The organism is Mitsuaria sp. CC2, from assembly GCF_048957715.1.
GTDB lineage: Bacteria > Pseudomonadota > Gammaproteobacteria > Burkholderiales > Burkholderiaceae_C > Roseateles.
This window is the reverse complement of record NZ_JARVXN010000037.1, coordinates 1-57,439: the sequence shown is the minus strand read 5'-3', so window position 1 is coordinate 57,439 and position 57,439 is coordinate 1. Positions and strand designations below refer to the sequence as shown.

Below are 57,439 nucleotides of genomic sequence, written 5' to 3'. Positions count from 1 at the left end.
GAGCGAATGCCGAGCATGCGCAGGCGATTGAGCGGAGAGGGGCACCGGCGTCTGCGGCTTCGGGCGTCCGCCCCCGTTTCCTGCTGGTGTTCCTACGCGGCGGCTACGACGCCACCCACTTGCTGATTCCCACGAGCAGCAGTTTCTACTACGAGCAGCGTCCGCGCATTGCGATTGCGAGGCCGTCGCCGACGGACGCGGCTTCGGCGCTTGCGCTGAACGCTGACTGGGGTTTGCATCCTGCCCTGCGCAACAGCGTGTTCCCGCTCGTGCAGGCGGGCCAGGCTCGGTTCCTCCCCTTCGCCGGGACGGAGGATCTCTCGCGCAGCCACTTCGAGACACAGGACAGCATCGAGCTGGGGCAACCGGTCGGTGGGTCCCGCGACTACAACTCCGGTTTCCTGAACCGTCTGGCGGCCGAGCTCGATGCGCAGCAGGCCTTGTCGTTCACGGACCAGTTGCCGATCGCCTTCCGCGGTCCGGTGAGGATCGCCAACGCCGGTCTGCGCGAGGCTGCGCGACCGGCCGTCGACGCGAAGAACCGGGCGTTGATCGCGAGCATGTACCAGGGCCAGAGCCTGGGCGCTTCGGTGGAGGAAGGGCTCGCGCTCCGAGAGGAACTCGCGCGCGACCTGTCCCCTGACCGGATGAAGACGATGACCGACGCCGCCGGCCGCAACGCGATCCCCGCCAAGGGCTTCGAACTGGAGGCGCGTCGCATCGCAACCTTGATGCGCGGCCGCTTCAGCCTGGGTTTCATCGACGTCGGCGGCTGGGACACGCACGTCAACCAGGGCGGCGCGACCGGCCAGCTGGCCAACCGCTTCGAGGAAGTCGGTCGGGGCCTCGCGGCCATCGCCGACGAACTCGGCCCGGACCTCTGGCGGCAGACCACGGTGATGGTCATCAGCGAGTTCGGCCGCACCTTCCGCGAAAACGGCAACCGCGGCACCGACCATGGTCACGGCAGCGTGTACTGGCTGCTGGGCGGCGGACTCGCCGCCGGCGACCCGGTGGCCGGCGACCAGATCGCCCTGACCGCGTCGACGCTGTTCCAGAACCGCGACTACCCGGTGCTCAACGACTACCGCGCCGTGCTGGGCGGCCTGTGGCAGCGTCAGTTCGGCCTGACCAACGAGGCCCTCGCCCGCGTCTTCCCCGGCGTCCGTCCCAAGGACCTTCGGCTGATCTGACGCCTTTTCGCCCAAAGTCCCCAGACCCCGCAAGCGCATACCTCCTCAGGGCTTGCAGATGAGATCAATTCTCATCTAGGATGGTCCACAAACGAGAAGACTCCTGCGGGTTCCGACCCCGCGCGACCAATGCAAATTGCAGAGAGGTTGCGCCGCGATTCGATCGGCATCGTTTCGCGGCTCGACCTCTCTTTTCTTTTTTGCGTGCGAGGTGCCGCATGCCGGGCGCCGGTCTTGCCTGATCTCTTCCCGTTGCCACCACAGCAAGCGTTCCTGCCAGCCCGTGTCCGCCCGTGTTTCCCGGTGTGCTCCGGTTCACGCCTCGATCGTCAGGACTCGCCATGCCCTTGCTGCCGTCCCGCCTGCCCGCTCACCGGGGTCCTTCCGTGCCTTCGTCCGCTCCGGGCCTCCCTCCCCCGGGGGAGATGCGCGCCGGCCCGATGGCGGTCGACGGGGGATGCGCCGCCGCCGATCATCCGGGCGTCGAATGCCTGCGCTGGATGGCGTTGAAGATCACCTGTGGACTCTCCCCCGACGAACCGGCGTTGCTGCGGCAGCATCAACTGGCGCTGGAACAGCTGGTCGACGCCGGCATCCTCGCCCTGATCCCCGCTCACGAACAGGCCCTCCGGCTGCTGTACGGCGCCGCTCACAACACGCTGCTACCCTGGCATTGGCGATGTGCCTGCCTGGATCAGCTCAACCGTCCGCTGGCGGCGCTGCACCGGCTGGCCGACGCCCAGGGCGACGCCGCCCTCGTCGCGCGCCTGCAGCGCTTCCATTGGCGTCTGAGCCGCAGCCCCCTCCAGGAATGACCAGGAAAGAAGCATCCCCATGACCCAGGCTACCAAGGCGACCAAGGCCACCCGCATCGAACGAGACTCCATGGGCGAAGTCGCCGTGCCCGTCGACGCCCTGTATGGTGCGCAGACCCAGCGCGCGGTCGAGAACTTCGCCATCAGCCGCCAACCGATGCCCGAACGCTTCGTGCGCGCGCTGGTGCTGCAGAAGGCGGCGGCCGCGCGCGCCAACATCGCGCTCGAGCAGGTACCGGCCGACATCGGCCACGCCATCGACCGCGCCGCGACGCAACTGCTTCAGGATCCGGCGCTGATGAGCCATTTCCCGGTGGAGATTTTCCAGACCGGCTCGGGCACCAGTTCCAACATGAACGCGAACGAGGTGATCGCCACGGTCGCCACGCGGCTGATCGGCAGCGGCGCGGCCAACCCGGTCACGGTCAACGCCAACGACCACGTCAACGCCGGCCAGAGCAGCAACGACGCCATCCCGACGGTGCTGCACATCAGCGCCGCGCAGGCGCTGCAGGGGGAACTGCTGCCCGCGCTGGACCTGCTGGTGCAGACGCTGCAGGACAAGATCCAGAGCGACGGCCACCACGTGAAGACCGGCCGCACCCATCTGATGGACGCGATGCCGCTGCGACTGGGCCAGGAGCTCGGCGGCTGGTGCGCGCAGATCGAGGCGCGCCGCGCGCAACTGCGCGCGCTGCTCCCCTCGGTGTGCGAGCTTGCGCAGGGCGGCACGGCGGTCGGCACCGGCATCAACGCGCATCCGGACTTCGCGCGGCGTTTCGCCGAGGAACTGTCCGCCCTCACCGGCCTGAGCTTCCGCCCGGCGCCGGACTTCTTCGCCGCGCTGTCGGCGCAGGACACGGCGGTGGCGCTGTCCGGCGCGCTGAAAGGCCTGGCGGTCTCGCTCATGAAGATCGCCAACGACCTGCGCTGGATGAACTCCGGCCCGCTGGCCGGCCTCGCGGAGATCGAGCTGCACGCGCTGCAGCCGGGCTCGTCGATCATGCCGGGCAAGGTGAATCCGGTGATCCCGGAAGCGGTGACCATGGTCTGCGCGCAGGTCATCGGCCACGACACGGCGATCACGATCGCGGGCCAGTCGGGCAACTTCCAGCTCAACGTGATGCTGCCGCTGATCGCGACCAACCTGCTGGACAGCCTGGCGCTGCTCTCCGCGGCCACCAAGGCGCTGGCGGAGCAGGCGATCCGCGACTTCAAGGTCAACCAGGACGGGCTGCAGCACGCGCTGGCGCGAAATCCGATCCTGGTGACCGCGCTGAACCGCGAGATCGGCTACCTGAAGGCCGCCGCGATCGCCAAGCGCGCCTATGCGGAGAAGCGTCCCATCCTCGACGTCGCCGAGGAGATGACCGACTTCGACCGCGCCACCCTCCAGCAGATGCTGGATCCCGCAAAGCTGACCGATGGCGGACTCTGACGCGATCGCCCGCGACGAGCGGACCCTGGCGCGCCGGCATCGGCTGCGCCAGGCCTTCGGCTTCACGATCCTGCTGATCGGCGCCGTGCTGTTGCTGCAGCAGGGCTGGACCTGGATCAGGCCGGCCGGCGGCGTCGGTCACGGCTCGGTGATCGCGATGGCGCTGCAGGCCGGCCTGCTCGCCGCAGCGGCAACGGCGTTCGGCACGTTGCCCGCACTGGGCACGCGCAGCCTGTCCGCGCGCGGGCAGGACGCGCTGATGGGGTTCGGCGCCGGCGTGATGCTGGCGGCCTGCTCGTTCTCGCTGATCATTCCCGGCCTCGACGCGGCGCGCGAGCATGCGACGCCGACCGGCGCCGCGACGCAGGTCGCGCTGGCCGTGCTGGTCGGCGCATGGGCGCTGATGGCGCTGGACCGCTGGCTGCCGCACGAGCACTTCATCAAGGGCCGCGAGGGCATGGACCCGACGCGGCTGAGGCGCACGACGCTGTTCGTGATCGCCGTCACGCTGCACAACCTGCCGGAGGGCCTCGCGATCGGCGTGGCCTTCGCGGCCAACGATCCGGTCGCGGCCGCCAGCCTGAGCCTGGCCATCGCGATCCAGGACCTGCCCGAGGGCTTCGTCATCGCAGTGGCGCTGATGACGGTGGGCTACTCGCGGCGCAAGGCGCTGCTGCTGGGCGCAGCGTCGGGGCTGGTCGAGCCGGTGGGCGCCGTGCTGGGCGCGTGGGTCGTGTCCGCCTGGCCGCTGCTGCTGCCCTGGGGACTGGGCTTCGCGGCGGGCGCGATGCTCTTCGTCATCAGCCACGAGATCATTCCCGAGTCGCACCGCAAGGGCCATGAACGCTGGGCGACGCAGGGACTGATGCTCGGCTTCGCGCTGATGATGGTGCTGGACACGGCGCTGGGCTGAGCGCCCGACCTGCGGCGCCTGACGCACGGCGTCCGCTTTACAACTCGCCGCGATCAAGCGGCAGCCTTTCACGCGCTCCCGGCTCGCGCGCGGGACGTGGCGCTCACAAGCGCCGCGTGCCCGTTCACCATCGGTGTTCTGCCTTCCCCTTGCAGGACTCGAGCCGTGATGAAGAAGTCTTTCGCCGCGCTTGCCGCGCTCGCCGCCGCTCTCTCCGCCCTCTCGACGAGCGCCCTTGCCGCCGGCCTGACACCGCTGGAACAACGCTGGATCGCCGGCATGACGCCGGTGCTGCAGCATGCGAGGACCGCGGGCATGCCGGTCGACATCGTCGTGCAGCCGCAGGAGGCCCCGGAGGCGGCGCCGCTCGCGCTGGGCTTCAAGGACGGCCGCTGCAAGTTCGTGCTCAGCCTGCGCGGCAACCCCGAGGGCGACGCCACCACGCAGCGCCTGCCGGCGGGCCTGGAAGACAGCGCGCTCGAACTGATGGCGGCGCACGAGCTCGGCCATTGCCGCCGGTACCTGGAAGGGGCCTGGTTCAACCTGCCGGCGGGCTTCTCCGCCACGCCGGTGCCTGAGGGCCTCAGCCCGGACCTGCAGCGCGCCTACGTGTCCATGAAGTCCGTCCGTCGCGAAGAAGGCTACGGCGACCTGGTCGCGCTGGGCTGGACGGCGCAGCGTCACCCCGATCAATACGCCGCGCTCCACGCGTGGCTGATGCAGGAACGCAGCCGCGACCTGCTGCCGGGCAGCCACCACGACACCTTGGCGTGGATCAAGCTGGCCCGGGACCCGAAAGCGCTGGGAAGCGCGCCGTCGATGTTCGACGCAGCCCTGCCGGTGTGGCAGTCGGGGCTGAATGTGGACGAGGACTGAGCGCCACGCGCCCGTCGGCGCGAGGGCGTCGTCCCCGGCGCGTTCAACGCAGATTGAACGTCCTCAACGCCGACATCTGCAGCGCCCCGGCCACCGGCGAGACCACCACCAGCACGCCTTCCGGCGTCATGCCGAGCCAGCCACCGACCGGCACCTGCCACGCCGCGGTACGCGTTGCCAGATCGATCGCCACGGTCTGCTTGTCGGTCGACACGAACAGGTGGGTGTCCGTCAGGACCATCTGCCGCTGCCAGAAGCCGTCCGTGCTCGGCATCGGCCAGGTCCACAGCAGTGAGCCGTCGGCCAGGCTGCGCGCCTCGACCGCCTTGGTCGACTGGTTGGAGACGTAGACCACGCCGTTCGCGGTCACCGGGTGGTCCATGAACTGTCCCGTCGCGTCCCAGCGCTGCGCCCCGGTCGTGCGATCCACCACCGTCAGATGGTTCTGCACCGCGCTTCCGCGCATGAGGTCGCGATGACTCAGCAGGATGGCGCTCATCCCGTCGTCCGGTAGCACCGGCGCCTGGTGGACCCAGGCCTGCCCCAGCAGGTCCAGGTCCTCCCGCGTCGGCACGCGGGCCTCCGCCTGGATGCCGCCGTCGCTCAGGCGCAGCATCCGGTACACGCCGCCGGCGTTCACATACGTCACGCCCGTGTCCGCATCGGCGGTTACGCCCCAGGACGCGTAGTTCATGCCGACGATCCGGTCCGTCAGCGTCGTGGTCCACAGCGGCGTCTTGATGTCCGCCACGTCCAGCGCGGACAGATAGTTCACCTCCGGGTCCGTCGGCATCAGCAGGCGCCCGCCTGCGAAGGTCCAGCCCGGGGCGACCGCCGTGTTGCCCTTGGCCGTGTGGTCGCCAAGCACCGTTCCGGCCGTCGTCGACGTCACCATCACCCGTCCGGTCGGCGCCTCCCAGTACAGCCGGTCACCGTGGCCGATCACCTGGAGCGGGTATTCCGGCAGGGCGGCTCTCCACAGCTCCGTACCGTCCTTGAGCGAGATCACCGACGCGTTCCTGCCGGAGGGACCTCCGCCGACATCGAGCTCAGGCAACGCGATCAGGCCCTGCCCCAGATACAGGCTTTCCCCCCATGAATTCGTGGGACTGACGACCCAGCGCGTCCAGCGCGCGTTGAACTTTGCCGGATCCAGCGACACGGGCATGTAACCCGCGCGCGTGCCGCCGCCGCCATAACCCACCCAGCTCTCCCGACCCGGAATCACCGCGGGAAGGGTCGAGAGATTCGCAGTACCGCCGTTGCGGACTTCCAGACGGTAGCGGAATGTCGTCGGCCGCCACTCGGTGAACGGATCCAGGCTGAGCGTGAACAGCTTGATCGTGCCGGTGTAGATGCCCGGCTGGACGCTGGTCCTGAAGCCCACGCTCAGCTGCATGTCGCCGTTGGCCAACGGATCCCGGTACACATGGTCGATGACATGGACCGGACTGGTGGCGTCCGCCTCTTCCACCCAATCCGGACGGAAGGTCTCGCTGAAGTTGTGCCGCTTCGAGGCCAGGATCTTGACGTCCTGGCAAGTCCCCGTCGGCTGGTCGACCTGGCATTCGGCGCTGCTCTTGTTGAGCTGGTACATGTCCCGGGTGTCGGTCAGCAGATCCCGCACGGCCCCGCCGCACCCGGCGAGCATCACCGAGCCCCCCAGCGCCAGCACCGGCGCGAACAGTTTTCCCATGGCGGGCAGGCGCCGCCGCATCGTCGACAACATGAGCTTCTCCCTGATCGATGGCGGCGCCCGATGCCCTCGTGCGGGGTCAGGTCTTGTCGCCAAGCGGCGGAATCTACGTCCCCCGCACCGCACAGGCAACCCAACCGAAGGGGGGTCCGGGAAAACGCCGAGGCCGGGACGCGTCACGCCGCCCCGGTCAGCGCTTCGGCCGATTGAAAAAGGGTTCGCGGGAGGTCGTCGACGGCAACGGTTTCATCACGCGTCGTTCACGGACCGACCGCTAAGCTCGCGCGTCCCTTCCACTGAGCCGATCCTCTTCAGCCTCGTTCGAGCACGTCCATGGCCTTTCACACCCGCCTGCGCCTCATTGCCCTCGCCGCCCTCCTGTCTTCCACCTTGCCCGCGCTCGCGGCTGCGCACTGGGAGTACGCCGGCCACCAGGGCGCCGTCCATTGGGGCGAACTCGATGCGTCCTTTGCCGAGTGCGCCTCGGGCCATCAGCAGAGCCCGATCGACATCGTCGCGACCGAGCGGTCGGCGCTGCCCGCGCTCAATTTCCGCTACGGGAGCGCCGCGCCGACGATCTGGAACAACGGCCACACCGTGCAGGTGAACCTGCCGGCCGGCAACACGCTGGAAGTCGGTGATCAGCGCTACGAGCTGCTGCAGTTCCACTTCCACACGCCCAGCGAGGAACACATCCGCGGCAAGTCGTCTCCGATGGTGGCGCACTTCGTCCACAAGAACGCGGCGGGTGAACTCGGCGTGGTGGCCGTGCTGATCCGCGTGGGGCGTCCAAACGCCGCCCTCGAACCGCTGTTCAGACACCTGCCTCGCGCCGGGGAACGCATCATCGTCGACGACCTGTCACTGGATCTGGCCGGCGTGCTGCCGAAATCCCTCGGCTATTACGACTTCAGCGGCTCGCTGACCACGCCGCCCTGCTCGGAGGGCGTGCACTGGATGGTGCTGAAGGAGCCGGTGACGCTTTCGTCGCGGCAGATCGACGCGTTCCGCCGGCTGGTGGGCGAGAACGCGCGGCCGGTGCAGCCGTTGAACGCCCGCGTGATCCGCGAAAGCGAATGAGCCGGCGCCGGCCGGCTCGGCGGCCCGCTCAGACGAGCGCCCGGCCGATCAGGATCTTCTGCACTTCCGACGTGCCTTCGTAGATCTGCGTCACGCGGACGTCGCGGTAGATCCGCTCGACCGGGAAATCGCTCACGTAGCCGTAGCCGCCGTGGATCTGGATCGCGGCGGAGCAGACACGCTCCGCCATTTCGCTGGCGAAGAGCTTGGCCATCGCCGCCTCCTTCAGGCAGGGCTGGCCGGCGTCTTTCAGCGCGGCGGCGTGCCAGATCAGCTGGCGCGCGGCTTCAATCTGCGTGGCCATGTCGGCGAGCTTGTGCTGCATCGCCTGGTGCTCGAAGATCGGCACGCCGAAGGCGACGCGTTCCTTGCTGTAGCGCAACGCGGCCTCGAAGGCCGCGCGCGCCATGCCGACCGACTGCGACGCGATGCCGATGCGGCCGCCTTCCAGTCCCGACAGCGCGATCTTCAGTCCCTGGCCTTCCTCGCCGATCCGGTTGGCGACGGGCACACGGCAGTGCTCGAACAGGATCTGCGCCGTGTCGCTGGCGTGCTGGCCCATCTTGTCCTCGATGCGCGCCACGACGTAGCCGGGCGTGCGGGTCGGGACGAGGAAGGCGGAGATGCCCTTCTTCCCCGCGGCCTTGTCGGTCACCGCCATCACGATGGCGACGTCGCCGTTCTTGCCGCTGGTGATGAACTGCTTGACCCCATTGAGGACGTAGGCGTCGCCGTCGAGCACCGCCGTGGTCTTCAGTCCGCCGGCCTCGGAACCCACATGCGGCTCGGTCAGGCAGAACGCGCCCAGCATGTCGCCGCGCGCCAGCGGCTTGAGGAAGCGCTGCTTCTGGTCCTCGTCGCCGAAGGCCATCAGGATGCTGCAGACCGGACAGTTGTTGACGCTCACGACCGTGGAGGTCGCGCCGTCGCCGGCGCCGATCTCCTCCAGGATGATCGCCAGCGCCAGGTAGTCCAGGCCCGCGCCGTCGTACTCGGTCGGCACGGCCACGCCATAGCAGCCCAGCGCGGCCAGGCCCTTGAGCTCCTCGGCCGGGAACTGGTGGGACTTGTCCCACGCGGCCGCCTTCGGCGCGATCTGGTCTTGCACGTAGGCGCGGACGGCGTCCTGCACGGCGCGGTGGTCTTCGGAAAGCAGCATGGTCGGCTCTTGGTCAACTCTGGGTCGCAGAGGGATCCGGGTGGGATCCCGTGACGGTGGCGGCGCTCGTGACGCCGGAGGGAACGCGGTAGCGGAGCGTGTCGGGAGCCGGTGTCCAGCCAGGCCGCCGATCGGGTTACCAGGGCAGCGGGCTGCCGTCGTAGTTGAAGAAGCCGCCGTTGTCGGTCGGCTTCAGGCCGTCGAGCACCGCGCGCAGGCTGGACGCGCTGGTGGCGACGTCGATGTCGGCCTCCTGGCCGCCCATGTCGGTCTTGACCCAGCCCGGGTGCAGGCTCACGCAGATCGCGCGGCCGTCGAGCGTCAGCGACAGGTCTTTCATCACCGAGTTCACCGCCGCCTTCGACGCGCGGTAGACCCAGCCCGCCGAGTTCGCCCGCAGCGTCATCGATCCCATCCGCGAGGACAGGATGCCGATGCGGGCGTCCGGCGCCAGCGCGTCCAGCAGTTGCGGCAGCACGCGCATCGGGCCCAACACATTGGTGTGCATCACGGCGTCGAAATCGGCCGCGCTCGGCGGCTGCAGGCCGATCGTCTTCGGGCCGTAGAGACCGGCGACGTACAGGACGCGGTTGAACTGGTAGCCGTCGAGCTGCCAGGCCAGGCCGGCGATGCTGACCACGTCGGACACCTCCAGCTTGATCGCCGTCGCGCCCAGCGCCTTCAGTTTCTCCAGGCTGGCGTCGTCGCGCGCGGTCGCGACGACGATGTCGCCGCGCTCGCGGTGCTGCTTCACCAGCTCCAGGCCGATCCCGCGCGACGCGCCGATGATGAGGACTTGCGCCATGCGCCTTTGCTCCTTCAGGACAAAACGGTCAGCTTAGATCAGATCGGAAAGGAACGGATCGACCGGTCAGATCAACTCGACGCCGACGGCGGTCGCTTCGCCGCCGCCGATGCACAGCGCCGCGACGCCGCGCTTCAGGTTGCGGTGCTTCAGCGCCCCCAGCAGCGTGACGAGGATGCGGGCGCCCGAGGCGCCGATCGGGTGACCCAGCGCCACGGCGCCGCCGTTGACGTTGACGATCTCGTGCGGCAGCTTGAACTCAGCCATCGCCGCCATGGTCACCGCGGCGAAGGCCTCGTTGACTTCCCACAGGTCGACGCTCTTCGCGTCCCACTGGTTCTTGGCCAGCAGCTTCTGGATCGCGCCGACCGGCGCGGTCGTGAACCACTCCGGCGCGTTGGCGTGCACCGCCGTGCCCACGATGCGGGCCACCGGCTTCACGCCCAGCTTGTTCGCGGTGGACTCGCGCATCAGCACCATCGCGGCGGCGCCGTCGGAGATCGACGACGAGGTCGCCGCCGTGATCGAGCCGTCCTTCTTGAACGCCGGCTTCAGCGTCGGGATCTTGTCGAGCTTGGCCTTGAACGGCTGTTCGTCGCGCGAGATCACCGTGTCGCCGCCCCGGCCGGCGATGGTCACCGGCGCGATCTCCCAGCTGAAGCTGCCGTCTTCATTCGCGCGCTTGGCGCGCTCCGTCGACGCGATCGCGAACTGGTCCTGCGCCTCGCGCGTGAACGCGTACTTGTCGACGCACTGCTCGGCGAAGACGCCCATGGCCTTGCCGCGCTCATACGCGTCTTCCAGGCCGTCCAGCGCCATGTGGTCATACATCTGCGCGGCGCCGTACTTCACGCCCTTGCGCGCGAACATCAGGTGCGGCGCGTTGGTCATGGACTCCATGCCGCCGGCGATCAGGATGTCGGCGCTCTCCGCCTTCAGCGTGTCGTGCGCGAACATGGTCGCGCGCATGCCGGCGCCGCACATCTTGGACAGCGTGACCGCGCCCACCGATTGCGGCAGGCCCGCCTTCAGGACGGCCTGGCGCGCCGGCGCCTGGCCCTGGCCGGCCATCAGGCAGTTGCCGAGGAAGGCTTCCTCGATCGCGTCGGTCGGGATGCCGGCGCGCTCGACGGCCGCCTTGATGGCGACGGCGCCCAGCTCCCACGCGGCCAGGCCGGCGAAGTCGCCCAGCAGGCCGCCGATCGGCGTACGCGCGGCGGAAACGATGACGATGGAATCGGACATGGGGGTCTCCTTCTAAGAAATCAGGGTGTTCTTCAATGAATGGGGAGTTCGCGGTCCTGCGACTCCGGCACTTTCAGCGCCGGCGCCACGTCGCGGACGTGGAAGCGCTTGTGCGGGTCGTAGGGGAACACGTCCTCGACGTGCCCCGCCAGGATGCGTTCCTTGTGCGTCTGCCAGAACGCGGGATCGAGCAGGTCGGCGTGGTGCGCCATGAAGACGTCGCGCACGCCCGGATGGCCCAGCAGGAAAGGCCCGAAGGTCTCGGGGAACACATCGTGCTTCTGGACCGAATACCAGACCTCGCCGGACATCTCCTCTTCCTCGTTGCGGGCCTCGGGCACCTTGCGGAAGTTGCAGTCGGTCAGGTACTCGATCTCGTCGTAGTCGTAGAACACGACCTTGCCGTGGCGCGTCACGCCGAAGTTCTTCCACAGCATGTCGCCCGGGAAGATGTTGGCCGCCACCAGGTCCTTGATCGCGTTGCCGTACTCCACCACCGCGTGCGCCAGCTGAGCCGGCGACGCCTCCTGCAGGTAGATGTTGAGCGGCACCATGCGGCGCTCGATGTAGAGGTGCTTGATGACCAGGTCGTCGCCGGTCTCCTCCAGCAGCGAGGGGCAGAAGTGCTTCAGCTCGGCGACCAGCTCGTCCTCGAAGCGGTGCCTCGGGAACGCCACCCGCGTGTACTCCAGCGTGTCGGCCATGCGCCCGACGCGGTCGTGCTGCTTCACCAGCAGGTACTTGGACTGGATCTGCTCGCGCGTCGTGTCCTTCTGCGGCGGGTAGAAGTCCTTGATGACCTTGAACACGAACGGATAGGACGGCAGGTCGAAGACCAGCATCACCATGCCCTTGATGCCGGGCGCGATGCGGAACTTGTCGCTGCTGTGGCGCAGGTGGTTGAGGAAATCCCGGTAGAAGAGGTTCTTGCCCTGCTTCTGCAGCCCCAGGGTGGCGTAGATCTCCGAGCGCGGCTTGCGCGGCATCAGCGAGCGCAGGAACTGCACGTAGGCGCTGGGGACTTCCATGTCGACGAGGAAGTAGGCCCGCGCGAAGCTGAACAGCATCTGCAGTTCGTCCTCGCCGAAGAGCGCGGCGTCGATGTAGAGCTGTCGCTCCGTCTCGCCGTCGGCCGATTCCTTGTGCAGGAGGGGCAGCGCGAACGGCGTCTCGCTGAAGCCGTTGACGATCTTGCCGACGATGTACGCGCCCTTGTTCCGGAAGAACAGCGAGGACAGCACCTGCACCTGGAAATTCGTCCGCCAGCGGAAGGCGCCGAGTTCCTCGCCGACGGCCTTCAACACCAGGTCGATGTCGCGCCCGAGGTCCTCGAACTCCAGCGCCAGCTGGAAGTTCCAGACGATGCGCATGAAGGTGTCGCGCAGCGTGTCCTGCGACGGGTAGTAGCAGCGGTAGGTCGGCTGGGCGGCGGGTTCCTCGTTCTCGATGAACTCGGTGGAGATCGCCGGGCGGACGAAGATGAACTCGTTGTGGAAGTAGCTGTGGTGGAGGATGCGCGTCGTGACCGAGTTGAAGAAGGTCTCGGCGAGCTCCGGACGGAGGTGCTTGGTCAGCAGCCCGATGTAGTGCAGCTTGACCTGCTGCCAGACCTCGCTGGGCAGCGCGCTGGTCTTGAAGCGCTCTTCCAGCTCGAGAACGGCCTCGTCGACGCGCAGGTCGTAGAACTCGATGCGCTCGCGCTGCGCGAACTGCTGGCCGTGCCAGTCAGCCTGCTCGAAACGCTGCTTGGCGGTCGCCGAAGCGGCCCGGAACAGCCGGTAATGCTTGTCGAACCCCTCGAGCATCGCCTGCGCGATCTCGAACGCGCGCGGATCGTTGAGCTCGTGGGGGAACATGGCGTTCAGCGGCCCATGGCCGCCTCGTAGCGGCGGTGCAGCGCGTCGAGCGCGCTGCGGTAGGCGGGGCCGACGTCCTCGGCCTTGCCGACGGTGATGCTCAGGTCCTTCAGCAGGCCGTTGTGCAGACCGTAGACCCAGCCGTGCACGGCGACTTCCTGACCGCGCGCCCAGGCGTCCTGGACCACGGTCGTCTGGCAGGCGTTGCGGGCCTGCTCCAGCACGTTGAGCTCGCACAGCGCGTTGGCGCGCTGATCGGGGACCACCTGGTCCAGCCATTCCTGATGGTGGTTGCGCACGTCCTGGACATGGCGCAGCCAGTTGTCCACCAGCCCGACGCGCAGGTCTTCCAGCGCGGCGCGGACGCCGCCGCAGTTGCTGTGGCCGACGATGATGATGTGCTGGACCTTCAGCTGGTCCACGGCGAACTGCATGACGGACAGGCAGTTCAGGTCCGAATGGACCACGACGTTCGCCACGTTGCGGTGGACGAAGAGCTCGCCCGGCAGCAGGTCCACCAGCTCGTTGGCGGGGACGCGGCTGTCGGCGCAGCCGATCCAGAGGTATTGCGGCGTCTGCTGCTTCAGCAAGCGCGAGAAGAAGCCGGGCGACTGTTCCTCAGTCGCCGTGGCCCAGCGCTTGTTGTTGTCCAGCAGGTCTTGGAGTTCGTTCGTCGTGCTCATGAAGAGATTCTCCCACCCCCTACCGGCTCACGCCGGCCAGCCCCCTCAAGGGGGCGCCCCCGATGGCCTGGCAAAGCCAGCGCCACGGGCGCCGCTTGAAGGAGCGCCACCCTGCGGGGGCGCCGCAGGGCGATCAGTGGCTCACATCGTTTCGGCGAAAAGCTCGCGACCGATGAGCATGCGACGGATCTCGGACGTGCCCGCGCCGATTTCGTAGAGCTTCGCGTCACGCCAGAGGCGGCCCAGCGGGTACTCGTTGATGTAGCCGTTGCCGCCGAAGATCTGGATGCCTTCGCCGGCCATCCAGGTCGCCTTCTCGGCGCACCAGAGGATGACGGACGCGCAATCCTTGCGCACCTGGCGGACGTGGGCGCCGTCGAGGGCGTCCAGGTTCTTGCCCACGGTGTAGCAGAACGCGCGCGCGGCCTGCAGCACGGTGTACATGTCGGCGACCTTGCCCTGGATCAGCTGGAACTCGCCGATCGACTGACCGAACTGCTTGCGGTCGTGGATGTAGGGGACGACGTTGTCCATCACCGCCTGCATGATGCCGATCGGACCGGCGGCCAGCACGGCGCGCTCGTAGTCCAGGCCCGACATCAGCACCTTGGTGCCGCCGCCGACCTGGCCCAGCACGTTCTCCGCCGGCACTTCCACGTCCTGGAACACCAGCTCGCCGGTGTGGCTGCCGCGCATGCCCAGCTTGTCGAGTTTCTGCGCGATCGAGAAGCCCTTCATGCCCTTCTCGATCAGGAACGCGGTCATGCCTCGGGCGCCGAGTTCGGGTTCGGTCTTGGCGTAGACCACCAGCGTGTCCGCGTCGGGACCGTTGGTGATCCACATCTTGTTGCCGTTGAGGACGTAGTAGCCGCCCTTGTCCTCCGCCCGCAGCTTCATCGACACCACGTCGGAGCCGGCGCCGGGTTCGCTCATCGCCAGTGCGCCGACGTGCTCGCCGGAGATCAGCTTGGGCAGGTACTTCTGCTTCTGCGCGTCGTTGCCGTTGCGCTTGATCTGGTTGACGCACAGGTTGGAGTGGGCGCCGTAGCTCAGGCCGACCGACGCGCTGGCGCGGCTGATTTCCTCCATGGCCACCATGTGGGCCAGGTAGCCCATGCCGGCGCCGCCGTATTCCTCGGACACGGTGATGCCCAGGACGCCGACGTCGCCCATCTTGCGCCACAGGTCCATCGGGAACTGGTCGCTGCGATCGATCTCCGCGGCGCGGGGGGCGATCTCGGCCTGGGCGAATTCGCGCACCGCGTCGCGCAGCGCGTCGATGTCCTCGCCGAGATGGAAGTTCAGACCGGGCAGGCTCATGGGTTTGTCTCCTCGACCGTCTCCGCGCACGCCTCTCCGGACGGACGCTGGACGATTTGTCTTACGTTTACGTAAACGTCAATTGTAGGCCACCGCCGACCCGATCCAAGTACCGCAGAAATGCTTAAGCAACGGCCCGGGTGAGGGCCGTGCCAGTCAGAGGAAGCGCTCGAGCAGCTTGCGCGAATGCCGATCCAGCGCGAAGCGGTCCGGCACCAGGAAGTGCAGCCCGTGGGAGCTGGCGATCAGCAGGCGCCCTTCCCCGACGCGTCGGATGTCTTCCTCGCTCTTGAGGATGAACGCCGTCGTGCCGCGGTCGGTCTCGACGGTCCATTGGGACGGCGTCGAGAAGGTCGAGACCTCGAGCAGCTTCAGCACCGTCGGCGTCATCTCGCGATGGGCGAGTTCGTGTTGGAGCAGCTCGCGCTGCGCCTGCGGGAGATCGGCGATCCGCTCGATCCAGGCGATCTCGTGCCCGTCCGTGCCGACCAGCGAGAGGCCCTCCTCCGGCGCGCTCAGCGGATGCGCACGCACGGGCGTGACGTTGTCATGGGTCTGGCCGGCGTCGTCCACCAGCGTGAGCCGGCCGTAGGCGTTGCGCGCCAGGGTCTGGATGTTGTTCATGGAGAAACCTGCTCGCGATCAGGCCTGCGTGGCCGTGTGGACGTTGACGTTGGGCGCGACCACCACCACGTTGTCCTGCTCTTCCGCGTCGACGCGGCGGGCCTGCGCCTCCCACAGGCGCCAGTAGGCGCCCTGCTTGGCGATCAGTTCGTCGTGCGGCCCGACCTCGACGATCTCGCCGCGGTCCATCACCACCAGCCGGTCGGCCTTGCGCAGCGTCGACAGGCGGTGGGCGATCGCGATCGTCGTCCGGCCGCGGATCAGGTTGTCCAGCGCATTCTGGATCTCCTTCTCGGTCTCCGTGTCCACCGCCGAGGTGGCCTCGTCCATGATCAGGATGCGCGGGTCGATCAGCAGCGCCCGGGCGATCGAGATCCGCTGGCGTTCGCCGCCGGACAAGCCCTGACCCCGCTCGCCCACCAGCGAGTCGTACCCCTGCGGCAGCCGCAGGATGAATTCATGCGCGTGCGCGGCGCGGGCCGCGGCGACGATCTCCTCGCGCGTCGCCTCCGGCTTGCCGTAGGCGATGTTCTCCGCGATCGTGCCGAAGAACAGGAAGGGCTCCTGGAGCACCAGGCCGATGTGCCGGCGGAAGTCCGCCAGCCGGAAGCGGCGCAGGTCGACGCCGTCGAGCTTGATCGCGCCTTCGGTCACGTCGTAGAAGCGGCAGATCAGGTTGACCATCGTGCTCTTGCCCGAGCCGCTGTGCCCGACCAGCCCGATCATCTCGCCCGGCTTGATCTCCAGGTTGAGATCGCGGATCACCGTCCGGTTGCCGTAGCGGAATCCGAGGTTCTGCAGCGACAGTCCGCCCTCGATCTTGTCCAGCACCACCGGCTGCGCCGGCTCCGGCACGTTGGAATGGTGGTCGAGGATGTCGAAGATCCGCTTGGCGCCCGAGGCCGCCTTCTGCGTCACCGACACGATCCGGCTCATCGAGTCCAGCCGCGAGTAGAAGCGGCCGATGTAGGCCAGGAAGGCGGTCAGCGTACCCACCGTGATCTGCGAATGCGCGATCAGCCAGATGCCGAAGGCCCAGACGACCAGCAGGCCGATCTCCGTCAGCAGCGAGACGCTGGGCGTGAACAGGCTCCAGGTCTTGTTGAGCCGGTCGTTGACGACCAGGTTGTGCTTGTTGGCGGTGCGGAAGCGTTCGGCCTCGCGGCGCTCCTGCGCGAAGGCCTTCACCACGCGGATGCCGGGAATCGTGTCCGCCAGCACCGAGGTCACCTCGCCCCAGACCCGGTCGATCTTCTCGAAGCCGGTGCGCAGCCGGTCCCGCACCAGATGGATCAGCCAGGCGATGAAGGGCAGCGGCACCAGCGTGGCCAGCGCCAGCCACGGATTCGTGTGGAACAGGATCGCCGTGATCATCGCCAGCATCAGGCAGTCGGTGATGAAGTCCAGCGCGTGCAGCGACAGGAACACGCTGATCCGGTCGGTCTCCGAGCCGATGCGGCTCATCAGGTCGCCGGTCCGCTTCGAGCCGAAGTACTCCAGCGACAGGCCCAGCAGGTGGTCGAAGGTGGCCGTGCGCAGGTCGGCGGCGATGCGCTCCGACACCAGCGCCAGGATGTAGGTCTTGGCCCAGCCCAGGATCCAGGACACGATCGCCGCCCCGAACAGCCCGCCCAGGTACATGAGCACCAGGCCGGTGTCGATCTGCTTGCCCTGCTGGAAGGGGATGAGGACGTCGTCCATCAGGGGCATCGCCAGGTAGGGCGCCACCAGCGTCGCGCCCGTCGCACCCAGCATCAGCAGGAAGCCCAGCAACAGCTGACCCCGGTACGGACCGGCGAAACGCCACAGCCTCAGCAGCACCCAGGTCGACGGCGGCGTGTGCAGCTCGCGGGCGCAGGAGGGGCATTCCTCGCTGTCCTCCGGCAGCACGGCCTGGCAGCTCGGGCAGAGCTCGGGCTCCTCCTCCAGGCGGGCCTCGACCTCGTCGCGGCGGTTGAAGGCATCCTGGAAGCGCTGGGCCTGCAGGTTGGCCTTCATCGTGAAGCGCCACTGGGCCAGCCGGCCGTCGGCGTCCATCAGCTCCAGCGCGCCCAGCCCGGCGTGGTCGGACAGCACCAGGGTCAGGTCGGGCGTCAGCGGCCATTCCCGGAAGACCGGGGCGCCGTCCGGATCCCCGGAGGCCTCCAGCGACAGCAGCCGTTGATCCGTGAGTCGCAGACCGCCCGCCGAGAAGCGCAGGCGCCCGTCCAGGTCAACCTCCAGCGAGGCCCGGACGTTCTCGCCACGCCGCAGGCGTGTTTCGAAAGCCTCGACGGCCGGAACGCCGCCGGCACCGGCCAACGCGACAGGATGTGAATGCTGCATTTTTGATTCTTCTGGCGATCTGCGAAACGTTGAGTTTCTTCGAGACTTTTCTGCCGCCGCCCCCCAACGGGGCAAGACCCGGTCCAGCCGGGTCGTGGCATGTTTCGCACAATTTTCGCTTAAGCGCACAATTGTGCTTCGCATCATTGTCCGGTGGTCCGCCGGGCGACCCTCTTCCACGTTTCCACCCCTCATGAGCCGACACGACGACATCAAGCTCCTGCGCATCAACTACCTGCGCGGCCCCAACATGTGGACCTACCGTCCGGTGCTGGAAACCTGGCTGGACCTGGGTGGCCTGGAAGAACACCCCTCCCACCTGATCCCTGGCTTCACCGACCGCCTGTGCAAGCGCCTGCCGGCGCTGGAAGAGCACCACTGCGGCGTCGGCGAGCGCGGCGGCTTCCTGCAGCGCCTGACCGAGGGCACCTGGATGGGCCATGTGCTGGAGCACATCGTCATCGAGCTGCTCAACCTGGCCGGCATGCCGACCGGGTTCGGCCAGACGCGCTCCACCTCGAAGCACGGCGTCTACCGCATGGTCTTCCGCGCCCGCGACGAGCAGGTCGCCCGCTGCGCGCTCGAACAGGGCCATGCGCTGCTGATGGCCACCATCAACGGCGACGACTTCAACGTCGACGCCGCCGTCGCGGCGATCCGCGACAAGCTCGACGACTGCTACCTCGGCCCGTCGACCGCCGCCATCGTGGCCGCGGCGACCGACCGCCGCATCCCCCACATCCGCCTGAACGACGGCAACCTGGTGCAGCTGGGCTACGGCGCGCGCCAGCGCCGCATCTGGACGGCCGAGACCGACATGACCAGCGCGATCGCCGAGGGCATCGCGCGCGACAAGGACCTGACCAAGGAACTGCTGAAGTCGGTCGGCGTGCCGGTGCCGGCCGGCCAGGCGGTCAAGACCGCCGCCGAGGCCTGGGACGTCGCCCAGGACCTGGGCCTGCCGGTCGTCGTGAAGCCGTCCGACGGCAACCACGGCCGCGGCGTCACGCTGGACCTGCGCCATGAGGCCGACGTCGAGGCCGCCTTCCACGTCGCCGACAAGGAAGGCTCGGAAGTGCTGGTCGAACGCTACATCCCCGGGATGGAGCACCGGCTGCTGGTCGTCGGCGGCCAGGTGGTCGCCGCCGCCCGCGGCGAGGAAGCCTGGGTCACCGGCGACGGCACGCACACCGTCGTCGAGCTGATCGACCTCCAGATCAACACCGACCCGCGCCGCGGCACGACCGAGGACTTCCCGCTCAACCGCATCGACATCACCGACGACCCGGTCGTGCTGCTGGACCTGCAGCGCCAGGGCCTGACCGGCGACGGCGTGCCCGAGACCGGCCAGCGCGTGCTGATCCAGCGCAACGGCAACGTCGCGATCGACTGCACCGCGCAGATCCATCCGGAAGTGGCGCACGCGGTGTCGCTGGCGGTGCGCACCGTCGGCCTGGACATCGCCGGCGTCGACCTGGTCTGCAGCGACATCTCCAGGCCGCTGTCCGAGACCGGCGGCGCCATCGTCGAAGTGAACGCCGGCCCCGGCCTGCTGATGCACCTGAAGCCGGCCGAGGGCATGCCCCAACCGGTGGGCCAGGCCATCATCGACCACCTGTTCGCCGAGGATGAGAGCGGCCGCATCCCCATCGTGGGCGTGGCGGGCTCGCGCGGCACGGCGCAGATCGCGCGCCTGGTCGGCTGGCTGCTGCACCTGAACGGCCGCCACGTCGGCCTGGCCTGCGGCGACGGCCTGTTCCTGGGCACCCGCCGCGTGGAGCGCAAGCCCAGCGCGACCTGGGCCGCCAGCCACCGCCTGCTGATGAACCGCGCGGTCGACGCCATCGTGGTCGAGAACGGCGCCGGCACCATCCTGGGCGACGGCCTGGCCTACGACCGCTGCCAGGTGGGCGTCGTCACCGACCTGGGCCGCGTGGCCGAGCTCGACCACCACGACATCCAGACCGAGGACCAGCTCTTCAAGGTCCTGCGCACGCAGGTGGACGTGGTGCTGTCCGACGGCGTCGCCGTGCTGAACGCCGACGAGGCCCGGGTGGCCGCGATGGCCGAGCTGTCCGACGGCGAAGTGATCCTCTACGCGCTGGACGCCGGCAACGCCGCGCTGACCGAGCACCGCGGCAAGGAAGGCCGCGGGGTGTTCCTGCGCGGCGGCGCCGCGATGCTGGCGCAGGGCACCTCGGAGACCTCCGGCGCCAACGTCGAATCGCTGCAGGCCCGCTTCCGCGCGGTCGGCCAGGAAATCGCGACCGACGCGGTGCTGGCCGCCGTCGCGACCGGCTGGGCCATGGGCATCTCGCCCGAGCTGATCTCGGCCGGCCTGGATACCTTCGTGCCGGACCTGCCGCAGTAAGCCGCCCCGCTTCGCGATTGCCCCTTCAAAGAACAGTCGAACCCGAAAGACGACAGATGGAAGTCTCCCGCACACGCGCCCTCCGCGGCCCCAACATGTGGAGCCGCCACACCGCCATCGAGGCGGTCGTGCACTGCAGCGACATGGAACGCACGATCGCGGACATGGCCGGCTTCGAGGCCCGCCTGCGCGAACGCTTCCCCGGCATCGGTCCGCTGCGGCCGGCCAGCAGCGCCAAGACGCCGATCACGCTGGCCCACGTGCTGGAGCAGGCCGCGCTGGCGCTGCAGGCGCAGGCCGGCTGCCCGGTGACCTACAGCCACACGCACACCACGTCGGAGGACGGCACCTACCAGGTCGTCGTCGAGTACAGCGAGGAAGACGTCGGCCGCGCCGCGTTCGAGAAGGCCGTCGAGCTGATCAACGCCGCGCAGTCGGGCGCCGCCTTCGACGCCGACGCCGCCGTCAAGGCGCTGCGCGAGACGGACGAGGACATCCGCCTCGGCCCCTCGACCGGCTCCATCGTCGACGCCGCCTGCAAGCGCGGCATCCCGTTCCGCCGCCTGACGCAGGGCTCGCTGGTGCAACTGGGCTGGGGCGTCAAGCAGCGCCGCATCTGGGCCGCCGAAGTCGATGCGACCAGCGCCGTCTCCGAATCGATCGCGCAGGACAAGGACCTGTCCAAGCGCCTGCTGCAGTCGGCCGGGGTGCCGGTGCCCATCGGCGCGCCGGTGGAGACCGTCGACCAGGCCTGGGAACTGGCGCTGGAGATCGGCCTGCCGGTCGTGGTCAAGCCGCTGGACGGCAACCAGGGCAAGGGCGTGACGGTCAACGTCGCCTCGCGCGAGCACATGGAGATCGCCTACAAGGCCGCGGACGAGATCGGCACGGTGATGGTCGAGAAGTTCCTGCCCGGCAGCGACTACCGGCTGCTGGTCGTCGGCGACAAGCTGGTGGCCGCGGCCCGCCGCGATCCGCCCAACGTGACCGGCGACGGCGTGCACACGGTGCGCCAGCTGGTCGACAAGGTCAACGAGGACCCGCGCCGCGGCGACGGTCACGCGACCTCGCTGACCAAGATCCGCCTGGACGACATCGCGATCGCGCGCCTGGACCTGCAAGGCCTGACCCCGGAGTCGGTGCCGGACAAGGGCCAGCGCGTGATCCTGCGCAACAACGCCAACCTGTCCACCGGCGGCACCGCCACCGACGTGACCGACGACGTGCATCCGGAAGTCGCCGCGCGCGCGATCGCCGCGGCGACGGTCGTCGGCCTGCACGTCTGCGGCGTCGACGTCGTGGCCGAGAGCGTGCTCAAGCCGCTCGAAGAGCAGAGCGGCGGCATCGTCGAGGTCAATGCCGCGCCGGGACTGCGCATGCACCTGAGCCCCTCCTACGGCAAGGGCCGCGACGTGGGCGAGGCCATCATCTCCAGCATCTACGGCGGCAACCGCGGTGCCGCGAGCGAGGACGGCCGCATCCCCATCGTGGCGGTGACCGGCACCAACGGCAAGACGACGACCTCGCGCCTGGTGGCGCACATGTTCGCGACGCAGGGCCTGCGCGTGGGCATGACCAACACCGACGGTGTCTACGTCGACGGCCGCCAGACCGACAGCGGCGACTGCTCCGGCCCGAAGAGCGCCCGCAACGTGCTGATGCATCCGGACGTGGAAGCGGCGGTCTTCGAGACCGCGCGCGGCGGCGTGCTGCGCGAGGGCCTGGGCTTCGACCGCTGCCAGGTGGCGGTGGTGACCAACCTCGGCGAGGGCGACCACCTCGGCATGAACTTCCTCAACACCGTCGAGGAACTGGCGCTGGTGAAGCGCGTGATCGTGCAGAACGTGGCGGCCAACGGCTACGCGGTGCTGAACGCCGCCGACCCGGTCGTGGCCAAGATGGCCGACGTCTGCCCGGGCCAGGTGATCTTCTTCGCGAGCGACCGCCATCACCCGCTGATGGCGACGCACCGCGCGCAGGGCAAGCGCTGCGTCTATATCGACGGCGACGCGCTGGTCGCGGCGCAGGGCGCGTGGCGCGAATCGATCCCGCTGCGCGACATCCCCTTCACCCGCGGCGGCGCGATCCCGTTCCAGAACGAGAACGCGATGGCCTCGGTGGCGGCAGCCTGGGGCGTGGGCCTGGACTGGGACACGATCCGGCGCGGGCTGGCGAGCTTCATGAGCGATCCGGACAGCGTGCCGGGCCGCTTCAACGTGATGGACTATCGCGGCGCGACGGTGATCGCCGACTACGGCCACAACGGCGACGCGATGCGCGCGCTGGTGCAGGCGGTGCAGGCGCTGCCGGCCAACAGGCGCTCGGTGGTGATCTCCGGCGCCGGCGACCGCCGCGACGAGGACATCCGCATCCAGACGCAGATCCTGGGCGAGGCCTTCGACGAGGCCATCCTGTTCCAGGACGCCTGCCAGCGCGGCCGCGAGGACGGTGAAGTCCTGGCGCTGCTGCAGCAGGGGCTGAAGGGCGCGACGCGGACCAAGCACATCGAGGAGATCCGCGGCGAGTTCGTCGCGATCGACCGTGCGCTGGAGCGTCTGCAGCCGGGCGACCTCTGCCTGGTGCTGGTCGACCAGGTCGAAGAGGCCCTGGCCCATCTGAACCAGCGCGTCCGGGAAGCCTGATGGCGGCCGGTCGCTGGCGTCACTGGCCGGCGCACTGGTGGAACGGCCTCAGCGTCGCCCTCGGGGTCATGCTGGTGCAGGTGATCGTGTCGCATGCGGCCCCGGCCGAGCTGTCGCACGTCGCCTCGCAGCTGGCGATGGCCTGCGCCATCTGCGCCAGCCTGGCCGATCTGCCGGGCAGCGTCCGGCGCAACCGCAACCGCGTGCTCACCGCCGGCGGCATGACGCTGCTGGCCGTGGGGCTGGTGGCGGTCCTGCATCCGTACCACGGCGCGATGGGCGCGCTGGTGGCGGTGCTCGCCTTCGGCAGCGCGATGCTGCTGAGCTGGGGCCCGCGCGCGGGGCCGGTGTCCTTCGCGCCCATCCTGGCGATGGTGTTCGCGCTCGCGTGGCCGCCGCAGCCGTTGATGATCGTGCTGGCGAGCGGCGCGGCGGGCATCGGGCTCTACCTCGTGTGGAGCGTGCTCTCCAGCGCCTTCCTGCAGCGGCGGTTCCATCGGCTCGCGCTGGCGGAGGCGCTGCACGGGCTCGCGCAGCTGATGAGCGCGCGGGCCGAGCTGCTCGGCAGCGGCGGCGCGGCGCATGCGATGCGCGACTGGCTGGGCAACGAGGCGCAGCTGGCGGAACTGCTGCAGACGGCGCGCGATCAGGTATTCCCTCGTGCGAAGACGGATCCGCGGAGCGCGGCGGTGCTGCTGCACGTCGTGGAGCTCCGCGATCTGATGCTGGCGAGCCGGCTGGACCTGGAACTGCTGGGCGAGGATCCCGTCGGCCAGCACATGCGCACGGCGCTGGTCAGCCGACTGCGCGCGCTGGCGGTGCTGCTGGATGAATACCGCGATGCGCTGCTCGACGAGCGCGCTCCGGCGATGAACACGGTGCGTCCGACGCAATGGCCGGATCTGCCGCCGCAGGATCCGCGCACGCGTCTGCAGCTCGTGCTGCAGGATCGGCTGTCCCATCTGGACGGCGAAGTGCTGGCGATGGGCCGTGCGCTCGATGCTTCCCTGCCCTTGCCGCCGCTGGCGCTGGACGCCGGTGAACTGCGGAACTTCGTGACGCCCGTCGGCTGGCCGATCGGTCTGCTGAAGGCGCAGATCAACCTCGACTCGCCGGTGATGCGGCATGCGCTGCGCAGCGCGCTGGCGCTGTCATCGGCCTACTTCATCGCGCTCGCGCTGCCCTGGGCCTCGCACCCGCACTGGCTGGTGCTGTCCGTCGCGGTGGTGCTGCGCGGCAGCCTCGACCAGACGCTGGAGCGCCGCAACATGCGGGTGCTCGGCACGGCGATCGGCTGCGGGCTGATGCTGGCGCTGTCGCTGATCCCCAACCAGACGCTGTGGATCGTGGTGCTGCAGATCGCCGTCGGCATCGCGCACGCGTTCGTCACGCGCCGCTACCTGATCACGGCGATCGCGGCCACGGTGATGGCGCTGCTGCAGTCGCATCTGGCGGATCCGACCCATGGGATCGCCATCTCCGAGCGGCTGGCGGACACGGTGCTGGGCGCGATCCTGGCCTGGGCGTTCAGCTATGTGCTGCCGGCGTGGGAGCGCCGCAACCTGCCGCGCGCGCTCAAGCGGGCGCGCGGCGCGCTGCAGCAGTACGCCATGCAGGCGATGACCGCGGCGATGACGCCGGCCGGTGCGCTCACGCAGCGGATGGCGCGGCGTCAGGCCTACGACGCGCTCGCGGCGCTGTCGGCGGCCCTGACGCGCAGCGCCGCCGAACCGCGCCGCGTGCGTCCGCCGCTGCAGGAGCTGAACATGGTGCTCGACCACGGGTACCGACTGATGGCGCATCTGTCGATGATGCGCCAGAGCCTGATGCGCCGCGCCAAGGACCTCGACGCCGGCTTCCTGGCCGAATTGCCGGAGTCGGCCAAGCGCCTGCAGCGAGCGCTCGCGGGCCAGGAGCCCGTGCCGCACGCAGTGCAGGCATTGCAGGACTGGAGCCTGCTCCCCGACGTCGGGCCACTGGAAGACCTTCGCCCGTGGATGCGGCGCCGCTTGCAAGTGAGCCTGGACGACGCCGCCCGCGCGGGCGAGGCGGCCGATGCGGCTTTCGCCGCGATGTCCGCGCCGCCGGAGCCGGACGTGACGCTGTCGCGTCTCCAGTGATTCCGCCTCTTACTCCCTCTCCCGCCTGCGGGAGAGGGATGGGGTGAGGGCCAGCGGTGGTGGAAGGCCTGAAGCGTTCCCGGTCTTCGATCAGCCCAGCTTGATCTCGATCTTGCGCGGTTGCGCATGCGCGGCCTTGGGGATGCGCACGCGCAGCACGCCATTGCTCAGCTCCGCGCCGATCTGGTCGGCATCCAGTTCCTTGCTCAGCGTGAACGCACGGCGATAGAACTGGCGCGACACCTCGACGTGGCCGGCCTTCAGGCCGTCGGGCAGGTCGAGCTGCATCTCGGCTTCGATGATCAGGCGGTCCTTCTCGACGCGCAGCTGAAGCTGCTCGCGCGGCACGCCGGGCAGGTCGGCGAAGAGGGTCAGCCCTTGCGCGTCCTCGGTCACGTCGACGGCGGGCTGGATCGCGTAGTCATCGCGACGGCGCGCGGTCGGCGCGGCGGTGGAAGCGCTGGTCTTCACTTGCTCGGCCGCATCGGCGGCGGGGGTGTGCACGGCAGTGGTCATGGTGTTCTTTCGAATCGGGTTCGGTTCGTGTCTGGAATCGGCGGACGTCGGAATCCGCGACTCAATGGATGGCGATGCGGCGCGGCTGCGGCGCGGGGCGGCGCTTGACGCTGACGCGCAGCACGCCGTCCTTGTAGGAGGCCGAGACCTGTTCCGGATCGATGTCGTCGGGCAGGGTGACCACGCGGCGGAACTTGCCGGCGAAACGCTCACGCTGATGGACGACGGTCTTGTCGGCCGCCTGGGCGCTGGGGGCGACGGGCTCGCCTTCTGCAGCGGCGGCGGCCGCCGCCGGGGTCGCGGTGGCGCTTTCGGTGCCTGCGGACAGCGAGGACGCACGCTCACCGGACAGGCTCAGCACGCCGCGGTCCAGGTCGACGCCGATGGAGGCGGGATCCAGGCCGGGAGCGAAGGCATAGACCTCCACGGCTTCCGGCGACAGGCCGACGTTCAGGGCCGGGTAGCCGACGCGCGAGGTCGCACGGCCGGCGGTGGATTCGAACAGGCCGCTCATCTCCCGCTGGAAGCGGTCGAGGTCGTTGAACAGCGCACGGGCAAACAGTTGACGGGACATGCGGGGCTCCTTGGCATCCTGCGGGTGGGTCGCGGCGGAACGTCGTCCGCCATGCATCCCAAACTAGGTGCGAGAAGCGGGGCTTCAAGATCTTGAAATCAAGGGTGGCCCGTCCCCATATGGCGCGCCCACCGCGCGAGCCGGCGCACCTTCTGTGTGTTTTCCCGCCCCCCCCGCGCCTGCTCATTTCAAGCGCAGCACTTCCTGCTCCGTCACCGCCGACGCCTGGTTCCCCCAGCTCTGCCGGATCACCGTCGCGACGGCGGCCATCTCGGCTGCCGTGAGCGCCTGCCGCAGCGGCGGCATGCCGTACGGACGCGGGTGACCCGGCGTCGTCGGCGCGTAGCCGCCGTCGGCCAGCATCTGCAACACGTTCTGCGGCGCCTCCAGCGTCACCGTCCGGTTGCCCGCGAGCGGCGGATAGGCCGGTTCGCCAGCGATCTGCCGCCCCTGCCCCTGATCGCCATGGCAGTCGGCGCAGTGCTTGGCGTACACCTGACGGCCGAGTTCCATCTGTCCGGACGAGGCCGGCTTGAACTCGACCGCGGCCGGTCCCTCGCGCGGCAGGCCGCGGAGGTACACGGCCATCGCTTGAGCGTCGTCGTCGGTCAGATGCTGGAGGCTCTCCGCGACGACGTCCGCCATCGGCCCGAGCGCCGCGCCTTTGGGGGACCAGCCGGTGCGCAGCCACGAACGGACCTCTGCCTCCGACCAGTCCTGCACGCCCGCCGCATGCGGATCGGCCAGCGAGGGCGCCACCCATCCCTGTACGCCGACCCAGCCGCCGCGCAGTCCGGCCGCGTCGCGCAACGCGCCGAGCCGGTTGCGCGGCGCGTGGCATTCGGCGCAGTGGCCGACCGCCTGGACGAGGTAGCGGCCCCGCGCCAGGCTGGTCAGGCTGGCCGCGCCCTGCGTCGCGCCGCGATCGACGCCCGGCTCGTCATGCGACGGTGCGTCGCCCGGCGTGAAGTACATCAGCCGCCACACCGCCAGCGCGGACTGCCAGCGGTAGGGCCAGCCGAGCTGATGCGGCGGCGTCGTCCGCGTCACCGCGGGCTGCTGCCGCAGCCACGCGAAGATCGCATCGGCGTCTTCGCGCGTCATCGCCGTGTAGCTCGTGTACGGGAAGGCCGGATAGAGCAGCCGCCCGTCGCGGCTGCGACCGTGGTGCATCGCGCGCCAGAAGTCGTCGGCGCTCCAGCGGCCGAGTCCGGTCCCGGGATCGGGGGTGAGGTTGCTGCTGAACAGCGTTCCGAACGGCGTGCCGAGCGGCAGTCCGCCGGCCAGCGGCGCGCCGCCGCGCGGGCTGTGACAACCGGCGCAGTTGGCGACGCGGGCCAGGTAAGCGCCGCGAGCGATCAATGCGGGGCTGGTGTCCTGCGCTCCGGATGGCGCAGGCCGTCCCGACAGCCAGAGCTCCCGACCCCACGCGCCGGCAAGCAGCAGCCCGCCCATCAGCGGGACCGCGATCGCGAGGCCGATCAGCAGGCGCACGAACGTCCTCATCGGTGCCGCGCTGGACGTCGCGCTGCGGGTGTCGCCGGCGGTTTCCCGAGAGATCGGATCCCCACTCATGGCGCCAGCCCTCCGCATTGCACCGGCAACGGCGTCGCCGACGGCGGCTCCGGATGCGCGCCGGCGGGCTTCGCGGCGAGCCAGTTCGCGACGATCGCGATGTCGTCGGTCGACAGCGCCTTCGCCACATCGGACATGCAGTCCGGCGCATGGGCCCGACGCAAGCCGCCGCGCCACGCGCCGAGCTGTCCGACGAGGTAGTCGCGCGGAAGCCCCAGCAGCCCCGGGACCCCAGGCTCGCGCCCCGCCATCGACGGCCCGTGGCAAGCCGTGCACGCCGGCACCTTGCGCGCCGGATCGCCCTGCAGGATCAGCCGTTCCGCGCGCGCCTGCTGCTCCGCGTTCAGCCCCGACGGTCCCGGCGCCGGATACGGCACGTCGAGCGCGGCGAAGTAGCCGGCGATCTCGCGCAGATAGTCGTCGCTCATGTTGCGCAGCAGACCGGCCATCAGCGCGTGCTGCCGGCGACCGTCGCGGAAGCTCTGCAGCTGGTTGAAGAGGTAGCCCGACGGCTTGCCGGCGAGGCGAGGGAAGTAGCCCTGTGTCGTCGCCCGTCCCTGCGCGCCGTGACACAGCGTGCAGGCCTGGACGCGCTCGCCGATGTCGTTGGTGAGCGGACGCAATGGCCGCGTCGCGGGATCGGCGAGGACGGGATCGATGGCGGAAAGTCCCAGGCCCAGCACAGCGGCGATGAGGACACCCGGGAGGAATCGGGAGTTCTGCATCGGACCATCATCGCCGATCGCCGCCGCACGCGCCGACCGGCGGCCTCGTCCGTTCGGCCACGTCTTTCGGCCACGTCTTTCGGCCACGTCTTTCGGCCAGATTGTTCAGCGTCGACGGTCAACGCCGGCCGTCGGCGCTCTGCGGTCGGGCGTCAGCGTCAACCGTCAGCGCCGCTGGTCCGATCCGGGCCATCGCACGGCGACCCAGCCGTCGCGGCCCTGGTGCTTGGCCTGGTAGAGCGCGCGGTCGGCGAGTTCGATCAGGTCCGTCGCCGGCACCTCGCCGTCGGCGACGCTGGCGATGCCGATGCTCGCGGTGATCGCGACGCCCGCCGGCTGCGCGGCCCGGATCGCATCGACGATCTTGGCCGCGACCTGCTCGGCTTCCTCGGCCCGGTGCAGGCCCTCGAGCACCGCGACGAACTCGTCGCCCGAGATGCGCGCCACGTGGTCGCTGCCCCGCACCGCGCGCCGCAGCACGGTGGCGAAGTCCCGCAGCACCGTGTCGCCGACGCCGTGACCGTGCGTGTCGTTGATGGCCTTGAAGTGGTCGATGTCCAGGAACAGCAGCGCCAGCACCCGCCCCTCCCGCGCCTGACGGCGCTGCCGGGCGAGCGCGCTGACCAGCGCCTGGTCGAACTCGCGCCGGTTCGGCAATCCCGTGAGCGCATCCGAGCTGGCCAGCCGCGCGAGTTGCGCCTCCGCCTGCTTCATCACCGTGATGTCGATGGACAGCGTGAAGATGCCCGCCACGCGCCCGTCCGGACCGGCGTCCGGCACGTAGATCGCGCGCAGGTGCCGCTGCTTGCCGAGCAGGGTCGAGGTGATTTCGAACTCGACGCGCTCGCCGCCCAGCGCCAGCGCGAGCTGCGCGCTGCGCTGGCTGGTGCTCGCGACGCCGAAGACCTCGTCGATGTGCAGGCCCAGGGCCGCCTGCGGATCGAGGCCGAACCAGGTCCGCATCGTCTCGTTGGTGTAGCGCAGCTTGCGGTCCGCGTCGATATAGGTGATGAAGACCGGCAGGTTGTCGGTGATCGCCTTCATCCGGCGCTCGCTGGCGGCGACCGCCGCCTCGGCGCGCTTGCGCTCGGTGATGTCCATCGAGCAGGCGTAGAAGCCCGCGACGCGGCCGCGGGCGAGTTCGGGGACGAAGCTCTGGTGGAAATGGAGGGTCTCGCCGTCGATCACCTGCTCCGCGTCGAAGGCCACCGCCTCGCCGTTCATCACGCGCTCGATGAACGGCCGCAGCTTCTCGACGCCTTCCACGCCGCGCAATTCGTCCAGCGTCTTGCCGAGCAGGCTGGCGGGATCGGCGTGGAGCACGCGGCCGACCGCCGCGTTGGCGAAGCGAAGTCGGCCGTTGCCGTCGAAATGGCTGATCAGCGCCGGCACGTTGTCGGCGATGCCGCGCAGGCGCTTCTGGGCCCGCAGCAGGTCGCGCGAGCGCAGCAGCACCTGCGAGGTCGACATCACGGCGAACAGCGCCAGCATCGCCAGGCCGGCGAGCAGCAGGAACTCGGTCTTGCCGGCCTCGCTGGCCAGCCGCTCGCTGATGGCGGCGCGCTCGGCCCGCAGCGACGACGTGAGTTCGCCCAGCAGGTCGCGCAGCTCGTCCATGTGGTGCAGGCCCTGGTCGCCGAGCACCAGCTCCAGCGCCTCCTCGTGGCGACCGGAATCGTGCAGACGGATCGTCTGGTTCATCTCGGTCATCTTGAGCTGTACCAGCTCGCGGATGCGGGCCAGCTTGGGCAGGTGGGCGGGATCGTCGTCGCGGGCCAGCAGCTCCTCCAGGCGCCGGTCGAGGTTGCGGACGGCGTCGCGATAGGGCTGCAGGTAACCGGCGCGCTGGGTCAGCAGGTAGCCGCGCTGGCCGGTCTCGGCGTTGAGCAGGTCCTCCATCAGCAGCGTCATTGCCGGCACGACGGTGTTGATGCGGTCGGCGCGGCGCAGGTCGTCGAGCGTCGTGCGGGCGCGCCAGGCCAGCAGCGCCACGATCACCGCCATTGCCAGCAGCGTCGCGATCAGCAGGCCCACGCCGCGACCGAGGCTGCTGCGGTGGAGGGGCTCGGCGGAAGGACGCATGCGAGGTGTCGGGCGGGTCGGTCGATTATGGGGAGGGGCGTGCGATTGGCGTCAAGCCGACATCGGTTCCGGTGACCGGCTGGTGCACGCATGCGACAGTCCGGGCATGTCCGCCATTCCCCTCCTGCGCCGTCCCGACCCGCACGGCCACGCGAAAGTCAGCTTCGTCGAGCTGTTCTTCGACCTCGTTTTCGTCTTCGCTGTCACGCAGCTGTCGCACACCCTGATCGGCCACTTCGCGCAGGAGGGCGTCACGCTGCCCGGAGCGCTGCAGACCGGTTTCCTGATGGCGGCGGTCTGGTGGGTGTGGATCTTCACCTCCTGGGTGACCAACTGGCTGGACCCGGAACGCCTGCCGGTGCGCGTCTGCCTCTTCGCGATGATGCTGGCGGGGCTGCTGATGTCGGTCTCGCTGCCGCAGGCTTTCGGGGAGCGGGCGCTGATGTTCGCGCTCTCCTTCACGGCGATCCAGGTCGGGCGGACGCTGTTCTTCCTCTGGGCGGCCCGCGGGGCGGACGAGGTCCTGGTGCGCAACTTCCAACGCATCGGGGCGTGGCTGGCGGTGTCGGCGGTGCTGTGGATCGCCGGGGCGTTGACCCCGTCGCTGCGGGTGCCGCTGTGGGTGGCGGCACTGGCGATCGAGGTCGTCGGTCCCTCGGCCGGTTTCTTCGTGCCGGGCCTGGGGCGCTCGACGACGGCGGACTGGACGATCTCCGGCGGTCACCTGGCCGAGCGCTGCGCGCTCTTCGTGATCATCGCGCTGGGCGAGTCGCTGCTGGTGACGGGCGCGACCTTCGCGGAGGAGCCGCTGACGACGATGAGCCTGCTGGCCTTCCTGGTGTCCTTTGCCGGCAGCATCGCGCTGTGGTGGCTGTACTTCGACACGACCAACGAGTTCGCGACGGGCCGCATCGTCCACAGCGACGACCCGGGACGGCTGGCGCGGCTGGCCTACACCTACATCCACCTGCCGATCGTGGCGGGGATCATCGTCAACGCGGCGGCGGATGAATTCGTCCTGGCGCATCCGGACGGTCACACGGACCTGAAGACGGCGCTGTGCCTGCTGGGCGGCGTGGCGCTCTACGTGATCGGCGTGGGGCTGTTCAAGCGCACGGTGGTCGGGCGCTGGCCGTGGTCGCACGGCGTGGCGGTGCTGGTGCTGGCCGCGGCGGGGCCGTTCGTGCACGACTGGTCGCCGGTCGCGACCAGCGCCTTCGCCTGCGCGGTGCTGGTGGCGCTCGCGGCGTGGGAGCGGCGCTCGCGGGCGATGTGTCTCGTTCCCGACAGCGGGGACGAGGACGACGCGCCTAGCATCGGCGCATGAGCGCGCCCTCCTCCACTGCCGGCTCCGTCGGCGCTTCCGCCTTCGCGGCGGACTTCACCGTCGAGCCGCATCCGGCCGATGCCTTGTTCCCTGCGTCGACACGGCGGCTCTCCGTAGAGACCGAGCCCGGCGTGCGCATCCATGCGCGCGTGTGCGGCGAAGGTCCGCCGCTGCTGCTGATCCACGGCCATCCGCAGACGCTGGTGATCTGGCATCGCGTGCTTCCGGAGTTGGCGGCGCGTTTCACCGTCGTGATGCCGGACCTGCGCGGGTATGGCGATTCGTCGAAGCCGAAGGGCGATCAGGACCACGGCAACTACAGCAAGCGCCGCATGGCGCAGGATCTGATCGCGGTGATGGGGGCGCTCGGGCATGCGCGCTTCCGGGTGCTCGCGCACGATCGCGGGGCGCGCGTCGCGCACCGGATGGCGGCGGATCATCCGACGGCGGTCGAACGCCTCGCGCTGCTGGACATCGCACCGACGCTGGCGATGTACGAGCAGACGACCGAGGCCTTCGCGCGGGCGTACTGGCACTGGTTCTTCCTGATCCAGCCGGAGCCGATGCCGGAACGGCTCATCGAAGCCGATCCGGCGGCGTACGCGCTGGACGTGATGGGCAGGCGACATGCGGGCCTGTCGGCCTTCGATCCGCGCGCGTTCGCCGAGTACCAGCGCGCGCTGGCACTACCTGGCACCGCGCACGGCATGTGCGAGGACTATCGGGCGGCGGCGGGCGTCGACCTCGCGCACGACCGCGCGGACCGCGACGTCGGCGCGAAGCTGGCGATGCCGCTGCGCGTGTACTGGGGCGCGCAGGGCGTGGTGGCGAAGTGCTTCGAGCCGCTGAAGGAATGGCAACGTGTCGCGGCGGACGTCGACGGCGGGCCGCTGCCCTGCGGTCACTACATCCCGGAGGAAGCGCCGGACGAGTTGCTTGCGGCGGTGATGCCGTTCCTCATCGAGGGGCTTTGAGCGAAGCGGCCGCGAGGACCGTTAGGCTGCACCCATTGCAGTGTCCGACGTGGACGGAGTGACGGGATGAACAAGCTGGTGGCGCTCGGGCAGTTTCTGGGCGGAGCGGTCCTGTGGATCGCGGCGGTGGTGGCGGGCTACAACGCGCTCAAGCCGCTGATCGGCGCCGAGGAAGGCGCAGGCGCGCCGGCGGGAGCCGGCGGGGCGTTCGTGATCGTGCTGCTGCTGGCGGGCGTGGGAACGTGGCTCATGCGCGCCGGCTGGCGCCGCTTGCGGGCGCGGGCGGGTGGGCATTGCTGAGCGCGAATCAACGCTCCAGCCCCTCCATCAACTGTCGATGCTGTTCCTCGAACTTCGCAGGTTGCTTCTTGCGAAGCACCGCGAGGTTGTGGCCGCCGTCAACGGCAAGGTACGAACTGGAAGCAACGTGCCCCTGAACACAGCGTTCGCTTCGACTTTCACCCGCGCAGTCCTCCGTGCGGCGACGAGTCGCACCTCCTCGCCATCGAGGCGCGTCGACCATTGCACTTGCAGACCTTGCTTACTCAGCGCTGCGGCCAAGCGGCCCAACTCGCCTGTGATCCCGGTGAGATCGGCCTCGCGGTCTGGCGTTGGATCGACCCAGACCAAGTCGATATCGACGGAGAGTCGGGGCATGTCCTGCACGAACAGATTGATCGCCGTACCCCCTTTCATCGCGAACCGTCCCGAGGCGAACACCATCGAGAGGATGTCCAACAGCAGTCGCATCGTGTCGACATACCGCGCATTGAATGTCATCGAAAGTCCAGTCTCTCCCCAGCTTTGGATACGGCGATCCATGCCGGTATCGCCTTGGGTCGATCGCCCCATAGGCTGAGGACTTCATCGAACGCGATGTCGTGTTCCAGGCCATGCCAAGCAAGCGCTGTTTTTCCGCCCACGTGGAAGCCTGGCACCTGCAGTGCAAGGAAGGCCAGAGCGCCGTCGCGCGACAGGGCGCCATCACGCCTCACCTGGCGATCGTCGGATAGAGATCGTCCATCCACACCACCTCGTCCGCGTAGGACTGGAGGTCGGTCGACAGATTGGCCTGCAAGCCACTGACCCAGACTTCCTTCTTGAGATCCGACTTGACGTACGAGATCGCCTCTTCGAAATCGCCGTCGCCCGCCGACAGGATCAGTCGGTCGTAGACGTTCTGCACCGCGAGCTTGATCAGCAGCGTCGCGATCGCGACGTCCACGCCCTTCTGCACTTCACGGTCGAACTGCACTCCGCAATCCGGGCATTGAAGATGCAGGTTCTTCATCTCGTACAGCTGGACGCGAATCTTCGGACCGCGCGGCGGCGCCGCCTTGAGCCATGTGTGAAACGCGTTCTGCTGGTCCGTTGCCAGGTCGCGCGTGGAGTTCAGGTAGTAGCTCTCGTAGATCGGGCCACCGTTCCTCTGGACGAGTTCGTTCTTGAGCTTGAGGTAATCGAACGGACGGCCGCGACCCACGTTGAACAGGTAGGCGCCGTCGATGATCCAGACCGTTTTCATGCTTCCTTTCGGTTGAGGCGATTCTAGGCAGCGTCGCGCGCCACAGCCCTTCAAGCTTGAGCAAGCCACAGAAGCAAAAAAGGGCGTGCACTCCTGCACGCCCAAAGGGGCACCGGTAAAGGTTCGGTTGCGATGAAGGTGCCGGGTCTTGCCCGGCGCGAGCTTTACGCCGGCGTGTTCTGCCAGCCGCCACCCAGAGCGCGTACCAGTCCGACCGTCGCCTGGTACTGCGCCGCCTGCACCTGCAGCGCTGCGCGGCGGTTGCGCAGCTCGCTGCGGCGCGCGTCGAGCAGGTCGAGCTGGCTGACCAGCCCGTTGCGGTAGCGCGAGTCCGACAGCGCCGTCGCGCGCGTCGACGACTGCACCGCCTGGCCCTGCACTTCCGCCTGCTGCGACAAGGTCTGCAGACCGACCAGCGAGTCCTCGACCTCGCGCAGCGCCTGCAGCAGCTGCTGGCGGTAGCTGGCCATCGCCAGGTCCAGGCCCGCCTTCGCCGACTCCACGCCCGCCTTGCGACGGCCGCCGTCGAAGATCGGCAGCGACAGCAGCGCATCGACCGACCACGCGCGCGCCGACCAGCGGAAGACGTCGCTCAGCTCCGGCGACGCGTAGCCGCCATTGGCCGTCAGCGACAGGCTCGGGAACCACGCGGCCTGCGCCACGCCCACCCGCGACTGCGCCGCGAGCAGGCTGCGCTGCGACGCGGCCACGTCAGGGCGACGCGCCAGCACCGTGCTCGGCAGACCCGACGGAATCGACGGCAGCGGGGCGAGCGCCGTGTCTTCTGCCACCTTGAAGCCCGAAGCCGGCTCGCCCAGCAGCACCGACAGCGCGTTCTCCAGTTCGGCACGACGGCGGTCGAGGCTGATCGCCTCGGCCTCGGTCGCGGCGACTTCGGTCTGCACGCGCGCCAGATCCAGTTCCGCGACGTCGCCCGCTTGATAACGCCGCTGCGTCAGCGACAGCGTCTCGCGGTAGGCCGCGACCGTGTCGCGCACCAGCCGGCGTTCCTGATCGGCGAAACGCAGCGCCAGGTAGGTCTGCGCCACATCCGCCTGCACCATCAGCCGCGTCGACTGCAGCAGCGCTTCACGCGATTGCGCGTCCAGCGAAGCCGCACGCGTCGCTTCCGACAGACGACCGGAGAGATCGACCTCCCAGCTCGCGCCCAGACCGGCGTTGTAGACCGTCGTGGCGGCCGGGCCTTGGCCCGCCACCGTGCCGCGCGAAGCACCGGCGCTCGCGCCGACTTGCGGCAGGCGATCCGCATTCGTGCTGCGCAGCAAGGCGCGCGCTTGCGCCAGTCGCGCCGCTGCACCCTGCAGGTCGTTGTTGTTGACCAGCGAGCGGCGGATCAGGTCGTTCAGCGTCGAATCGCCGAACGCCAGCCACCAGTCGCCGCGCGGCTCGGCATCGGCGGGCGGGGCCACCGCCCAGCGCGCCTCGCCGACCGTCGCGGTCGCCTGCGGCGCCTGAGCCTTGAAGGCCGTCGGCGTCGCCGGCAGGCGCGACTCATCGATCGGCGGCGGTGTCGCGCAACCGGCCAGCACCAGGGCCGCCAGCAGCGTCGTCATCATCAGTTTCGTTTTCATGGCTCGAATCCTTTATTCGTGCTCGTGGCGCGGCGCAGCCGGATGCGGACGGGCGTTGCCGCCCGGGCCGAAGTCGTGGCCCTCGCCCTGCGCGGGCTGCACGAACGCCTCGACGTCATGCGGCACCTCGCCGTGCTGCTTGAGCGGCTTGTTGCCCGTCAGGCGACGCACCACCACGTAGAACACCGGCGTCAGGAACAGGCCGAAGGCCGTCACGCCGATCATCCCGGCGAACACCGCCACGCCCATCGCGTTGCGCATCTCGGCGCCCGCGCCCGTGGCCAGCACCAGCGGCAGCACGCCCATCACGAACGCCATCGACGTCATCAGGATCGGGCGCAGACGCAGCCGGCTCGCTTCGATCGCGGCCTGCAGCGGCGTCCTGCCGGCAAATTCCAGCTCCCGGGCGAACTCCACGATCAGGATCGCGTTCTTCGCCGACAAGCCGACCAGCACGATCAACCCGATCTGCGTGAAGACGTTGTTGTCCCCGTGGCTCAGCCACACGCCGGTCATCGCCGCCAAGAGGCCCATCGGCACGATCAGGATGATCGCCACCGGCAGCGACAGGCTCTCGTACTGCGCGGCCAGCACCAGGAACACCAGCAGGATGGCCAGCGGGAACACCCACACGCCCGAATTGCCGGCCAGGATCTCCTGGTAGGTCAGCTCGGTCCACTCGTAGCTGATGCCCGGGGGCAGCGTCTCCGCGGCGATGCGCGCGACCGCGTCCTGCGCCTGGCCGGTCGAGTAGCCCGGCGCCGCGCCGCCGTTGATGTCGGCCGACAGGAAGCCGTTGTAGCGCATCGCGCGTTCCGGACCGAAGCTCGGCTCGACCTTCATCAGCGCCGACAGCGGCACCATCTCGCCCGAGGCCGAACGCACCTTCAGCAGACCGACGTCCTCGGCACGGGCGCGGTAGGCGGCGTCCGCCTGCACGCGGACCGTGTAGGTGCGGCCGAACTTGTTGAAGTCGTTGACGTACAGCGAGCCCAGGTAGATCTGCATCGTGTCGAACACGTCCGTCACCGCCACGCCCAGCTGGCGCGCCTTGGTGCGGTCCAGGTTCGCGTACAGCTGCGGCACGTTGACCTGGTAGCTGCTGAACAGACCCGCCAGTTCCGGCGCCTTCTGCGCCTTGGCCATGAAGGCCTTGACCGCCTGGTCGAGCGCCTCGTAGCCGAGGCCGCCTCGGTCTTCCAGCTGGAACTTGAAGCCGCCGGTCGTGCCCAGGCCCTGCACCGGCGGGGGCGGGAACATCACGACGAAGGCGTCCTGGAGCTGACCGAAGTCGGCGTTCATCTTGGCAGCGATCTCGCCGGCGGACAGGCCCTTGCCGGTGCGCTCGTCGAAGGACTTCAAGGACGCGAACACGATGCCCGAGTTCGAGCTGTTGGTGAAGCCGTTGATCGACAGGCCGGGGAACGAGATGGCGTGCTCGACGCCGGGGGTCTTCATCGCGATCTCGCTCATGCGGCGGATCACGTCTTCCGTGCGGTCCAGCGTGGCGCCATCCGGCAGCTGCGCGAAGCCGATCAGGTACTGCTTGTCCTGCCCCGGCACGAAGCCGCTCGGCACCGCCTTGAACAGACCCACGGTCAGGCCCAGCAGGCCGGCGTAGATGAGCAGCATGATCACCTTGCGGGAGATCGCCTTCGTCACGCCGCCGCTGTAGGCCTTGGCGCCGCGGTTGAACAGCTTGTTGAAACCGCCGAAGAAGCGGCCCAGCACCTTGTCCATCGCGCGGGTCAGCCAGTCCTTGGGCGCGTCGTGGCCCTTGAGCAGCATCGCGGCCAGCGCGGGCGACAGCGTCAGCGAGTTGACCGCCGAGATCACCGTCGACATCGCGATCGTCAGCGCGAACTGCTTGTAGAACTGGCCCGTCAGGCCGGTGATGAAGGCCAGCGGCACGAACACCGCGACCAGCACCAGCGCGATCGCGATGATGGGGCCGGACACTTCGCGCATCGCGCGGTAGGTCGCTTCACGCGGACTCAGGCCCGCCTCGATGTTGCGCTCGACGTTCTCCACGACCACGATCGCGTCGTCCACCACGATGCCGATCGCCAGCACGAGGCCGAACAGCGACAGCGCGTTGATCGAGAAGCCGAACAGATGCATCACCGCGAAGGTGCCGATGATGGAGACCGGCACCGCCAGCAGCGGGATGATGGACGCGCGCCAGGTCTGCAGGAACAGGATCACGACCAGCACGACCAGCGCCACCGCTTCGAGCAGCGTGTGGACGACGGACTCGATGGACGCCCGCACGAACTGCGTCGGGTCATAAACGATGGAGTAGTCCACGCCTTCGGGCATGGCCTTCTTCAGCTCGGCCATCGTGGCGCGCACGTTGTTCGAGATCTCGATCGCGTTCGAGCCCGGCGCCTGGAAGATCGGGATCGCCACCGCGGACTTGTTGTCCAGCAGCGAGCGCAGCGCGTATTCGGCGGCGCCCAGCTCGATGCGGCCCAGGTCGCGCAGACGCGTCACCTGGCCGTTGGCACCGGACTTGACGATGATGTCGCCGAACTCCTGCTCGTTGTTCAGACGGCCTTGCGCGTTGATCGGCAGTTGCAGGTCGATGCCCTGCAGGCCGGGCGAAGCGCCGACCACGCCGGCGGCAGCCTGCACGTTCTGCTCACGGATCGCCTGGACGACGTCGCTGGCCGACAGGCCGTGCTCCGCCACCTTCTGCGGATCCAGCCAGACGCGCATCGAGTAGTCGCCCGAACCGAACAGCTGCACCTGACCCACGCCCTGGATGCGCGCGAGGCGGTCCTTGACGTTCAGCACCGCGTAGTTGCGGAGGTAGGTCATGTCGTAGCGGTCGTTGGGCGACAGCAAGTGCACGACCATGGTCAGGTCGGGGCTGCTCTTGACCGTCGTCAGGCCGAGTCGGCGGACCTCCTCGGGCAGGCGCGGCTCGGCTTGCGAGACGCGGTTCTGCACCAGCTGCTGGGCCTTGTCCGGGTCGGTGCCCAGCTTGAAGGTGACCGTCAGCGTCATCAGGCCGTCGGTGGTCGCCTGGCTGCCCATGTAGAGCATGCCTTCGACGCCGTTGATCGATTCCTCGAGCGGCGTGGCCACCGCTTCCGCGATGACCTTGGGGTTGGCGCCGGGGTACTGCGCGCGGACGACCACCTGCGGCGGCACGACTTCCGGGTATTCCGAGATGGGCAGCACGCGCACGGCGAGCAGCCCGGAAACGAAGATCAGCACCGACAGCACGCCCGCGAAGATCGGGCGGTCGATGAAGAATTTGGAGAGATTCATGTCAGTCTTTCAACTCGACTGGAGAAAACGGCAATGGGTCCCCCGCGGGGCGGCGTCGCGCCGCCCCGAAGGCTGTCCGGAGCCCCATGGGGACGGGTCTGGCCCGTCCCTTCGGGATCAGGTCAGGACTTGTCCGCCTTGGGGGCGCCGTCCTTGGCCTGGATTTCGGCCTTGGCGTTCATCGGGACGATGGTCGGAGCGACCAATGCACCCGGGCGCACGCGCTGCAGGCCGTTGACGACCACGCGTTCGTTGGCCTTCAGGCCCGACGTGACGACGCGCAGGCCGTCGACGTTGGCGCCCAGCAGGACCTCGCGGTAGCTCAGCGTGTTGTCCGCGCCGACCACCATCACGAAACGCTTGCTCTGGTCGGTGCCGACCGCGCGCTCGTTGACGAGCACCGCCGCGCGGGTCTTGGCCTGGCCCAGGCGGATGCGGGCGAACTGGCCCGGGATCAACGCGCCGTCCTTGTTGTCCAGCACCGCGCGCACGCGCACCGTGCCGCTGCGCGCGTCGACCTGGTTGTCGATCAGCTGCAGCTTGCCGTTGAACGGCGTGTCGGCGGTAGCCGCGGTGCCGATCTGGACAGGGATGCTCGACAGGTCGCCGGCGGCGCTCTTGGCGTTGCCGTGCAGCTCGTTCAGCGCGCGGGCGACGGTGCCTTCATCGGCATCGAAGCTGGCGTAGATCGGGCTGACCGAGACCAGCGTCGTCAGCACCGGCGCGCCCGGGCCGGCGGCCACGAGGTTGCCCTGCGTGACTTCCAGCTTGCCGACGCGGCCGGCCACCGGCGCCTTCACCTGCGTGTAGCCGAGGTTCAGCCTGGCCGACTGCAGCGCGGCCTGCGCCGCGCGCAGGTTGGCGTTGGCTTCATTGGAGGCGTTGCTGCGCTCGTCGAGCTCGCGCTGTGCGATGGCGCGCTCGCTCCACAGGCGGGTGGAGCGCTCCAGCTCGCTCTTCGAGTAGGTGACGCGGGCCTGCGCGGCCAGCACCTGTGCCTCGGCGCGATCAACCTCCGCCTGGTAGGGCGCGGGATCGATGGTGATCAGCAGCTCGCCGGCCTTGACCAGCGCGCCTTCCCGGAAATGCACCGACTGCACGGCGCCGGAGACGCGGGCGCGCACGTCGACGCGCTCCACCGCTTCGAGGCGACCGGAGAACTCCTCCCATGCGGCCACCTCCTGGCTCGCGACGGTGGCGACGGAGACGGGGATCGCCTGCGGCGCGCCCGACGGTTGATTCGCGACCGCCTGCTGGCTGTGCAGGCCGACGACGAGGGCGCCGACGACCGCGGCGACGGCAGTGAGCGAGGTGGCAAAGGTCTTCTTGTTCATGGTGGGTGCTCCGGTGACGGGGGTAGACGTTGGGAGTTCTTGGAGGGCTCTTGGGGTCAGGCGGGTAGCGGCCGGGTTCTGCCGGCCGGTGGGATCAGGGACAGGAAATCGGCCAGCTTCTGCCGCAGGGCGCTCGCCCAGGGCAGCTGGAGGGTCGACAGCGACGGCAGCTTCATCAGGCTGCAGGGCCAGCCGCTGGGGCCGGCGATCAGCGCCTGCTGCACGTCGACGCCGGCGCGCTTCATCGCGCGGGCGTAGGCCAGGGCCTCGTCGCGCATCGGGTCGTCGTCGGCGCTCACGACCAGCGCCGGCACCAGCCCCGACAAACGGCCGGTGTTGGCGGGCGCGGCATAGGGGTGGTCGCCGTCCTCGCATTCGCCGAGGTAGGCGCGCCAGCCGTGCATCCAGCGGCACTCGCCGTAGCCGGCGTCGGCCTGGCGCAGCGAGGCGGTGCCCATGCAGGGATTGAGCATCGGCCCGATCAGGATCTGGCCGGAGAGCTTGCGGTGGCCCTGGTCGCGCGCCATCAGCGCGAGCGCGGCGGCGAGGTTGCCGCCGGCCTCTTCACCGGCGACGATCAGCGGCGCGCCCTTGCCCGAGAGCTTGGCCCGCGCCTTGTGCACGCCGGCCAGCAGCGCGTCCAGCGTCTTCAGCGCGGTGGGGAACACGGTCGCCTCGCCGGACGGGTAGTCGACGTCGACGACGACCGCGCCCGCGTCCGCCAGCAGCCGCGAGACCAGCTCGCCGCTGTCGAGGTCGCCGCCGGTGAAGGCGCCGCCGTGCAGGTGCATGACGACCGGCGCGTCCTTGCGACGCGCCGCGCCCTTGTACACGCGCACCGGCACCACGCCGTCGCCGGCGGGCAGGAGGTCGTCGTGGCAGGAGGTGAGCGGCAGCGCGTCCATGGCAGGGCCAAAGGCCTGCTCCCCGTGGGGGCAGACCGGTCATGTTGCAATGCAGCGAAATTTAGACAACGGACGCCGTCCGATAAATAGCCCGGGACGCGCTTCAGCGTTTCATCGACGAAACAATCGATCGGGCAGGATGGCGAACCTCGCGCGCGCGCAGACGCGCCGTTGTGGAGATGGAGCAGTCGCGGCGCAACGCCGCAGCCGTCAGGCTGAAGGGTTCAAGGGGTTCAAGGATGGACAAGCTCAATGCCATGCAGGCTTTCGCGCGCGTCGTGGAAGCGGGAACGTTCACGCGGGCGGCGGAATCGCTGGACCTGCCCAAGACCGCGGTGACGCGGTTGATCCAGTCGCTGGAGGACCACCTCAAGGTCAAGCTGCTGAACCGCACGACGCGGCGCGTGAGCGTGACGCCGGACGGCGCCGCGTATTACGAGCGGGTGACGCGGCTGCTGTCGGACATCGAGGAACTCGAAGGTTCCGTGTCGCATGCGCGCGCGGCGCCGAAAGGGCGCATCCGCGTCGACGTGGCCTCGTCCGTGGCGCGGTTGCTGCTGATTCCGGCACTTCCGGAGTTTTATGCAAGGCATCCGGACATTCAGATCGACCTCGGCGTGTCGGACCGGCCGGTGGACCTGATCGGCGACAACGTCGACTGCGTCGTGCGCGGCGGCGAGATCACCGACCAGTCGCTGGTCGCGCGCCGCATCGGCGACTGGGGCTACGGCTGCTGTGCATCGCCGGCCTACATCCAGCAGCACGGCCTGCCGCAGCATCCGCTGGACCTGGAGTCGGACCAGCACCATGTGGTCAGCTATTTCTCGACGCGCACCGGCAAGCGTTTCCCGTTCGACTACAGCAAGAACGGCCAGCGCTACGAGATCTATGGCCACTACAAGGTCTCGGTCAACGATGGCAACGCCTACATGACCGCCGGTCTGACGGGGCTGGGCGTGATCCAGGCGCCCTACTTCATGATCAAGCCGCACATCGACGCGGGCGAGCTGGTGCCCTTCCTCTGCGACTGGGAATCGGACCCGCTGCCGCTGTACGTCGTGTACCCGCCGAACCGGCACCTCAGCACCAAGCTGCGCGTGTTCGTCGACTGGATCGCGGAGTTGTTCGAGCGCCATTCGCAATGGCAGAAGCAGCTGGTCGCGAGCTGCGAGGCCAAGCGCACCGAGTCGGACGCGGAATACATCCCGCTGCAGGCGAACGGGACGAAGCAGGCGGTGCTGAGCGCGGCGTGAGGCGTCCACCCCCGTGAGGGTGCTTGAGCGGCGTCGCGGCCCGCGCCCATAATCGCCGCCGACCTCCGGTCGCCGCCAAGCCTTCGGAAGCGTTCGCGCCTCCGGCCGCGGGGGTTCCCCGCGGCGCTTTCCACAGTCAGTCATCCGGCGCCGATACGCCACCGCGCTGCCGCGCGGAGCTGTATCAGCAGGACCCGTCAGTTGGCGGCGTATCGGGGTCACCTCTTGCCTTCCCGTCGCCGCCATGGCGGCGTCGACAAGGACCGCCCGCCGCCGATGCCCGTTGCCGCGCCGTTGACCTATCCCCGCTGGATCGCGCTGGCGCTCGCCCGCGCGCTGCAGGCGGACGACGCGTCACCGCGTGCCCGTGAGGCCGATGCGCTGCAGGCGCGTGCCGAGCAATGCCTCGGCGCCGAGGCGCGGCCCTGGCTGAAGCCGCTGTGCGTGGCGCTCGCGCGATGGACGACGCCGGTGTGGCGGGCGCATTCGGTGAGCAGCCTCGCCGACGCGCTGCTGGAGATCGGGGCCTTCCACGAAGGCTTCGATCGCGAACGCTTTCCGCGACCGACGGTGCGGCGCCTGCTGCTGCGACCGTCGCGGATGCGGCCCTTGCCTTTCGCGCTGGAACACCTGGCGCTGCCGGACTGGCCGACGGAGGCCGACCTGGCGGCGTGGCTCGGCCTGACGCTCGACGAGCTCGATCACTTCGCCGGTCCGGCTCGGCAGTACCGGGAGTCCGTTGCCACGCCGCAGCGACCGCATGTCACGCCGACGCCCCACTATCGATGCCTGCTCGTGCCGAAACGCCGCGGCGGCCTGCGGCTGCTCGAAGCGCCGCTGCCGCGCCTGAGGGCCATCCAGCGTCGTCTGCTCGACGGCCTTCTGAACACGCTCCCCTGCCACGAAGCCGCTCACGGCTTCGTGCCGGGGCGCAACGTCGCCACGAATGCGACCGTCCACGCCGATCAGGACTTCGTCATCCGCTTCGACCTGCGCGACTTCTTCCCCAGCATCGGACGCGCGCGGATCGCGGCGACCTTCCGGACGCTGGGCTTCTCCGACGCGGTCGTCGACAGGCTGACGACGCTCTGCACCGCGCGCACGCCGCTGCCGGTGCGAGAGCGCCTGCGCGAGGGCGGCTCAATCGATTCGGACGGCGCCAAGCGTCTTGCCTCACCGCACCTGCCGCAAGGCGCGCCGACATCGCCGGCGCTGGCCAATCTCTGCGCGTTCCCGCTCGACCTGCGGCTGGACGGGCTCGCTCATCGCTTCGGCGCGCGCTACACGCGGTACGCGGACGATCTCGTGTTCTCCGGCCCCGCAACACTGCGCCGCGACCAGCGCGCGTTCCGCGCCTGGGTGCAGGCGATCGTCGAGGACGAGGGCTTCCGGCTGCGACACGACAAGACGCGCGCGATGCCCAGGGGCGGCCGTCAGCAGGTGACCGGCATCGTTGTCAATGCGAAGCCGAACCTCGCGCGGGAGGACTTCGATCGCTTGAAGGCGGAGCTGCACCGGCTCGGCAGGTCGAGCGCAAGCGGCACGGTTGATCCGGCATTGCGTTCACCGCTGCTCGGGCGTCTCGCGTGGGCCAGGCAATTCCTGGCACCGGCGCGGGTCGAAAAGCTGCAGCGGATGTTCGACGCGATCGCGTTCGACGCGGCTCGCTGATCTCACTCTCCGCGCATGGCGGCGCCACGTTCCGTCAGCAACTGCGTGAGCAGGCTGCGATGGCAACGCGCTGGGTTGTCGCAATAGCAGCCCATCGAGAGGTTGGACGAGTGCGACAAGGCCGCCAGCGTGTCCAGCATCTGTGACGGCGCCGATTCGCTCATCTCCTTGCGATACGCGCGGGCGAAGGCGGTCCATTGCTTATCGTCCTCGGCCGCCCGGCCTTGGGCCATGAGCGCGGCGCTGGGCGAGAGCAATGGCAGCCAACTGTCGTAATAATCGAGGCGACCGTAGTCCTCCTTGCGGACGCCGCGCGGCGGGCGACGGACGGTGCCAAGACGAGGGCCCTCGTCGGGCAGGCGTGGTGTGACGCCGAGTTGGACGATGCGGATGCTCATGGCGACATGATCACGCGGTGTCGACCCGATTTCCAGGACGGATTCCCGGGGCCGGATCGATGCCCAGCTGCTGCGGTCGAAGAGTCTTGGTCCCATGGCTCGCGCGCCGCTGAGCGAGCTGTACGACACAGCGAACGCCGAAATTCAACCAAGTCTCTCAATGCGCGTTTTAGGCTGATAGCGGAAGTTCAGTCTCGCGTTCCTGGCCTCGAGGGATGATCTTCGGTCTACCGATGCTTCGGGCACAACACGCGTCCGCTGGCGTCGGCGGACCAACCTGCGATGAACGCCCGCCGGGCTATGTCCTCAGCCCACTTGTCGACGGGGTCCGTCGCGGGCTCCTTGAGACTCGGCTCAAATAGGTTCAAGCAGCCGGCGGCATTGCACGTCACAAAGATCTCGACGTAGGCGACCCCTCGGATCGATTGCTCGATTCTGTTCATGGCGTCCCTTCTGGCTCGACTCTTCGTGACGTTCGCTTGCTCCAGCTGCCCGTCTAACAAGGGGCGTTCAACTGGTTCAACACTTTGAGCGCGAGGGCGCCCTTTCCCCACCCGGTTCCTCGGTTGTGCTGCGACAGATTCTGCTGTTCGGTGACGTTATCCCAGGCTTCAATGGCTTCGATGTGATCGTGCGAAGAATCGGTCTCAATCTCGAACCTGATGAACTCCTTGTCAGCCGTCAGGATGAGCCCGAAAAGGCGCGGCATGCCGGGGTAGTCAATGTCCAGGTCGACAACGATTGCCCGTTTGCAATCAATTCCTCTCGCTTCAGCCGCAGCAAGCAAGGCTTGCGGCCAGCGTGTCTCACGCCAGTAGACCGCCTCGGCCAAAATCGAGGCCTCAACTGATCCGTTCTGCTGCTGCACATTCCTCTGCTTGGACAACTTTTCACCTGTTTCAGTGGATTGATCGTCGGCACTCGCAAGTCTGGCTTCCACCAAACCGTTTCGGGCTTTAGTCTTTCTCCGTGGACCGCCGCTGAACGTAGCGGATCGAGCCTTTGCGTAACACACCGTCTTCGATGTTGAAAACATCCGTGACGTCGGGGTCGCGCTCGCGCGCTGCGTTGAACACCAACTGCCCGAGGCGAGAGTCGGTGTTCAGCAGCCATGCCTCGCGGAGCAAGGCGAGCATCTCGTCGATTCGGGCAGGATCTCTCATGCGGCGAGTTTAGCGACCGTTTTTGCCTGCACAGCGGAGACCGCATCAGGCCGAACAGAGTCATTCGCGGCAGCCGGTTCGAGTGTCCGTCATGTACGCCACCTGACATTCACGGCGCAGTTGCAAGCGTGGCCGCTGCTCATCCGAGACCGGCCACTCGATCTGTTAGGGATGGTCTGCAAAACACGATTTGCGGCGCATGAAGAGTCGGCGTTCGCGTCGTACTCGTCGATGTGCGTGGGGTCAGCTCTTGAGCACATTCGGTTGAGCTGCTTGGCCGCTGCTTTCAGCGCCTGAAGCGGCCGTTTTGGCCACTTCATACGGACTTATCCCCGCATCTCCATCAGCTGTTTGCGCGCCGACCCGTCGGGCTCGATGAACGGATTGAGCAGACGGCGTCTGCCCGGGCGCATCGCCACGTGCCACGCCGTCCCTGCAGCCTCGGGACGCTTGTGAACCCCGCGTCTTCTTCGTGGAGAGATTGAATCCAAATCCAAGCTGCTTCATGTGCAGCATGCTCCCCGAACCGTCACGCCCTTGCAAGGCGGATCAGCGCGGAGTTTTGCAGAGTGTCCCTAGGGTACGCACGACGACTCAAGGGCAAAGAGTTTCACGAGCGCTCCTGTTGCCGCTGCGCACGTGCCGCGCTGGGCGGCCGGCCCATGATACGTTTGTAAGCGCGTGAGAACGAAGCCTCGGACTCATAGCCGAGTCGATCCGCCGCCACGCTCACGCGCATGCCCCGCACGCTGATCCATTCGCTGGCCTGAAACATACGCAGTCGCGCGATGTAGCGTACAGGCGTCTCGCCGACGGCGTCCCTGAATGCATCATTCAATGCTGTACGGGAACTACCGCTCACTTTAGCTAGCCCCTCTACCGTCCATTCCCGCGCCAGATCGGCATGGATAGCCGCCAGCGCCTTGCCAGCTACCGGTGATCGCAGTGCTGCTATCAAGCCGAACGTTTCGCTGCGCGCGCACTCGGCCCACGCGCGGATCGTGGTCGCCGCGAGCACGTCGGCAATGCGTGCCGCGATTCCGCACGCGCCCACACGTTCCGACGTTATCTCGCGCTCCATCGCCTCTAGAAGCATCGGCACATTCGGATCACGACGAGCAATCTCGCCGACGCGCAGCACGTCCGCCATCATCGCCAGCAATGGATGCCCCGCGTCGAGGCTGAAGCGGAAACGAGCGCAAAAAAGCATATGCGTGGACTCGCTCTCGCCGGCCGGGCCTCCCGCGGGGTGGCTCAGCTCAGAGAACGACAGGTGCAAATGCGCGGGGATGTGCGCCGTCTGCACGTCGGCGGAACTGGCAATGATGTGCGACGTGCCGCGCGGCAGTAGAACCGCGTCGCCTTGTTTCACTTCCAGCCATGCGGAGTCGCCCACCTTGAGCCAGCAATCACCGTGCGCGGCGAAGTAGAACTGCGCATTGGCTTGCGCTGGGAAGGCCATGGCCCAAGGTGCGCGCAAAGTGCGGCGGTCGTATTCCACGCAATCGAGCCGCAGGCTCAGCAGCACCTGAGTGAGCGCGTCGGAGTCTTGCGTGGAAGTGTCAAGCATTTTGGTGTTTGGGCAATTCGAGTGTCGGCATGCTAGGCCTAACCTGCTCACCTCACGAACTACAAGGCCTTCCCGTTCTCATGTCTACCACCATTGCCGCGCCAGGCGACGTGCCTGCGCGCTGGACTGCCATCGGCTCTCTTAGTCTTGGCGTCTTCGCGCTTGTCACTGCAGAATTCCTGCCCGCTAGCTTGCTGACCGCGATGGCGGCCGACCTCCACGTCAGCGATGGCGCGGCTGGACAGGCGGTTACCGCGACCGCGCTGATTGGCGCCGTGTCTGCGCCGTCCATTCCGCTGCTCACCCAGCGGTTCGATCGCAAGCACGTGTTGCTGGCGCTTACGCTTGCGCTGGTGCTCTCGAACGCCATCTCCGCCGCAGCGTCCTCGCTGCCGATGCTGCTGGCGGCACGCCTGCTGCTAGGCGTCGCGCTGGGCGGCTTCTGGTCAATGTCCGCGGCGCTGACGATGCGGCTCGTTCCCGACCAGTTTTTTGCGCGTGCGATGTCAATAGTGCTCACCGGCATCTCACTGGCCACTGTGTTCTCCGCCCCCATTGGAGCGTGGATGGGCTCGATGTGGGGCTGGCGCAGCGCTTTCATCGCGTCGGGTGTCTTGAGCGTCGCCGCGCTGGCCATTCAGCTCGCGGCGCTGCCGCCACTCCCGCCGCGCGACAGGCCGGATCTGAGCGTGCTCGGCGCGCTACTTGCGAAGCCGCACGTGCGCGTCGCCCTGCTCGCGGCACTGCTGATGGTGTCGGGCCACATTGCCGGTTTCACATACATGCGGACGGTCATGGAGAAGGTGGCGCACCTGTCAATCGACCAGGTTTCGACGGTGCTACTCGGTCACGGCGTGGCAGGCATCTTCGGCAACTTCGCCGGCGGCTGGATCGCGCAGCGCAGCGAACGCTGGGCCATCGCGGCAGGCGGCGCTTTGATCGCGTTGCTAGCGGCGGCGTTGCTTGTCGGTGGTGCGCTTCCGGTTGTCACCGTCCTCGCAATCATCTTGTGGGGATTCGCATTCAGCGCATTCCCGGTCGGTTTCCAGACGTGGATCGTGCGCGCGGCGCCCGAGCACGTTGAAGGTGCCGGTGGCTTGCTGATCGCTGCGTTTCAAACAGCCATTGCCACTGGCGCTATAGCTGGCGGAGTGCTGGTCGACGGCTTCGGTCCCCTCGGTGCTCCGGCCTTCGCGCTGGTCGCGATGCTGGTGGGCACCGCGCTGACCTGGCGGCATGGCCCGCGCGTGAAGTCGACCGGTGGGTGATCCGGCTTCACGGTGAAGCTTGTCAACGTGCGCCCTGATGGCAACACGCACAACCCCGTGAACCGCATTGTCCGTGCGAGCGAGGTTCCGACCTGCTGGAAGCCGGTCCACCTGACCAAAGCTTCGTTTAGCTAGGAGGGGAAGGGCGGCACTTGCCGCCTTTTGCCATTCTTTGGTGCTAGGGCTTAGACCTCGCCAGACGGGTCCCGGTCCAACATGCAGTCGATGAACGAGCCCAGCAGCGCTGGGCGATGCTGCCGGTTTGAGTAGTACAGGAACAGACCCGGACGGGAAATTGTCCAATCGGCCAGGATCTGCACAAGCCGCCCCTGCTTGATCAAGTCGCCCACTTGGTCCACCTCGAAGTGGTAGGCAATACCCAAGCCGTTGACCGCTGCCGCGACGCCAATATCGGCGTGGTTCGTGACGACAGGCCCTTCGACGGCTATCTCCTGCCGCTTGCCGCGCTTCTCAAACTCCCACCGGTAGAACCGCCCATCCATCTGAAGTCGCCAGTTGATGCATGAGTGGTCGTGCAGATCGCTGGGTGTCTTGGGTGTTCCGTGGCGGGCGAGATAGTGCGGGGACGCTACGGCCATCATCTTCATGTCGGGCGATAGTCGGACGGCAATCATGTCCTTCTTGAGCTGCCCGCCAACCCGAATCCCGGCATCGAAACGGCCGGACACAATGTCCGCCAGTGCGTCGTCCACAACGATGTCCAGCTTCACGTCGGGATGCGCTTTGTGAAAGCGTGCCAGCCGTGGCGCGATGAGGTTCCTTGCAGCGATTCCGAGGGTGTTGATACGCAAGGTGCCACTGATTTGTCCCGTCGCGTCGCTGGCCTCGGCGACCGCATCGGCCATCTCGCGGAACAGCGGTGCCACGCGTGAATAGAGCTGCTCGCCGCTTGCGGACGGGGCGACGCTGCGCGTTGTGCGATTCAGAAGGCGCGCGCCGATGCGGCTCTCCAGTTGTCGGATGGTCTGGCTCAACGCCGATGGCGACAGACCCAGATGCTCCGCCGCGCGGGCAAAGCTTTGCCTTTCCACGACGGCAATGAAAGCCTTGAGTTCAGCAAAGTCTGATCCACGCATTCTGTACTTTTCCCTACAGAGGTCATTCGGATTCTAGGAGATTCTCTAAATTGATGTGAGGCCGCATCCTTCGATCCGTCCTAACCAACGAGCACACCCATGTCCTCCATAACGCTCCCTGACCCGATCGCCGCCTACTTCCTGGCGGACACCCAAGGTCCCGACCAGGTCGCGCAATGCTTCACCCCGAAAGCCGTCGTCAAGGACAACGACGAAATCTTCACCGGTCGCGATGCGATCCGCGCGTGGAAGAAAGCGGCTGACCTGAAGTACACGTGCACGACCGTGCCCTTCACCCTCGATCTCATTGAGGGCGTCCATGCCGTGAAGGCACACGTTTCCGGCAACTTCAAGGGCAGCCCGCTCGACATGAAGTTCTTCTTCCGCCTCGAGCGCGGCCTGATTGCAAACATGGAGGTAACGGTATGAGCTTCGATCTTCAACTGAAGGGCATGCGTGCCGTGGTCACTGGCGGAACCTTGGGCCTCGGCGCCGCGGTGGTCCGTGCCCTGGTGGATGCGGGTGCCCGTGTGGCCACTTCCGCTCGAAAGCCGCCTGAAGCGCCGGTCGAAGGTGTGTCGTACATCGTCGCCGACCTGATGACGGCCGACGGCGTGAAGACGCTCGCCGACTCCGTGCTGAAGGAGTGGGGCGGTGTCGACCTGCTGATCAATGTGCTGGGAGGCTCCCACGCTCCCGCCGGCGGGTTTGCCGCGCTGACCGACGACGCCTGGTTGTCCGAGCTGAACCTCAACCTCTTCCCGGCCGTCCGCTTGGACCGTGAGCTCGTGCCATCGATGCTGGCCCAAGGCTCCGGCGTGGTCATCCATGTCAGCTCGATTCAGCGTGTGATGCCGCTGACCGATTCGACCACTGCCTATGCCGCTTCGAAGGGCGCGCTGACGACGTACAGCAAAGCGCTGTCGCGTGAAATCACGCCTAAGGGTGTTCGCGTGCTGAGCGTTGCGCCGGGCTGGATCATGACCGAGGCGTCCGAGGCGTTCGCTGAACGTGCTGGTGGCGGGGACATCGAAAGTGGCAAGAAGATCATCATGGACGCCCTCGGTGGCATCCCGGTCGGCCGTGCGGCAACGCCGCAGGAAGTTGCCGACCTGATCGTGTTCCTGGCATCGCCCCGTTCGGCATCATCTGCGGGCTTCGAGTACCGCATCGATGGCGGCACCATCGCGACGCTGTAACCCCATCCGCTAGGGAAGCGCGGCAATCGCGTCACGATCGTCCAGAATCCGCTCATCTCGCTGGCCGATGACGTTGCGGCCACAGCGAGCCCTGGCCCAGCAGGATGGGCCCACGGTTCTGGTTGCGCATTCGTGGGGCGGCACGGTAATTACCGAGGCCGGCGTGGATCCCAAGGTGGCCGCGCTCGTGTACGTCTCGGCACTTTCCCCCGATGCTGGGGAGACCACGGCGCAGCAGTACGCGGGCTTCACCACGCCAGCTGAGTTCGTGCTGGAAACGCTGCCTGATGGCTACGGGATCGTCCGGCCTGAGAAGTTCAAGGTCGGTTTTGCCGCCGACGCCACAGATGCGGACGCTGCGTTCATGCGCGATGGGCAAGTGCCGATCAACATGTCCGTCTTCGGCGCCAAGCTGCAGAACGCCGCTTGGCGTACCAAGCCGAGCTGGGCCGTCATCGCCACCGATGACAAAGCCTTTGACCAGCGAATGCTGCAGGCCATGGCCAAGCGCATCGGTGCGAAGGTCACGGAGGTCAAAGCCAGCCATGCCGTGTACATGACCCAGCCCACGGTTGTGGCCGATGTGATTGACCAGGCGGCTCAACGCCAGCAGCTCAAGCGCTGACGGATTTCCATCAGCGCAGAGACAGGCCTGCCAATGTCGGCTTCATGCCCCGGAGCGTGGATCCGGCGCCCTGCGGCGGAAGACCGCACCCGCTGCGAAGCAGCCGCAGCTTGAGGCTGATCTCAGTCGTTCACGATCAGCCTCGCGAATGACCGCTGCGATCGGCATCGGTCATACTTTGTCGCAGACCGATGGTCGATGCGCCAGCAGACCGCGCCGTCTGGTGCTGGACGCCCAGGGTGATCCTGACGCCGGTCCTTTGGTGCCGGCCAACTACCCAATCCATTTCCATGGACCCGAGCAAGCCGAAGAAACCTAAGCCATCCACCGCTGCCGCTTCTGCCACGGCGCCAGCGGAAGGCGAGCGCCGAGCGCTTCGTGGGTATGTTGGCCAGTATGAGAGGGCGGGCGCTGCCATTTACGCAGCGCTTGAGCGCAACGAGCTGCTATGGATCGGCGTGGCCGATCGCAGTGCGGGCATTGCAGACGACTTGGTCCTCGGCTTCGATGGATTGGTTGTCGGCCACCAGTTCAAGACGTCCAGGTTCGCCGGAACATTCACGGTTGAGACGCTGTTCGCTGGTGCCAACGGCCTCTTGAAGCCCCTGGTTCATGCCTGGCAGTGCCTGCGAAAGGATAACCCTGGAAGCCGTATCGAGATTCGCCTGGTCGTCAACGACTTTCCGTCTATAACTGACAAGCCAGGAGACGGCACGCCGCCTCACAGCGCGGCATTTCTTGAAGAGTTCCAGCAGCATGCAAATCGGCCGTTGGCAGATTGGTACACCTCGGAATGGAGCCGACTGATCGACCGGCTGCGCCGTGAAGCTGGCTTGGGCGAAGACGATTTCGAGCAGTTCTTGCTCAGCCTCCGCGTGGTGTGCGGAGCTGCAGCAGACTTCATCCAGACGCACAAGCTGAACGCCGAGCAGGCACGACAGGCATCTGAGATTGCCAACATACTGCCCAAGCTGGTGGCCGATGCACGCGACAAGGATCGGTGGACGCGCGACGAACTCCTGAATGAGCTGGGCTGGCGCGATCCCGCCAAGACGCTGCTCGTCCATCGGTTCCCTGTCGGAGCCTACGTCCAGCGCAACCGTGACACTGAGGTCAAGCTGCTGGCCGTGCTCCATGCCGCCGACCAGGGCTACATCTCTCTCATAGGACCGCCTGGGTCCGGGAAATCCACCCTCCTGCAGGTGGCGCTGGCCACTGAGGCAAATGTCCGCCTCGTTCGCTACTTGGCGTACGTGCCGGGCGCCGCTCAAGGGGTGGGGCGCGGGGAGGCCGACAACTTCCTCACGGACGTTGGCACGCAGCTCCGCAACAGCGGGTTAGCTGGACTTCGTCTGCGCGATGACTCGCTGCATGAGCGCCGCGAACAATTCGGCGTCCTCGTCCGGCAGGCTGGGGAGCGCTTCGACCGGGAAGGCATCCGAACAATCATCGTCGTCGACGGGCTTGACCATGTGCCTCGCGAAGAGCAGCCAATCAATTCGCTGTTGGGCGAGCTTCCTATGCCCGCGGCCATCCCAAACGGCGTTGTGTTCGTCCTCGGCACGCAGCGGCTGGATCTCGCGAATCTGAAGCCTGCCGTAGGTGAGCAAGCGGGAAAAAGTGATCGCCAGGTTCTCATGGAGCCTCTCGGCCGTGAGGAGATCGCCCGGATGGCGGATGCCCTCGGTCTGCCTGCCGAGATTCCGCGATTGGATCTGAGCAGTCTCACCCATGGCCACCCGCTGGCAACGCGCTACTTGATTCAGGCGCTGCTGCACGCGGACGAAGCCGGCCGGGAGCACCTTCTCAACGGCGGGATGCCGTTTGAGGGCGATATTGAGACCGTGTACGCCGCAGCTTGGCGAGAGATCGCAGGCGACGTGGATGCTATGGACGTACTGGGCTTCATCGCTCGGGCTGAGGCGCCCATGGACCTGCGGCTGCTGGCCACGATTGTCAAGGAGTCTGCAATTGAACGCGCCCTGATCGTGGCTCGTCATCTGCTCCGCAGGTCATCCCAGGGGTGGACCGTCTTCCACAACAGCTTCAGGCTGTTCATCATCGCTCGACCGCGAACCTCCCTCGGAGACATCGACGCCGAGTATTCACAGCGCGTGTACCGCGACCTCGCCCGGTTGGCGAAGAGCGCGCCACCGGAATCGGTGCAGCACTGGCTTGAGCTGCGCTACCTCGCCCGCGCTGGCGACGGAGCTGAAATCCTTGCACTGGCCCTGCCCGCTCGCTTCAGGGAGCAGCTGGCGGGCGGACGCTCTATCGCCGAGATCCACGCCGACATCCGTCTGGCGCTGCTGGCAGTGCGCGGAACGCACGACGCGACAGCCTTCGCACGACTGCTACTGTCTCGTGACGAAGTGGGGCGGCGGGAAACAGCTCTTGAGTACGCGAACCAGCTTCCGTTGGCGATGCTGGCGGTAGGGGATGTTGATGCAGCCCTATCGTTTGTGCAGTACTTCCCTGCGAAGGGCTACAAGGTCGTCGACGCCCTGTTAGCGCGAGGCGACTTCGAGCGCGCGAAGGAGCTGTTCGAGAACCTTGAACCACTGTCGCAACTCCATACGTCCAAGTTTCAGAACCAAGGGGATGAGCACAACATCAAGGAGTTCGAGAGTTGGGCAAAGCGCGCCGTTCACTTCCGTGACGCCGAGCAGATTCAAACAGCGATCGACCACCTCGCCGCAGAGGGACTACGCCAGCCCGATAAGGTGGATCCCGCAACTGTCGTCGCGCTACGCCGGCATCTGAGAACGGAAGCAGCCGAGGCGATGCTCGTCCAGAAGGTTGACGCAGATCCGCAAAAACTCTGCAGCAAGCTTGGCGTCGCCGACGAAGACAAGCCGTCCGTGATGGTTCATGCAGGGCTTGTGGCAAGGCGCCGTGGTGACCTTGCCCAGGCGCTTGCCCTGTTCGATGCTGCAGTTGCCCTTCCTGGTTTCGCTGAGGTCCCCAACGGCTACCGGCGCCGTATGGCACTGACTGCAGTGGAAGCTGGCCGGCGTGACTTGGCCGAAGCCCTGTTCGACAAGTTGGTCGCGCCGATGATTTCCATGTGCGACGACCAGACGGATCTTGGCGAGCTGGGGGACCTGGTCGGTGCGGTCATGCATCACGCGAGGCTTTGCACACTGCTCAATCGGCCATTGCCAATCGCGACGCCGTCGAAGCACACCTTCCTTCATCCGTTTCAACAGCACGCCTCGACGATTGGTGTGCTTCTTGGCCGCGTCGCCGTCGAAGACGCGACCGTGCCGGCTGGCAGCATCCAGGACTTAGCCCGTAGTGCCCTTGGGTACATCCTGCGTCTGTCATCAGCGGGCGGCAGTGAGTCATATCGCATCCATCAGTCCTTCCGAGCGGTCCCAGAGCTCGCGCAAGCTCTGCTGAAGCTTGGTGTCAAGCGGGGTGAGGCTGAGTACCGCGCGGTACTTCGGGAGATTGAAGCAGCCATCGCGTCATCGACGCTTGGGGGCACTTCGTATCTGCGACGCAGATTGGCGGTCGACGCGTACCGGGTTGACGGTGACCGTGTGGCAGCCGTCAACCGGCTCAACGTCCTGGTTGCGGAGCTCCAAGAAAACACACCGAGCGAGCAGATCGACGGGTTGGCGGATCTGGCTATTGCGTTGGTCGCGGTAGGGGACGTAGAACGCGCGAAACAATTGCTGGCGACAGTTCCCGAACAATGCCTTGGCTACGCGTTGGCACCAAAGAAGGACCCGCAATACGCAATCTGGCGAGACATCTTGGTCCTTGCGAACAACGCGGACCCGGAGAACCGTGCCGAGCGAGTCTCCAACTTGATGCGCCAGGTCGGCGGCATGACCGAAACGGAAGGTTCGTCGGCCGCGCACCGGTTGACGATGCCGCTCATTGATGAAGCAATGCAGGTCGGGCCTCGTTTTGGCTTCGAGGTTTCAAAGACCCTGACGGATTGGAACTTGATTGGTTGGCCCAACCGCGTCGATCTGCTCTTGACGGGGATGGTTCGGCGAAACCCTGAACTCGTTATGGCCTGCACGACCGTTTGGTGCGGGCTGACCCTGCCGTTCTACATGGAGCCGTACTACCGGGATCCGTACCATGTCGGCGACTTCATCGACATCGCCGCAGACGCTGCAGGCCCTGCACAGATTGAGCCGCTCACGCTGATGCTTCTGGAGGCGATCGAGGTAGTCAGCAGAGCACACGAGCGAGTACTACTGCTCCAGCGCCTTCGTACCGCTGCCGGCAAACATGGGTATTCGTCAGCCAATCTCGACGCTGCCATCGCCCGGTGGACGTCAGAAGCGCCAGAACCTCGACACTCATCTTCGCCTAGCAAGTACGACTCGGAGACCACCCTTGAGCAGCTGGAGCTTGCATTTGAAGCGGATGGCGACGAACTGAACTACAACGCGCCGCACCGATTCAGGGATCTGGCCGAGTCGGCCTCGCTCGATCTGGCGCTGAGGATGTTCGAGCGCTGGAAGATCTTGCAGGACGACGCTCGCTGCCGCTTCCTGATCGTTAGACGGTTGGCTGCGGCGGGGCAGGTCGAATACGCCAGGAAGTTCATGCAAGGCTACGAGTCGAGCAAGGACCCCTGGAGCTCGTGGAGCCAGTGGATGGGAGGCGGCAAGTTCTTCTACTTTGAGGCGAAGAAGCTTTTGCAGGGACCCTCCACATGCCCTGCTGCGTTCGAGAACATCGTCGATTCAGTGACGGCCGGCCAGGAGAGCACTCAGTCGCTGCTGACGGAGCTGGATTCGATACTGCCGGTGATCAGCGCGACACCGGATTGGCCGGCCATCTGGTCGCTGCTTGAGGAGCAGATGGCTTGCACTCGCGAGTTCCAGTTGGGGCGGCCCTTCCGGCCGGCCGAGCTACCGTTCGGCGACACGGAGCTTCTGGAGGATCTGCTGCACTTTGCCTACCGGCTGCCCGTTGAAGAAGTTCGGCGACACGCACGCAATTGCACGCTCAGGTTGGCAGGGCAAGCCGGACTCGGTCAAGGTCTGTTCGAGTCCCTTGTGCGACGACTCTTGGCCGGCGAGTTTGATGCTCCCTTGCAGGCGCTCGGGACGCTGTTGGTTGCCGACAGCGCCTACTTTGCACCCGAGTTGGGCAGCGCCGTGGTTGCGCTGGTCAGTCATCGTGACATCGCGGTGGCAGAGTCAGCCGCGCTCTTGTCGCATCGGTGGGGACTGCCGGTCCGCTTGGACGCGACGCCATTACCTCTCTTCTACAGCCTCGAGCTCGAGCACCCGGCAGAAGGCGACCAGGTATTCACGGACGAGCGAACCGGTGCAATGCGCGTCGAATCGGCGCTCGGGTGGACCGAGATGTTGCGCTCGACGGCACGTGACGTTGCGAATGCGGCGGGCATCGAAGAGATGACCGTCCGCCGGCGCGCGGCGATGTTCATCCAAGACTGGGGTGGATTTGATGAATTCGGGCCCTCTGGCGTCAAGAGGCTTGAGGCTCAGCTTCGCGTCCTCGACATGCAGATCACCTACCGGAGGCCTCATGCTTACATTGCCTTTGCCGCTCTTCGCCATGTCGCGGGAGAACTGCGGCTGGCCGGCAAACTGAACGGTCGCGACAGGCCGACTCTGTTGGAGCGATTGGGTTG

45 protein-coding genes and 1 pseudogene are annotated in these 57,439 nt (G+C 67.7%); 19 read left to right on the top strand and 27 right to left on the bottom strand.

Annotated elements, in window-relative coordinates; translation table 11 throughout:
- The first annotated feature begins 26 nt into the window (after window positions 1–26).
- The 5 genes from PV762_RS24320 (at window position 27) to PV762_RS24300 (ending at window position 5,235) form a co-directional block, all read left to right on the top strand.
- Window positions 27–1,193, top strand: a complete 1,167-nt coding sequence (locus tag PV762_RS24320; RefSeq protein WP_421037578.1) for a DUF1501 domain-containing protein — start codon at window positions 27–29, stop codon at window positions 1,191–1,193.
- Window positions 1,194–1,633: 440 nt separating this feature from the next.
- On the top strand, window positions 1,634–2,008 hold the full coding sequence (locus PV762_RS24315; protein ID WP_421037576.1) for a hypothetical protein: 375 nt from the start codon (window positions 1,634–1,636) through the stop codon (window positions 2,006–2,008).
- Window positions 2,009–2,027: 19 nt separating this feature from the next.
- Entirely contained in the window at window positions 2,028–3,446 is a 1,419-nt protein-coding gene (locus tag PV762_RS24310; RefSeq protein WP_421037575.1) for a class II fumarate hydratase, read from the top strand.
- The gene (locus PV762_RS24305; RefSeq protein WP_421037574.1) at window positions 3,433–4,359 is read left to right on the top strand and encodes a ZIP family metal transporter; all 927 of its coding nucleotides are present in this window, start codon (window positions 3,433–3,435) and stop codon (window positions 4,357–4,359) included. The genes PV762_RS24310 and PV762_RS24305 overlap by 14 nt, the downstream gene beginning before the upstream one ends.
- Window positions 4,360–4,527: 168 nt before the next feature.
- Window positions 4,528–5,235, top strand: coding sequence for a hypothetical protein (locus PV762_RS24300; protein ID WP_421037573.1), 708 nt, complete (start codon window positions 4,528–4,530; stop codon window positions 5,233–5,235).
- A 43-nt stretch (window positions 5,236–5,278) separates the two neighbouring features.
- Here PV762_RS24300 and PV762_RS24295 read toward each other — a convergent pair whose 3' ends face one another.
- A complete protein-coding gene (locus tag PV762_RS24295) occupies window positions 5,279–6,964 on the bottom strand; it encodes a PQQ-binding-like beta-propeller repeat protein (RefSeq protein ID WP_421037572.1) in 1,686 nt (561 codons plus the stop codon).
- Between the two features lie 300 nt (window positions 6,965–7,264).
- Between PV762_RS24295 and PV762_RS24290 the strand changes: the two genes are divergently transcribed.
- Entirely contained in the window at window positions 7,265–8,011 is a 747-nt protein-coding gene (locus PV762_RS24290) for a carbonic anhydrase (protein WP_421037571.1), read from the top strand.
- Between the two features lie 28 nt (window positions 8,012–8,039).
- On the opposite strand, the gene PV762_RS24285 is transcribed toward PV762_RS24290, so the two are convergent.
- From PV762_RS24285 to PV762_RS24250, 8 genes are all read right to left on the bottom strand, one after another.
- The gene (locus tag PV762_RS24285) at window positions 8,040–9,170 is read right to left on the bottom strand and encodes an acyl-CoA dehydrogenase family protein (RefSeq protein WP_421037570.1); all 1,131 of its coding nucleotides are present in this window, start codon (window positions 9,168–9,170) and stop codon (window positions 8,040–8,042) included.
- A 136-nt stretch (window positions 9,171–9,306) separates the two neighbouring features.
- Complete coding sequence (locus PV762_RS24280; protein WP_421037569.1) at window positions 9,307–9,975, bottom strand: SDR family oxidoreductase; 669 nt, start codon at window positions 9,973–9,975, stop codon at window positions 9,307–9,309.
- A gap of 66 nt (window positions 9,976–10,041) precedes the next feature.
- The gene (locus PV762_RS24275) at window positions 10,042–11,220 is read right to left on the bottom strand and encodes an acetyl-CoA C-acyltransferase (RefSeq protein ID WP_421037568.1); all 1,179 of its coding nucleotides are present in this window, start codon (window positions 11,218–11,220) and stop codon (window positions 10,042–10,044) included.
- Between the two features lie 32 nt (window positions 11,221–11,252).
- Window positions 11,253–13,076 carry a bifunctional isocitrate dehydrogenase kinase/phosphatase gene (gene aceK, locus PV762_RS24270; RefSeq protein WP_421037567.1) on the bottom strand — a complete coding sequence of 608 codons (1,824 nt, stop codon included), beginning with the start codon at window positions 13,074–13,076 and terminating at the stop codon, window positions 11,253–11,255.
- A 5-nt stretch (window positions 13,077–13,081) separates the two neighbouring features.
- Window positions 13,082–13,759, bottom strand: coding sequence for a carbonate dehydratase (can, locus tag PV762_RS24265; protein ID WP_067283092.1), 678 nt, complete (start codon window positions 13,757–13,759; stop codon window positions 13,082–13,084).
- A gap of 141 nt (window positions 13,760–13,900) precedes the next feature.
- Window positions 13,901–15,079: an isovaleryl-CoA dehydrogenase gene (locus PV762_RS24260; protein ID WP_421037566.1), complete on the bottom strand. Its 1,179-nt coding sequence runs from the start codon at window positions 15,077–15,079 to the stop codon at window positions 13,901–13,903.
- A gap of 156 nt (window positions 15,080–15,235) precedes the next feature.
- Complete coding sequence (locus tag PV762_RS24255; protein WP_421037565.1) at window positions 15,236–15,703, bottom strand: DUF1854 domain-containing protein; 468 nt, start codon at window positions 15,701–15,703, stop codon at window positions 15,236–15,238.
- 18 nt (window positions 15,704–15,721) lie between these two features.
- The gene (locus PV762_RS24250; protein ID WP_421037564.1) at window positions 15,722–18,028 is read right to left on the bottom strand and encodes an ABC transporter ATP-binding protein; all 2,307 of its coding nucleotides are present in this window, start codon (window positions 18,026–18,028) and stop codon (window positions 15,722–15,724) included.
- A gap of 193 nt (window positions 18,029–18,221) precedes the next feature.
- Between PV762_RS24250 and cphA (PV762_RS24245) the strand changes: the two genes are divergently transcribed.
- The 3 genes from cphA (PV762_RS24245) to PV762_RS24235 are packed head-to-tail and all read left to right on the top strand — an operon-like array spanning window position 18,222 to window position 25,161.
- Complete coding sequence (gene cphA, locus PV762_RS24245; RefSeq protein WP_421037563.1) at window positions 18,222–20,399, top strand: cyanophycin synthetase; 2,178 nt, start codon at window positions 18,222–18,224, stop codon at window positions 20,397–20,399.
- A 56-nt stretch (window positions 20,400–20,455) separates the two neighbouring features.
- Window positions 20,456–23,041, top strand: a complete 2,586-nt coding sequence (gene cphA, locus PV762_RS24240) for a cyanophycin synthetase (RefSeq protein ID WP_421037562.1) — start codon at window positions 20,456–20,458, stop codon at window positions 23,039–23,041.
- Window positions 23,041–25,161, top strand: a complete 2,121-nt coding sequence (locus PV762_RS24235) for an FUSC family protein (protein ID WP_421037561.1) — start codon at window positions 23,041–23,043, stop codon at window positions 25,159–25,161. The genes cphA (PV762_RS24240) and PV762_RS24235 overlap by 1 nt, the downstream gene beginning before the upstream one ends.
- 90 nt (window positions 25,162–25,251) lie before the next feature.
- Here PV762_RS24235 and PV762_RS24230 read toward each other — a convergent pair whose 3' ends face one another.
- The 5 genes from PV762_RS24230 to PV762_RS24210 form a co-directional block, all read right to left on the bottom strand.
- The gene (locus PV762_RS24230; protein ID WP_421037560.1) at window positions 25,252–25,677 is read right to left on the bottom strand and encodes an Hsp20/alpha crystallin family protein; all 426 of its coding nucleotides are present in this window, start codon (window positions 25,675–25,677) and stop codon (window positions 25,252–25,254) included.
- A 61-nt stretch (window positions 25,678–25,738) separates the two neighbouring features.
- Window positions 25,739–26,251: an Hsp20/alpha crystallin family protein gene (locus PV762_RS24225; protein ID WP_421037559.1), complete on the bottom strand. Its 513-nt coding sequence runs from the start codon at window positions 26,249–26,251 to the stop codon at window positions 25,739–25,741.
- Window positions 26,252–26,434: 183 nt separating this feature from the next.
- Window positions 26,435–27,826 (bottom strand): c-type cytochrome, encoded by a 1,392-nt coding sequence (locus PV762_RS24220; protein ID WP_421037558.1) that lies wholly within the window; start codon window positions 27,824–27,826, stop codon window positions 26,435–26,437.
- A complete protein-coding gene (locus PV762_RS24215; protein WP_421037557.1) occupies window positions 27,823–28,551 on the bottom strand; it encodes a c-type cytochrome in 729 nt (242 codons plus the stop codon). The genes PV762_RS24220 and PV762_RS24215 overlap by 4 nt, the downstream gene beginning before the upstream one ends.
- Window positions 28,552–28,716: 165 nt before the next feature.
- Window positions 28,717–30,633, bottom strand: coding sequence for a diguanylate cyclase domain-containing protein (locus tag PV762_RS24210; protein ID WP_421037556.1), 1,917 nt, complete (start codon window positions 30,631–30,633; stop codon window positions 28,717–28,719).
- Between the two features lie 106 nt (window positions 30,634–30,739).
- Here PV762_RS24210 and PV762_RS24205 point away from each other — a divergent pair, with 106 nt between their 5' ends.
- The 3 genes from PV762_RS24205 to PV762_RS24195 all read left to right on the top strand — a co-directional run bounded on the left by PV762_RS24205 (window position 30,740) and on the right by PV762_RS24195 (window position 33,234).
- Window positions 30,740–31,960 (top strand): low temperature requirement protein A, encoded by a 1,221-nt coding sequence (locus PV762_RS24205; RefSeq protein WP_421037555.1) that lies wholly within the window; start codon window positions 30,740–30,742, stop codon window positions 31,958–31,960.
- Window positions 31,957–32,934 carry an alpha/beta fold hydrolase gene (locus PV762_RS24200; protein WP_421037554.1) on the top strand — a complete coding sequence of 326 codons (978 nt, stop codon included), beginning with the start codon at window positions 31,957–31,959 and terminating at the stop codon, window positions 32,932–32,934. Before PV762_RS24205 ends, PV762_RS24200 begins: the two co-directional genes overlap by 4 nt.
- A gap of 66 nt (window positions 32,935–33,000) precedes the next feature.
- Window positions 33,001–33,234, top strand: coding sequence for a hypothetical protein (locus tag PV762_RS24195; RefSeq protein WP_377157660.1), 234 nt, complete (start codon window positions 33,001–33,003; stop codon window positions 33,232–33,234).
- A 27-nt stretch (window positions 33,235–33,261) separates the two neighbouring features.
- On the opposite strand, the gene PV762_RS24190 is transcribed toward PV762_RS24195, so the two are convergent.
- From PV762_RS24190 to PV762_RS24160, 7 genes are all read right to left on the bottom strand, one after another.
- Entirely contained in the window at window positions 33,262–33,756 is a 495-nt protein-coding gene (locus tag PV762_RS24190; protein WP_421037553.1) for a nucleotidyl transferase AbiEii/AbiGii toxin family protein, read from the bottom strand.
- Entirely contained in the window at window positions 33,711–33,872 is a 162-nt protein-coding gene (locus PV762_RS24185; protein WP_421037577.1) for a hypothetical protein, read from the bottom strand. Before PV762_RS24185 ends, PV762_RS24190 begins: the two co-directional genes overlap by 46 nt.
- A 53-nt stretch (window positions 33,873–33,925) precedes the next feature.
- Complete coding sequence (locus PV762_RS24180; protein ID WP_421037552.1) at window positions 33,926–34,459, bottom strand: NYN domain-containing protein; 534 nt, start codon at window positions 34,457–34,459, stop codon at window positions 33,926–33,928.
- A 164-nt stretch (window positions 34,460–34,623) separates the two neighbouring features.
- A complete protein-coding gene (locus PV762_RS24175) occupies window positions 34,624–36,051 on the bottom strand; it encodes an efflux transporter outer membrane subunit (protein ID WP_421037551.1) in 1,428 nt (475 codons plus the stop codon).
- Between the two features lie 12 nt (window positions 36,052–36,063).
- Window positions 36,064–39,327, bottom strand: a complete 3,264-nt coding sequence (locus PV762_RS24170) for an efflux RND transporter permease subunit (RefSeq protein WP_421037550.1) — start codon at window positions 39,325–39,327, stop codon at window positions 36,064–36,066.
- Window positions 39,328–39,449: 122 nt separating this feature from the next.
- A complete protein-coding gene (locus PV762_RS24165) occupies window positions 39,450–40,661 on the bottom strand; it encodes an efflux RND transporter periplasmic adaptor subunit (RefSeq protein ID WP_421037549.1) in 1,212 nt (403 codons plus the stop codon).
- Between the two features lie 56 nt (window positions 40,662–40,717).
- Window positions 40,718–41,566: an alpha/beta hydrolase fold domain-containing protein gene (locus PV762_RS24160; RefSeq protein ID WP_421037548.1), complete on the bottom strand. Its 849-nt coding sequence runs from the start codon at window positions 41,564–41,566 to the stop codon at window positions 40,718–40,720.
- A 239-nt stretch (window positions 41,567–41,805) separates the two neighbouring features.
- Between PV762_RS24160 and PV762_RS24155 the strand changes: the two genes are divergently transcribed.
- Window positions 41,806–42,819: a LysR family transcriptional regulator gene (locus tag PV762_RS24155; RefSeq protein ID WP_421037547.1), complete on the top strand. Its 1,014-nt coding sequence runs from the start codon at window positions 41,806–41,808 to the stop codon at window positions 42,817–42,819.
- 225 nt (window positions 42,820–43,044) lie between these two features.
- Complete coding sequence (locus PV762_RS24150) at window positions 43,045–44,490, top strand: reverse transcriptase family protein (protein ID WP_421037546.1); 1,446 nt, start codon at window positions 43,045–43,047, stop codon at window positions 44,488–44,490.
- A 2-nt stretch (window positions 44,491–44,492) separates the two neighbouring features.
- Here PV762_RS24150 and PV762_RS24145 read toward each other — a convergent pair whose 3' ends face one another.
- The 5 genes and pseudogenes from PV762_RS24145 to PV762_RS24125 form a co-directional block, all read right to left on the bottom strand.
- Complete coding sequence (locus PV762_RS24145) at window positions 44,493–44,888, bottom strand: DUF488 domain-containing protein (protein WP_421037545.1); 396 nt, start codon at window positions 44,886–44,888, stop codon at window positions 44,493–44,495.
- A gap of 496 nt (window positions 44,889–45,384) precedes the next feature.
- Window positions 45,385–45,828: a hypothetical protein gene (locus PV762_RS24140; protein ID WP_421037544.1), complete on the bottom strand. Its 444-nt coding sequence runs from the start codon at window positions 45,826–45,828 to the stop codon at window positions 45,385–45,387.
- A 16-nt stretch (window positions 45,829–45,844) separates the two neighbouring features.
- Window positions 45,845–46,024: a hypothetical protein gene (locus tag PV762_RS24135; RefSeq protein WP_421037543.1), complete on the bottom strand. Its 180-nt coding sequence runs from the start codon at window positions 46,022–46,024 to the stop codon at window positions 45,845–45,847.
- A gap of 377 nt (window positions 46,025–46,401) precedes the next feature.
- A pseudogene (locus tag PV762_RS24130) lies at window positions 46,402–46,515 on the bottom strand (IS5/IS1182 family transposase); the annotation flags it as partial.
- A gap of 146 nt (window positions 46,516–46,661) precedes the next feature.
- Window positions 46,662–47,621 carry an AraC family transcriptional regulator gene (locus PV762_RS24125; protein ID WP_421037542.1) on the bottom strand — a complete coding sequence of 320 codons (960 nt, stop codon included), beginning with the start codon at window positions 47,619–47,621 and terminating at the stop codon, window positions 46,662–46,664.
- 80 nt (window positions 47,622–47,701) lie between these two features.
- Here PV762_RS24125 and PV762_RS24120 point away from each other — a divergent pair, with 80 nt between their 5' ends.
- Window positions 47,702–48,889, top strand: coding sequence for an MFS transporter (locus PV762_RS24120; RefSeq protein WP_421037541.1), 1,188 nt, complete (start codon window positions 47,702–47,704; stop codon window positions 48,887–48,889).
- Between the two features lie 185 nt (window positions 48,890–49,074).
- On the opposite strand, the gene PV762_RS24115 is transcribed toward PV762_RS24120, so the two are convergent.
- Entirely contained in the window at window positions 49,075–49,986 is a 912-nt protein-coding gene (locus PV762_RS24115) for a LysR family transcriptional regulator (protein WP_421037540.1), read from the bottom strand.
- Window positions 49,987–50,085: 99 nt separating this feature from the next.
- Between PV762_RS24115 and PV762_RS24110 the strand changes: the two genes are divergently transcribed.
- From PV762_RS24110 to PV762_RS24095, 4 genes are all read left to right on the top strand, one after another.
- Entirely contained in the window at window positions 50,086–50,415 is a 330-nt protein-coding gene (locus PV762_RS24110) for a nuclear transport factor 2 family protein (protein WP_421037539.1), read from the top strand.
- Entirely contained in the window at window positions 50,412–51,185 is a 774-nt protein-coding gene (locus PV762_RS24105; RefSeq protein WP_421037538.1) for an SDR family oxidoreductase, read from the top strand. The genes PV762_RS24110 and PV762_RS24105 overlap by 4 nt, the downstream gene beginning before the upstream one ends.
- 67 nt (window positions 51,186–51,252) lie before the next feature.
- A complete protein-coding gene (locus PV762_RS24100; protein ID WP_421037537.1) occupies window positions 51,253–51,810 on the top strand; it encodes an alpha/beta hydrolase in 558 nt (185 codons plus the stop codon).
- A 290-nt stretch (window positions 51,811–52,100) separates the two neighbouring features.
- A partial coding sequence (locus PV762_RS24095) for an ATP-binding protein (RefSeq protein WP_421037536.1) occupies window positions 52,101–57,439 on the top strand: 5,339 nt, incomplete at its 3' end.

Bases quoted from the DNA above. Each gene is read 5' to 3' on its own strand.
- PV762_RS24315 (WP_421037576.1), top strand. From the start codon at position 1,634: ATGGCGGTCGACGGGGGATGCGCCGCCGCCGATCATCCGGGCGTCGAA.
- PV762_RS24310 (WP_421037575.1), top strand. From the start codon at position 2,028: ATGACCCAGGCTACCAAGGCGACCAAGGCCACCCGCATCGAACGAGAC.
- PV762_RS24305 (WP_421037574.1), top strand. From the start codon at position 3,433: ATGGCGGACTCTGACGCGATCGCCCGCGACGAGCGGACCCTGGCGCGC.
- PV762_RS24300 (WP_421037573.1), top strand. From the start codon at position 4,528: ATGAAGAAGTCTTTCGCCGCGCTTGCCGCGCTCGCCGCCGCTCTCTCC.
- PV762_RS24295 (WP_421037572.1), bottom strand. From the start codon at position 6,964: ATGTTGTCGACGATGCGGCGGCGCCTGCCCGCCATGGGAAAACTGTTC.
- PV762_RS24290 (WP_421037571.1), top strand. From the start codon at position 7,265: ATGGCCTTTCACACCCGCCTGCGCCTCATTGCCCTCGCCGCCCTCCTG.
- PV762_RS24285 (WP_421037570.1), bottom strand. From the start codon at position 9,170: ATGCTGCTTTCCGAAGACCACCGCGCCGTGCAGGACGCCGTCCGCGCC.
- PV762_RS24280 (WP_421037569.1), bottom strand. From the start codon at position 9,975: ATGGCGCAAGTCCTCATCATCGGCGCGTCGCGCGGGATCGGCCTGGAG.
- PV762_RS24275 (WP_421037568.1), bottom strand. From the start codon at position 11,220: ATGTCCGATTCCATCGTCATCGTTTCCGCCGCGCGTACGCCGATCGGC.
- aceK (WP_421037567.1), bottom strand. From the start codon at position 13,076: ATGTTCCCCCACGAGCTCAACGATCCGCGCGCGTTCGAGATCGCGCAG.
- can (WP_067283092.1), bottom strand. From the start codon at position 13,759: ATGAGCACGACGAACGAACTCCAAGACCTGCTGGACAACAACAAGCGC.
- PV762_RS24260 (WP_421037566.1), bottom strand. From the start codon at position 15,079: ATGAGCCTGCCCGGTCTGAACTTCCATCTCGGCGAGGACATCGACGCG.
- PV762_RS24255 (WP_421037565.1), bottom strand. From the start codon at position 15,703: ATGAACAACATCCAGACCCTGGCGCGCAACGCCTACGGCCGGCTCACG.
- PV762_RS24250 (WP_421037564.1), bottom strand. From the start codon at position 18,028: ATGCAGCATTCACATCCTGTCGCGTTGGCCGGTGCCGGCGGCGTTCCG.
- cphA (WP_421037563.1), top strand. From the start codon at position 18,222: ATGAGCCGACACGACGACATCAAGCTCCTGCGCATCAACTACCTGCGC.
- cphA (WP_421037562.1), top strand. From the start codon at position 20,456: ATGGAAGTCTCCCGCACACGCGCCCTCCGCGGCCCCAACATGTGGAGC.
- PV762_RS24235 (WP_421037561.1), top strand. From the start codon at position 23,041: ATGGCGGCCGGTCGCTGGCGTCACTGGCCGGCGCACTGGTGGAACGGC.
- PV762_RS24230 (WP_421037560.1), bottom strand. From the start codon at position 25,677: ATGACCACTGCCGTGCACACCCCCGCCGCCGATGCGGCCGAGCAAGTG.
- PV762_RS24225 (WP_421037559.1), bottom strand. From the start codon at position 26,251: ATGTCCCGTCAACTGTTTGCCCGTGCGCTGTTCAACGACCTCGACCGC.
- PV762_RS24220 (WP_421037558.1), bottom strand. From the start codon at position 27,826: ATGAGTGGGGATCCGATCTCTCGGGAAACCGCCGGCGACACCCGCAGC.
- PV762_RS24215 (WP_421037557.1), bottom strand. From the start codon at position 28,551: ATGCAGAACTCCCGATTCCTCCCGGGTGTCCTCATCGCCGCTGTGCTG.
- PV762_RS24210 (WP_421037556.1), bottom strand. From the start codon at position 30,633: ATGCGTCCTTCCGCCGAGCCCCTCCACCGCAGCAGCCTCGGTCGCGGC.
- PV762_RS24205 (WP_421037555.1), top strand. From the start codon at position 30,740: ATGTCCGCCATTCCCCTCCTGCGCCGTCCCGACCCGCACGGCCACGCG.
- PV762_RS24200 (WP_421037554.1), top strand. From the start codon at position 31,957: ATGAGCGCGCCCTCCTCCACTGCCGGCTCCGTCGGCGCTTCCGCCTTC.
- PV762_RS24195 (WP_377157660.1), top strand. From the start codon at position 33,001: ATGAACAAGCTGGTGGCGCTCGGGCAGTTTCTGGGCGGAGCGGTCCTG.
- PV762_RS24190 (WP_421037553.1), bottom strand. From the start codon at position 33,756: ATGGATCGCCGTATCCAAAGCTGGGGAGAGACTGGACTTTCGATGACA.
- PV762_RS24180 (WP_421037552.1), bottom strand. From the start codon at position 34,459: ATGAAAACGGTCTGGATCATCGACGGCGCCTACCTGTTCAACGTGGGT.
- PV762_RS24175 (WP_421037551.1), bottom strand. From the start codon at position 36,051: ATGAAAACGAAACTGATGATGACGACGCTGCTGGCGGCCCTGGTGCTG.
- PV762_RS24170 (WP_421037550.1), bottom strand. From the start codon at position 39,327: ATGAATCTCTCCAAATTCTTCATCGACCGCCCGATCTTCGCGGGCGTG.
- PV762_RS24165 (WP_421037549.1), bottom strand. From the start codon at position 40,661: ATGAACAAGAAGACCTTTGCCACCTCGCTCACTGCCGTCGCCGCGGTC.
- PV762_RS24160 (WP_421037548.1), bottom strand. From the start codon at position 41,566: ATGGACGCGCTGCCGCTCACCTCCTGCCACGACGACCTCCTGCCCGCC.
- PV762_RS24155 (WP_421037547.1), top strand. From the start codon at position 41,806: ATGGACAAGCTCAATGCCATGCAGGCTTTCGCGCGCGTCGTGGAAGCG.
- PV762_RS24145 (WP_421037545.1), bottom strand. From the start codon at position 44,888: ATGAGCATCCGCATCGTCCAACTCGGCGTCACACCACGCCTGCCCGAC.
- PV762_RS24135 (WP_421037543.1), bottom strand. From the start codon at position 46,024: ATGCTCGCCTTGCTCCGCGAGGCATGGCTGCTGAACACCGACTCTCGC.
- PV762_RS24125 (WP_421037542.1), bottom strand. From the start codon at position 47,621: ATGCTTGACACTTCCACGCAAGACTCCGACGCGCTCACTCAGGTGCTG.
- PV762_RS24120 (WP_421037541.1), top strand. From the start codon at position 47,702: ATGTCTACCACCATTGCCGCGCCAGGCGACGTGCCTGCGCGCTGGACT.
- PV762_RS24115 (WP_421037540.1), bottom strand. From the start codon at position 49,986: ATGCGTGGATCAGACTTTGCTGAACTCAAGGCTTTCATTGCCGTCGTG.
- PV762_RS24110 (WP_421037539.1), top strand. From the start codon at position 50,086: ATGTCCTCCATAACGCTCCCTGACCCGATCGCCGCCTACTTCCTGGCG.
- PV762_RS24105 (WP_421037538.1), top strand. From the start codon at position 50,412: ATGAGCTTCGATCTTCAACTGAAGGGCATGCGTGCCGTGGTCACTGGC.
- PV762_RS24100 (WP_421037537.1), top strand. From the start codon at position 51,253: ATGACGTTGCGGCCACAGCGAGCCCTGGCCCAGCAGGATGGGCCCACG.